Source organism: Patescibacteria group bacterium (genome assembly GCA_041645165.1).
GTDB lineage: Bacteria > Patescibacteriota > Patescibacteriia > 2-02-FULL-49-11 > 2-02-FULL-49-11 > 2-02-FULL-49-11.
Map to the genome: position 1 here is coordinate 1 of JBAZQN010000003.1, position 57,671 is coordinate 57,671.

The 57,671-nt window shown below is 49.5% G+C and carries 58 protein-coding genes and 3 pseudogenes (1 of these 61 running past the window's edge); 21 read left to right on the top strand and 40 right to left on the bottom strand.

All coding sequences use genetic code 11. From position 1 onward, the window contains the following. The 18 genes and pseudogenes from WC659_01485 to WC659_01570 all read left to right on the top strand — a co-directional run. Positions 1–1,166: hypothetical protein (locus WC659_01485; protein MFA4872589.1), on the top strand; the 1,166-nt coding region annotated here is incomplete at its 5' end. 94 nt (positions 1,167–1,260) lie between these two features. Further along, complete coding sequence (locus tag WC659_01490) at positions 1,261–1,779, top strand: type II secretion system protein (GenBank protein ID MFA4872590.1); 519 nt, start codon at positions 1,261–1,263, stop codon at positions 1,777–1,779. Between the two features lie 112 nt (positions 1,780–1,891). Beyond that, positions 1,892–4,063: an NAD-dependent DNA ligase LigA gene (gene ligA / locus WC659_01495; GenBank protein ID MFA4872591.1), complete on the top strand. Its 2,172-nt coding sequence runs from the start codon at positions 1,892–1,894 to the stop codon at positions 4,061–4,063. A 4-nt stretch (positions 4,064–4,067) separates the two neighbouring features. Next, on the top strand, positions 4,068–5,462 hold the full coding sequence (locus WC659_01500) for a hypothetical protein (protein ID MFA4872592.1): 1,395 nt from the start codon (positions 4,068–4,070) through the stop codon (positions 5,460–5,462). Between the two features lie 44 nt (positions 5,463–5,506). Next, the gene (gatC, locus tag WC659_01505; GenBank protein ID MFA4872593.1) at positions 5,507–5,806 is read left to right on the top strand and encodes an Asp-tRNA(Asn)/Glu-tRNA(Gln) amidotransferase subunit GatC; all 300 of its coding nucleotides are present in this window, start codon (positions 5,507–5,509) and stop codon (positions 5,804–5,806) included. A gap of 14 nt (positions 5,807–5,820) precedes the next feature. Next, entirely contained in the window at positions 5,821–7,407 is a 1,587-nt protein-coding gene (gene gatA, locus WC659_01510; GenBank protein MFA4872594.1) for an Asp-tRNA(Asn)/Glu-tRNA(Gln) amidotransferase subunit GatA, read from the top strand. A gap of 6 nt (positions 7,408–7,413) precedes the next feature. Next, complete coding sequence (locus WC659_01515) at positions 7,414–7,740, top strand: YjbQ family protein (GenBank protein MFA4872595.1); 327 nt, start codon at positions 7,414–7,416, stop codon at positions 7,738–7,740. A 173-nt stretch (positions 7,741–7,913) separates the two neighbouring features. Then, a pseudogene (locus WC659_01520) lies at positions 7,914–8,063 on the top strand (YjbQ family protein). Positions 8,064–8,073: 10 nt separating this feature from the next. Further along, positions 8,074–9,192: a TIM barrel protein gene (locus WC659_01525; GenBank protein ID MFA4872596.1), complete on the top strand. Its 1,119-nt coding sequence runs from the start codon at positions 8,074–8,076 to the stop codon at positions 9,190–9,192. 24 nt (positions 9,193–9,216) lie between these two features. Beyond that, complete coding sequence (locus WC659_01530; protein MFA4872597.1) at positions 9,217–10,326, top strand: TIM barrel protein; 1,110 nt, start codon at positions 9,217–9,219, stop codon at positions 10,324–10,326. Between the two features lie 144 nt (positions 10,327–10,470). Next, positions 10,471–11,280 carry a hypothetical protein gene (locus tag WC659_01535; GenBank protein MFA4872598.1) on the top strand — a complete coding sequence of 270 codons (810 nt, stop codon included), beginning with the start codon at positions 10,471–10,473 and terminating at the stop codon, positions 11,278–11,280. Between the two features lie 12 nt (positions 11,281–11,292). Continuing rightward, positions 11,293–11,616: a hypothetical protein gene (locus WC659_01540; GenBank protein MFA4872599.1), complete on the top strand. Its 324-nt coding sequence runs from the start codon at positions 11,293–11,295 to the stop codon at positions 11,614–11,616. Positions 11,617–11,713: 97 nt separating this feature from the next. Further along, a complete protein-coding gene (gene polA / locus WC659_01545) occupies positions 11,714–14,527 on the top strand; it encodes a DNA polymerase I (GenBank protein ID MFA4872600.1) in 2,814 nt (937 codons plus the stop codon). Positions 14,528–14,652: 125 nt separating this feature from the next. Further along, positions 14,653–16,572 carry a VTT domain-containing protein gene (locus tag WC659_01550; GenBank protein ID MFA4872601.1) on the top strand — a complete coding sequence of 640 codons (1,920 nt, stop codon included), beginning with the start codon at positions 14,653–14,655 and terminating at the stop codon, positions 16,570–16,572. A gap of 77 nt (positions 16,573–16,649) precedes the next feature. Then, complete coding sequence (locus WC659_01555; protein ID MFA4872602.1) at positions 16,650–17,204, top strand: LemA family protein; 555 nt, start codon at positions 16,650–16,652, stop codon at positions 17,202–17,204. Positions 17,205–17,246: 42 nt separating this feature from the next. Beyond that, positions 17,247–18,086, top strand: a complete 840-nt coding sequence (locus WC659_01560; protein ID MFA4872603.1) for a hypothetical protein — start codon at positions 17,247–17,249, stop codon at positions 18,084–18,086. Between the two features lie 61 nt (positions 18,087–18,147). Then, positions 18,148–18,996, top strand: coding sequence for a YgcG family protein (locus WC659_01565; GenBank protein ID MFA4872604.1), 849 nt, complete (start codon positions 18,148–18,150; stop codon positions 18,994–18,996). 18 nt (positions 18,997–19,014) lie between these two features. Next, entirely contained in the window at positions 19,015–19,365 is a 351-nt protein-coding gene (locus WC659_01570) for a hypothetical protein (protein ID MFA4872605.1), read from the top strand. A gap of 75 nt (positions 19,366–19,440) precedes the next feature. Here WC659_01570 and WC659_01575 read toward each other — a convergent pair whose 3' ends face one another. Continuing rightward, positions 19,441–19,752 carry a cold shock domain-containing protein gene (locus tag WC659_01575; GenBank protein ID MFA4872606.1) on the bottom strand — a complete coding sequence of 104 codons (312 nt, stop codon included), beginning with the start codon at positions 19,750–19,752 and terminating at the stop codon, positions 19,441–19,443. 273 nt (positions 19,753–20,025) lie between these two features. Continuing rightward, a pseudogene (locus WC659_01580) lies at positions 20,026–20,541 on the bottom strand (NYN domain-containing protein). 555 nt (positions 20,542–21,096) lie between these two features. Here WC659_01580 and ppcA point away from each other — a divergent pair. Next, entirely contained in the window at positions 21,097–22,608 is a 1,512-nt protein-coding gene (ppcA, locus tag WC659_01585; protein ID MFA4872607.1) for a phosphoenolpyruvate carboxylase, read from the top strand. A gap of 86 nt (positions 22,609–22,694) precedes the next feature. Here the strand turns inward: ppcA and bcp are convergent, their stop codons facing one another. From bcp to WC659_01715, 26 genes are all read right to left on the bottom strand, one after another. Next, a complete protein-coding gene (gene bcp / locus WC659_01590) occupies positions 22,695–23,168 on the bottom strand; it encodes a thioredoxin-dependent thiol peroxidase (protein ID MFA4872608.1) in 474 nt (157 codons plus the stop codon). Positions 23,169–23,289: 121 nt separating this feature from the next. Beyond that, complete coding sequence (locus WC659_01595) at positions 23,290–23,538, bottom strand: DUF378 domain-containing protein (protein MFA4872609.1); 249 nt, start codon at positions 23,536–23,538, stop codon at positions 23,290–23,292. A 155-nt stretch (positions 23,539–23,693) separates the two neighbouring features. Continuing rightward, positions 23,694–24,887: a hypothetical protein gene (locus WC659_01600; protein MFA4872610.1), complete on the bottom strand. Its 1,194-nt coding sequence runs from the start codon at positions 24,885–24,887 to the stop codon at positions 23,694–23,696. Between the two features lie 362 nt (positions 24,888–25,249). Beyond that, the gene (gene mscL / locus WC659_01605; GenBank protein MFA4872611.1) at positions 25,250–25,684 is read right to left on the bottom strand and encodes a large-conductance mechanosensitive channel protein MscL; all 435 of its coding nucleotides are present in this window, start codon (positions 25,682–25,684) and stop codon (positions 25,250–25,252) included. 71 nt (positions 25,685–25,755) lie between these two features. Then, complete coding sequence (locus tag WC659_01610; GenBank protein MFA4872612.1) at positions 25,756–26,217, bottom strand: leucine-rich repeat domain-containing protein; 462 nt, start codon at positions 26,215–26,217, stop codon at positions 25,756–25,758. A 288-nt stretch (positions 26,218–26,505) separates the two neighbouring features. Next, positions 26,506–26,976 carry a hypothetical protein gene (locus WC659_01615; GenBank protein ID MFA4872613.1) on the bottom strand — a complete coding sequence of 157 codons (471 nt, stop codon included), beginning with the start codon at positions 26,974–26,976 and terminating at the stop codon, positions 26,506–26,508. Positions 26,977–27,246: 270 nt separating this feature from the next. After that, on the bottom strand, positions 27,247–28,332 hold the full coding sequence (aroC, locus tag WC659_01620; protein MFA4872614.1) for a chorismate synthase: 1,086 nt from the start codon (positions 28,330–28,332) through the stop codon (positions 27,247–27,249). 59 nt (positions 28,333–28,391) lie between these two features. After that, complete coding sequence (locus WC659_01625; GenBank protein ID MFA4872615.1) at positions 28,392–29,264, bottom strand: shikimate dehydrogenase; 873 nt, start codon at positions 29,262–29,264, stop codon at positions 28,392–28,394. Next, complete coding sequence (locus WC659_01630) at positions 29,242–29,781, bottom strand: shikimate kinase (protein ID MFA4872616.1); 540 nt, start codon at positions 29,779–29,781, stop codon at positions 29,242–29,244. Before WC659_01630 ends, WC659_01625 begins: the two co-directional genes overlap by 23 nt. 136 nt (positions 29,782–29,917) lie before the next feature. Then, positions 29,918–31,177: a 3-phosphoshikimate 1-carboxyvinyltransferase gene (gene aroA / locus WC659_01635; protein ID MFA4872617.1), complete on the bottom strand. Its 1,260-nt coding sequence runs from the start codon at positions 31,175–31,177 to the stop codon at positions 29,918–29,920. Positions 31,178–31,284: 107 nt separating this feature from the next. Continuing rightward, positions 31,285–31,764: a type II 3-dehydroquinate dehydratase gene (locus tag WC659_01640; protein ID MFA4872618.1), complete on the bottom strand. Its 480-nt coding sequence runs from the start codon at positions 31,762–31,764 to the stop codon at positions 31,285–31,287. Between the two features lie 150 nt (positions 31,765–31,914). Next, positions 31,915–32,991: a 3-dehydroquinate synthase gene (gene aroB, locus WC659_01645; GenBank protein MFA4872619.1), complete on the bottom strand. Its 1,077-nt coding sequence runs from the start codon at positions 32,989–32,991 to the stop codon at positions 31,915–31,917. 235 nt (positions 32,992–33,226) lie between these two features. Further along, the gene (locus WC659_01650) at positions 33,227–33,496 is read right to left on the bottom strand and encodes a chorismate mutase (protein ID MFA4872620.1); all 270 of its coding nucleotides are present in this window, start codon (positions 33,494–33,496) and stop codon (positions 33,227–33,229) included. After that, positions 33,486–34,505 (bottom strand): prephenate dehydratase domain-containing protein, encoded by a 1,020-nt coding sequence (locus WC659_01655; GenBank protein MFA4872621.1) that lies wholly within the window; start codon positions 34,503–34,505, stop codon positions 33,486–33,488. Before WC659_01655 ends, WC659_01650 begins: the two co-directional genes overlap by 11 nt. Before the next feature lie 172 nt (positions 34,506–34,677). Beyond that, entirely contained in the window at positions 34,678–35,598 is a 921-nt protein-coding gene (aroF, locus tag WC659_01660; protein MFA4872622.1) for a 3-deoxy-7-phosphoheptulonate synthase, read from the bottom strand. Positions 35,599–35,844: 246 nt separating this feature from the next. Continuing rightward, the gene (locus tag WC659_01665; GenBank protein MFA4872623.1) at positions 35,845–36,228 is read right to left on the bottom strand and encodes a hypothetical protein; all 384 of its coding nucleotides are present in this window, start codon (positions 36,226–36,228) and stop codon (positions 35,845–35,847) included. Positions 36,229–36,243: 15 nt separating this feature from the next. After that, positions 36,244–36,366: a hypothetical protein gene (locus tag WC659_01670; protein MFA4872624.1), complete on the bottom strand. Its 123-nt coding sequence runs from the start codon at positions 36,364–36,366 to the stop codon at positions 36,244–36,246. Positions 36,367–36,421: 55 nt separating this feature from the next. Then, positions 36,422–36,793: a type II toxin-antitoxin system VapC family toxin gene (locus WC659_01675; GenBank protein MFA4872625.1), complete on the bottom strand. Its 372-nt coding sequence runs from the start codon at positions 36,791–36,793 to the stop codon at positions 36,422–36,424. Positions 36,794–36,807: 14 nt separating this feature from the next. Continuing rightward, on the bottom strand, positions 36,808–37,011 hold the full coding sequence (locus WC659_01680; protein MFA4872626.1) for a hypothetical protein: 204 nt from the start codon (positions 37,009–37,011) through the stop codon (positions 36,808–36,810). 93 nt (positions 37,012–37,104) lie between these two features. Continuing rightward, positions 37,105–37,917: a tryptophan synthase subunit alpha gene (gene trpA / locus WC659_01685; GenBank protein MFA4872627.1), complete on the bottom strand. Its 813-nt coding sequence runs from the start codon at positions 37,915–37,917 to the stop codon at positions 37,105–37,107. Between the two features lie 97 nt (positions 37,918–38,014). Further along, positions 38,015–39,316, bottom strand: coding sequence for a tryptophan synthase subunit beta (trpB, locus tag WC659_01690; GenBank protein ID MFA4872628.1), 1,302 nt, complete (start codon positions 39,314–39,316; stop codon positions 38,015–38,017). Between the two features lie 318 nt (positions 39,317–39,634). Further along, complete coding sequence (locus tag WC659_01695; protein MFA4872629.1) at positions 39,635–40,270, bottom strand: phosphoribosylanthranilate isomerase; 636 nt, start codon at positions 40,268–40,270, stop codon at positions 39,635–39,637. A 25-nt stretch (positions 40,271–40,295) separates the two neighbouring features. Next, entirely contained in the window at positions 40,296–41,117 is an 822-nt protein-coding gene (locus WC659_01700) for an indole-3-glycerol phosphate synthase TrpC (protein MFA4872630.1), read from the bottom strand. Positions 41,118–41,296: 179 nt separating this feature from the next. After that, positions 41,297–42,319, bottom strand: a complete 1,023-nt coding sequence (gene trpD, locus WC659_01705) for an anthranilate phosphoribosyltransferase (protein MFA4872631.1) — start codon at positions 42,317–42,319, stop codon at positions 41,297–41,299. Continuing rightward, a complete protein-coding gene (locus WC659_01710) occupies positions 42,316–42,894 on the bottom strand; it encodes an aminodeoxychorismate/anthranilate synthase component II (protein ID MFA4872632.1) in 579 nt (192 codons plus the stop codon). The genes trpD and WC659_01710 overlap by 4 nt, the downstream gene beginning before the upstream one ends. A gap of 170 nt (positions 42,895–43,064) precedes the next feature. Then, positions 43,065–44,366, bottom strand: coding sequence for an anthranilate synthase component I family protein (locus WC659_01715; protein MFA4872633.1), 1,302 nt, complete (start codon positions 44,364–44,366; stop codon positions 43,065–43,067). A gap of 428 nt (positions 44,367–44,794) precedes the next feature. On the opposite strand from WC659_01715, the gene WC659_01720 reads away from it, so the two are divergent. Further along, positions 44,795–45,904 (top strand): hypothetical protein, encoded by a 1,110-nt coding sequence (locus WC659_01720; GenBank protein MFA4872634.1) that lies wholly within the window; start codon positions 44,795–44,797, stop codon positions 45,902–45,904. 181 nt (positions 45,905–46,085) lie between these two features. Here the strand turns inward: WC659_01720 and msrA are convergent, their stop codons facing one another. The 4 genes and pseudogenes from msrA to WC659_01740 form a co-directional block, all read right to left on the bottom strand. Then, entirely contained in the window at positions 46,086–46,646 is a 561-nt protein-coding gene (gene msrA / locus WC659_01725; protein MFA4872635.1) for a peptide-methionine (S)-S-oxide reductase MsrA, read from the bottom strand. Between the two features lie 2 nt (positions 46,647–46,648). Continuing rightward, positions 46,649–47,048, bottom strand: a pseudogene (gene msrB / locus WC659_01730) (peptide-methionine (R)-S-oxide reductase MsrB). Between the two features lie 22 nt (positions 47,049–47,070). After that, positions 47,071–47,262, bottom strand: a complete 192-nt coding sequence (locus tag WC659_01735) for a helix-turn-helix transcriptional regulator (protein MFA4872636.1) — start codon at positions 47,260–47,262, stop codon at positions 47,071–47,073. Between the two features lie 78 nt (positions 47,263–47,340). Further along, positions 47,341–47,901, bottom strand: coding sequence for a DUF2178 domain-containing protein (locus WC659_01740; GenBank protein MFA4872637.1), 561 nt, complete (start codon positions 47,899–47,901; stop codon positions 47,341–47,343). Positions 47,902–48,193: 292 nt separating this feature from the next. Here WC659_01740 and WC659_01745 point away from each other — a divergent pair, with 292 nt between their 5' ends. Next, positions 48,194–49,291, top strand: coding sequence for a glutamine synthetase beta-grasp domain-containing protein (locus WC659_01745; protein ID MFA4872638.1), 1,098 nt, complete (start codon positions 48,194–48,196; stop codon positions 49,289–49,291). A 94-nt stretch (positions 49,292–49,385) separates the two neighbouring features. On the opposite strand, the gene WC659_01750 is transcribed toward WC659_01745, so the two are convergent. The 8 genes from WC659_01750 to WC659_01785 form a co-directional block, all read right to left on the bottom strand. After that, the gene (locus WC659_01750; GenBank protein MFA4872639.1) at positions 49,386–50,186 is read right to left on the bottom strand and encodes a ZIP family metal transporter; all 801 of its coding nucleotides are present in this window, start codon (positions 50,184–50,186) and stop codon (positions 49,386–49,388) included. Between the two features lie 137 nt (positions 50,187–50,323). Beyond that, positions 50,324–51,301: a permease gene (locus WC659_01755; protein ID MFA4872640.1), complete on the bottom strand. Its 978-nt coding sequence runs from the start codon at positions 51,299–51,301 to the stop codon at positions 50,324–50,326. Between the two features lies 1 nt (position 51,302). Then, the gene (locus WC659_01760; GenBank protein ID MFA4872641.1) at positions 51,303–51,542 is read right to left on the bottom strand and encodes a thioredoxin family protein; all 240 of its coding nucleotides are present in this window, start codon (positions 51,540–51,542) and stop codon (positions 51,303–51,305) included. Then, a complete protein-coding gene (locus WC659_01765) occupies positions 51,539–51,871 on the bottom strand; it encodes a metalloregulator ArsR/SmtB family transcription factor (GenBank protein ID MFA4872642.1) in 333 nt (110 codons plus the stop codon). Before WC659_01765 ends, WC659_01760 begins: the two co-directional genes overlap by 4 nt. 180 nt (positions 51,872–52,051) lie before the next feature. Further along, the gene (locus WC659_01770) at positions 52,052–53,557 is read right to left on the bottom strand and encodes a DUF4153 domain-containing protein (GenBank protein MFA4872643.1); all 1,506 of its coding nucleotides are present in this window, start codon (positions 53,555–53,557) and stop codon (positions 52,052–52,054) included. Positions 53,558–54,192: 635 nt separating this feature from the next. Further along, positions 54,193–56,115, bottom strand: a complete 1,923-nt coding sequence (locus WC659_01775; protein ID MFA4872644.1) for a hypothetical protein — start codon at positions 56,113–56,115, stop codon at positions 54,193–54,195. Positions 56,116–56,180: 65 nt separating this feature from the next. Next, the gene (locus WC659_01780; protein ID MFA4872645.1) at positions 56,181–57,317 is read right to left on the bottom strand and encodes a hypothetical protein; all 1,137 of its coding nucleotides are present in this window, start codon (positions 57,315–57,317) and stop codon (positions 56,181–56,183) included. 172 nt (positions 57,318–57,489) lie between these two features. Continuing rightward, on the bottom strand, positions 57,490–57,671 hold the 3' portion of the coding sequence (locus WC659_01785) for a hypothetical protein (GenBank protein MFA4872646.1). 424 nt of this gene lie beyond the right edge of the window; 182 of the gene's 606 nt are visible here — the last part of the coding sequence; its start codon lies beyond the right edge, outside the window; it ends in the stop codon at positions 57,490–57,492.

Here is a 57,671-nt window from a genome sequence, read left to right on the forward strand (position 1 = left end):
CCCGTCTGTCTGCGTGGTATGAAATCACTGCTTCACCTTCTACGGTGACCGTTGGCGCTGATGGTGATTTATTAGCCGCCAATGACTGGACTATGATAGTCGTGTCGATCAAACCAGCCTCTGCCGCGCCTACGCCTCCGGCCGCGCCGACTATCACGCCGTTTACCAACGTGACTGCTACCGGCATGACGGCGAACTGGAACGATAACGCCAATAATGAAGACGGCTACCGTGTCTACCGCAACACCGCCGCTACGAAACCTGGAACGCCAATCGTCACCTTGTCAGCCGACGCCACGACGTACACTGATCCTAATCCTCTTATCTGTAACACGATTTATTATTGGTGGGTTGAAGCATACAATATCGCGGGGACGACGGAAGATACTGATGTTCAAGCCACGGCAAATTGCCCAGGCCCCGGCGGTCCTTACCAAGTGACCCTCACCGTTACTGACAACGACGGCCTCCCCTCTTCTCCCACCCCTCACACGGTCAATCTCACTACCTCCCCTACCTGCGCGAGCTTTTTCTCGCTTACCAGCGCTGCCGCGACAAAGTGCGATGAGGTCGGGTTTACGTGGACCGCAGCCAAAACGGCAGTGAGCTACACCCTCTACCGACATACCTGCACAGACCCGCCGACATGCTCCTCATTCACAGCTTGGGTCGTTGTCCAATCAAATATCACCACGCTGTTTACCTATGACACCACAGCGAGCCCGAGCAGTTCTTATCAATATTACCTCAAGGTAGTGCTCCCCTCTGCGGGGACACTCAATAATTCCACTGCCGCGCCCGCCTGCACCGGCACATGGTCCGGCAATCCGCCAGAAGTCATTTGTCCTCTTTCGGTCGCCACTCCCTCATGCGTGGTAACCGTGGATCCCTTAGCCCCCATTTCCGCGTGCGGCCTCATCACGCTCAATTGGCAATCGCTCTCTGGCGCCACCAGCTACCGCGTCTACCGCAATGTCGCAACGGACAATTTTGCTTCCGCCACACTCATCGCAAGCGGATTGACCGCGCTCACCTATACGGACAGGGATATTGTGCCTGATGTCATTTACTATTATTACGTCACGAGCCAAACGGGCGCGAACCCTTCTCCCGGACAAAGCTCCAAATCAGTCTGCTTCCGCGGCTCGCAGTGGCAAGAAAGATAGTTGAGAAACTCTAAATTCTAAACTCTAAACTCTAAAACGATCCGCATTTGGATTTGTTTAGGATTTAGGATTTAGGATTTAGGATTTTTTATTCATGAAAAAACATAAAAAACATTTTATTGCACCACACCCAAACTATATTCATAGTACAACTGGCTTCACGTTAGTTGAAGCTTTTTTTGTAATGCTCATTATCACAGTGTTCACCTCGCTTACGCTCGGATACCTCCAAAAGGTAAGGCAAGAAGCAAGAGACGTAAAACGCCTGGCTGACTTGGGCCAGGTGCGCGCCGCGCTCGAGCTGTATGCGCACCCAGAGGGCGTGTACCCGCTCGGGAAATATCTGGTCATCGGATCCAAAGCCGCGCAAGCGCTTGATCATCGCGGATGGGTTGCATCCCCGGAAGAACCTCTCTATCTTCTCCAAGCGCCCTTTGACCCCCTCACAAAAACAAATCCCCCTTGCGTGCGCGGCGTGGTGCAGCCGTGCGCTTACAGCTATACCAATGCGTCAAGCACCGACTACTCCATCCGCTTCTATCTGGAACACGGCGTACCGCCCTTGTCCGCACCGGGAACGTACCAATTGACATCAAGAGGATATAGGCCATAATATATAAATCCCAAAATCCAAAATCCAAATCCCAAAATTATGGAGTTCCGCAAAGCGGGACGAAATACCTCAATTTTGATTTTTGATTTTTGATTTTTGCATTATGGTAAATATGACCAAATCCGAAGCTAAAACCCGCATCGAAAAACTCCGGAAACTCATTGACGAAAACCGATACGCCTACCACGTGCTCGACCGCCCAAAAGTTTCTGATGCAGTCGATGATTCGTTGAAACACGAACTGGCGCGACTGGAGGCGCAGTTTCCCGATCTCATTACCCCAGACTCGCCCACCCAGCGCGTGGGCGGCGAGCCCTTGCCCGCCTTTGCCCAGGTGAAGCATCCCCAGCCTATTCTCTCCATCAACGATGCATTCACGCAGGAGGAGCTTCAGGATTGGGAAACACGCAATGAAAAACTCTTAGGTGAAAAAATGAAAGGATATTATGGAGAATTAAAAATGGACGGCTTGGCGATCGTGCTTACGTATGAAAACGGATTATTCACGCGGGGCGCCACGCGCGGCGATGGATCGGTCGGCGAAGACGTCACGCAGAATCTAAAGACAATTGAGAGCATCCCCCTCCGCCTGACGCAGATACACGCAGATAACACGCAGATCAACGCTGAGAGAACATCACGTCCCCCTCTTAGGGTAAGAGGGGTTCAGAAAGACTCAGTGAGTCTTTCTGAGGGGGAGTTACGAATTCCAAATGAACTCCATGTCCGCGGTGAAATTGTGATAGAAAAAAAGGAGCTGGAACGTATTAACCGCCTTCAGATAAAAAACGGAGAAAAGGAATTTGCCAATCCCCGCAACCTTGCCGCAGGCTCCATTCGCCAGCTTGATTCAAAAATCGCCGCTTCGAGAAAGATGGATTTCTACGCGTTTGAAATCATTACTGATTTAGAGCTTCACACGCATGCCGACGTGCATAAAACGCTCTCGGCATTCGGCTTCAAGACAAACCGCAATTGTGAAGAGTTGCAGAATTTGGACGCAGCAGAATCCTACATCCACGCATGGGAGACGAGACGGAAAAGCCTCCCCTATCAGACCGACGGCGTGGTGCTGGTGGTCAATGACCTTGTCCAGCAAAAACGATTAGGCTCGATAGGAAAGTCAGAACGCTGGATGGTGGCGTTTAAATTCCCCGCAGAACAGGCAACCACCAAAATTAAAGATATTATCCTCCAAGTCGGCCGCACCGGCGTGCTCACGCCCGTGGCAATCTTGGAACCGGTGCGCGTCGCCGGCACCACGGTGTCGCGCGCCACGCTCCACAACGCCGACCAGATCAAACGTCTGGGAGTGAAAATCGGCGACACGGTCGTTATAGAAAAAGCGGGCGATATCATCCCCGCAGTCGTGAGCACATTTCCCCAATTGCGCACGGGTAAAGAGCGAGAATTTCACATGCCAAAGAAGTGCCCTGTCTGTGGCGGTATGGTGGCGCAAAAGGCTGAGCTGGTGGCACTCTATTGCACCAATCCAGACTGCCCTGCCAAACACCGCGAGGGCCTGTATCATTTCGTCGCAAGGCGCGCGTTTGATATCGAGGGCTTGGGAATCAAAATCATCGATCTCCTCTATGACCAAGGCTTGATTAAAGACGCATCCGACCTCTTTACGCTGGAAGCGCGGGATTTAGAAGGCTTGGAAGGTTTTGCTGAACTGAAAGCGAATAAAATCGTGGCATCGATTCAGAGCAAGAAACATATAGAATTTGCGCGCTTCTTGTACGCGCTCGGTATTCTCCACGTCGGCGAAGAGACGGCACAGGACATTGCGCATGTGATAGAATCAAGAAACACGCCGCCGATCTCCCCCTTAAAAAGGGGGGAGATAGAGAGGGGGGTGTATTCATCGCAAATACTCGAGGAGCTTCAACGCTTGACCGCAGACGACTGGTCTTCTATCAAAGACATCGGTCCCGTGGTTGCCAAGAGCCTCCATATATACTTCCACACGAAACAGAACCTTGACCTTCTTCGTAATTTATTTAAAAATGGAGTAACGATTACGCTCTCTCAAACCCTGTCCGCGCTTCCCTTTGCAGGCAAATCCTTTGTGCTCACCGGCACGCTCTCTTCATTAAGCAGAGACGACGCCAAGGAGCGCATCCGCGCTCTAGGCGGTGAAGTATCAGAATCAATCTCCAAAAAAACATCTTACGTAATCATCGGCGAAAATCCAGGATCAAAGGCTGATAAAGCAAAAAAGCTCAATGTACCACAACTTGATGAACTCTCCTTTCTAACACTCCTCAAAAAAGCACTCTGAATTTATGCCTATAGGTGAATCAATAAAAGGAATGGATGAATTAAGTGAGAGCTTTTATTCAAAATTTCATCAAACAAATACTCTTGGTCGTGAGAAGGGCGTGGCAGAATATCCTTGGCTTTTTAAAAAAGCTGAGGATCTTATTACACAGAGTGAGCTCCCAAAACCAGAAAAAAATAGGGTACTGGAGGAACTACATCACCTGCTCAAGCTATTCCAAGAAACAAAAGGTGACGTCAGGGAACTGACGAAGGACGTGAGCGATCCATTGGAAAAGTTGATCACCCATCTTGAATTCGTGGGGAATAAATTGCTTAAGGAAAACGATGACTCCCAAGAACAGGCACGTGAACAAGAAGCGATCGAAATGTTCAAGGATTCACTCCAAGAAGAACTCATAAGCCCGGCATTGTGGCAGGAAGCACAAAAAATGGGCATCATACCATTAGATACGCTATCTAACAAATACGGGCCAGCAAGCTATTATGGAGGAGCGGCACGAAATATTGCCCGATTACACTGGAACATACCTATCCCGCAAGGAGAATTACCTGTCACCGACTTAGACATAATAGCTACGTCAGGTGAAGCAAGAGTTAAAATGCAACACGAACTTCACATAGATCCAAAAGGAATAGCGGTTTCCCAGCTTAGTAAGGATATTATTTCAAAACGGTTAGCGGAACATGACGTAACCTTTAATGAACTCGCAGTTATCTCGAGAGAGGGGAAAAGTACGATACTCTATGCGCCTGAAGCAAAACAGTCGCTAGAGAGCGGTATTATACATCCCGCGCCGAAGGTGAGAAGAAATTTTTATAAAACCAATTTTGTGAGGCACCCAGAGGATCCATCACTGATAATATTCTTGACGAGTATCACAGAACGACTAATAAAATCTGTAGCGGAAGGAAAAGCTGAGGGGTTTAAACTCGCGGAACACAGCCTGCAAGTGCCTCTTGAAAAACGTGTGCTTACTAATGTGAGAAGATTTCTCCCCAAACAAAAAGAGCGACAACCAACCATCTTCTGGCGAATGTCTAAGGTGTTCGAACAAATGGGTATCTGTACCAATGAAAATTTTTTTGCACATTTAAATGCGCAGATTGAAAAGTATCCAAATTTTAATTTTTATCCTCTTCCCCAAGACCAGGTAGAAAAAGCGAATTGGTTCGTAATAAAAATTATAGATCTCGCAAGGCGTAAAATCAACGACCCTGCAAATGACGTTCTTCAGTTGCCGATCTATAAGACATTGCCAACAGCCGAATTGAGGAAAGAACGACTCATAAAAGTACCCTACGATGATCTCCCTGATGAAAAATTCACCCAAAACTTCTGGCAGTGGAGACAAAATCAACGGTTTCCTCCCATTGAAACTCCTCGAATAACCATGTAAGGTAACAATGTAGCCATTTAACCATGTAACCATTTTCGATCTGTATGTCCCTCAACGCTGAAGAGATACAACACATCGCCCGCCTCGCGCGGCTGAAACTGTCTGATGCCGAACTTGAGCGCTACCGGCCGCAACTTGAAGGTATTCTTGATTATGTGGGACAAATTCAACAGGTGGCTGACAGCGCCAAAACGCCTTCTTCTTCCCTATCAATAAATACAAATGTTACACGCACTGACGAGGTTACTTGCATTCCAGGCGAAACCGCCCGCGAGAAATTCTTATCACCATCCGCGATGCGCGACGGAGAATTCCTCAAGGTGCCCGGCGTTTTTGAAACCTAAAGGAATTTTCACTTATGGACTTAACAAATCTGACGATAGGGAGAATTCACGAGGGCCTTTTGCATAAAGATTTCTCTGCACAGGAACTCACAAAGGAATATCTTGAACGCATCAAAAACAAGAACCCTTCACTCAACGCGTTTCTCGCCATAACGGAGAAAGAAGCGCTTGCCTCGGCTAAAGAAGTAGACAGCCAGATCGCACAAGGGATTCCGGTGAATCCGCTCACGGGCGTGCCAACCGCGGTGAAAGACGTGATTATCACTAAGGGGATCAAGACGACCGCGGGGTCGAAAATGCTCGAGACCTATTCGCCTCCCTACGATGCCACGGTGATAGAAAAGCTGAAAGAAGAAGGATACGTCCTCCTCGGGAAAACCAATTGCGACGAATTTGCCATGGGCGGATCAAATGAAAACTCCGGGTTTGGGCCGGTGAAAAACCCTTGGGACCAATCGCGCGTGCCAGGCGGCTCATCCGGAGGATCTGCGGCGGCGGTCGCCGCAGATCTTGCGCCCTATGCGCTAGGGAGCGATACCGGAGGCTCCATCCGCCAACCCGCCTCATTCTGCGGGGTCGTGGGGCTGCGGTGCACCTACGGCAGCGTGTCGCGCTACGGCCTCATTGCTATGGCGTCGTCGCTTGATCAGATCGGTGTCTTTAGCCGCACCGTCGAAGACGCAGAAACGGTATTCAATGTTATCAAAGGGCATGACCCCCGCGACGCCACTTCAATAAGTCCTCCCCCTCTTAAGGTAAGAGGGGGCGGGGGGAGTTATGACGTGCGTGGCCTTAAAATCGGCATACCCCAAGAATACGTGGGGTCACACTGGGATGCAGAAGGTATTGAAAACGGGGTAAAGAAACGCGTGCAGGAAGCCATCGCCGTATTGGAAAAGCTCGGCGCAGAAGTAAAAATGATCTCTCTTCCCCATGCGCCCCAAGCGCTGGCAACCTACTATGTCATTGTGCCTTCAGAAGTGTCTTCCAACCTCGCGCGTTTTGATGGTATACGATTCGGGGGAGTTAAAGAAATACACACTTCCGCGTATTTCCGCGATAAAGCCAAGCGTGACGATCCGCGTCAATCCGCGTTGATTGAATGGTATGAGCAGCAGCGCTCTCACGGTTTTGGACCTGAATCCAAACGCCGCATCATGATCGGCACGCACGCGCTCTCCTCCGGTTATTACGACGCGTATTATAAAAAAGCCCACCACGTGCGCCTGCTCCTCCGGGAAGATTTCGCAAAAGCCTATCAAGACGTGGACGTCATCGCATGCCCCACCTCGCCTACGGTTGCATTTAAAATCGGCGCAAAAGCCAATGACCCGCTTGCAATGTACCTTGCCGACATTTTCACGGTAGCGGTGAACCTCACCGGCCTCCCTGGCATTTCCCTTCCCTGCGGCTTCGCACCCGCGCCTGACGACGATACAGGTTCTCCCCTTAAAAAGGGGGAGACTCGAAGAGGGGGTGTCGAGCTACCCGTAGGATTGCAGCTCATCGGCAAACATTTTGACGAGCCCTTGCTTTTCCGCACGGGCAAAGCCTATCAGCAAGCAACCGATCATCACCTAAAAACACCTCCACTCTCATAACTGATTATGAAGACCTATACAACCTATCTGACATATCAAACGAAGAAAAAAATAGAGATCGTGAATATTACACAGGAGATTGTAAAAGCGGTACAACAATCAAAAATACAAGAAGGCCTATGCCTCGTGAACGCCATGCATATCACTTCCTCCGTCTTTATCAACGATGAAGAACAGGGCCTGAAGGAAGACTTTATAACATGGCTTGAGGAGTTGGCTCCTTACGACCCTGACCGCTACCAACATAACCTTACCGGAGAAGATAATGCCCACGCCCAGAAATACAACATCCAAGATGGAGGCGGCTGTCTTAGTTCAGTAATCATGGTATGACACATGGCACTTATCATGGTTTCGAGAATAAGAGAAAGAGTGACGCCTCCATCAACAGTCGCCACACGTTCGCTTCAACCTATATTATGAATCATCGATCAATGGTCGTACTCATTCAATATAACCGTACCAGGACAGTCCCGTGTGGCGTTGGATGTTGATATACTGGGCACGCGCACATCAAACGCACCATTATGGGAAGGGAAGCAGTGATTGCGGTCACGAACGGAAAGCTTGATTTCGGGCCTTGGGAACAAATTTTTTACGGGGAATTCGACGGCCAACGGCCAAAACGCGTTCTGGTGAAAATCATAGGAGAATAGTAAAAAAACCATGAGTGACTCTACGTTCTACGAACTAAACATTCCTCCTCTCGCTCAACGCCAAAAAATTTACGAACATCTCATCATACCCATTCTCACCCCCGGCATAGTCGGGGGCAATCTTTCCCTGACCTCCGCGTTCGTGACGGAAGCGCAAAAGAAATATAAGGAAAAAGGCATTGCGCGCGCGAAAATTGAACTGGGGCTGGGAACGGATCTTTTCCGGCGCCGGGAACCGCTGGAAGAATACGCGCGCCTCTTCAAAGGCAAGGTGCATTCCGTGCATCTTCCCATCGCGGCGCATGAATGGGGGTCTTCCTTGGAAGACAGGCTTATTAAGCTGGTAACCCATCCCCCTGCCGTGTTCATTCCCGCTGAATATAAGACGCCCGCCGCCGCGCAACAAGGGCGGCTTACCGTAGGACTGGCCGCGGCACAGGCGGTGGACGCGAAACTCATCGTCCTGCACGCGAGCGAGCTTGCTTTTCATCTTGCGGCACATGTAGGATTGGAGAGGACATTTGCGGATATTATGGAAAAAATCATCGCCGTCCGCGATGCAATCGCCCCATACGTGATCATCTGCATGGAACATCAGGGCCATCAGATGAATGGCATTCCTAGAGAAAATTATCCTTATGTCTATGATCCTCTCGCGCTTGCCGATGCGCTCTCGCCCTGGCAAAACCGCCATATCGGCATGACGTTTGATTTCCAGCACTATCGGATTAATACGCACGGAGGGTCAACTCCGTCAACGATCCTTAGGCAAATCTTCCACCGCCACCCTCGCGTCATTAAACACGTGCACATCAACCGGTCCCCGATCCCTCATCTGGACCAGCATAAAAGCATCGCGGACGCGGACGATGAAACATGGAAGAGCGAAATGAGCGCATTTCTCCTCTGCCTTGCGGAAATGAATTACGAAGGTGCAATTTTGCCGGAAGTGAATCCGCCGGGAACATTATTCCGCTATGTAAGGATCCTCTTGCGAAGAAAAAACCGCGTATTGCTTCATATTCCTTTTACCTCAAGGGAATTTACAGCGGAGATAGTGATGCTTACGCGGCTCGTGGACGCCTACCGCACATTTCTTGATGTACCGCAAATCATGATGTCACAATGAACCTTTGATAAAATAAAAGCGTGTATGCCAGAACAGGAATCGCCATTCAAAGAACAAGAGCGAGAACTCCCTTCCCAAGAACAGCGAGAACAAGTGTTTCGTAATATTACCTTGCCCATGGTGTTCCCAGAACTCACCGGCTGGGATCTCAAGCTTACCGCACTGTTTCTCCAAAAATTCCGTTCAGAATTACAAAACCTTGGCATACCCGACGTACAAATGGAATATGTGCTGGGCAACCGCCTCCTCAAGCGGGAAGAATCCTTGGACGACCTTGAAAAATACCTTAAGGGATACGTGCGCGCGGTACACTGCGCCATCCCGCGTGCGGAAATGGAACCAACCCTGGCAAGTAAACTCAAACATAATCTCACATCCCCCCACACTTTATTCTTCCCCTCATGGGGCGCACAAGGAACATTAACAAATAAGGGACGCCTTGGGGCGGGATTAGAGGCTGCCCAAAGAATGGGAGCGTATATCATTGTCGTTCATGCCGCAGAATTTGCACACCCACTTAAAGATGAAAAGAATCCCGAGGAACACGTACACGCTCTCATTGACGCGCTGTCAGACGCACGGGGCAAAATTGCGCCAGAGGTGACAGTATCTGTGGAAACTCAAGGGAGTGAAATAGCGCATTTTCCCCGTGAAAAATTTAAATTTGTGTATAATCCATCAAATCTGGCAGAATTGTTAGGAGACGCGCAAAAGCAAAATATTGGGTTGACGTTTGATTTCCAGCATTGCCGCATACAAGGACTCGATCCCGCCAGAGTGTTAATGCAGATCCATGAACAATATCCTGGACTCGTTCAACATGCGCATATCAACGCCCCGTCCCCACACTTTGAAGACGCGCACCAGAGTTTCGCAGAAACCGCTGATCCAGAGTTAAAACACCAACTCCAGCAGTTCCTCTTTGCGCTCGCGGATACAGACTTCAATGGCGGACTCGTACCAGAGGTAGATCCTCACGGCACCGTGGCGACCCATATAAGAAATCTGGTCAGAAGAAAAATTATTTACCCCGCACGTGGAACTCCGTATGACGTCCGCACGCACGGTTTTGAAGAAGAACGGCAATATCTGCAAGATATTATCGTAGAAATACATTCCCTGCTCGAGCTGTAGATAAGTGGCAGATAAACTGCCACGCTACCATGAGGTAATTATTGCGGCGTAGCGTCGGAGCTTGCCTCCGACTCTCCTTACTATTTGCTTTTTTTGCAAACTTCATGGTAAACTGTAAGTATTATTCCAATAAATTTATACTCTATGCCTACACGAGAAGGAGATGGCCTGTCACTCTCTGAACGTCTCGCTCAGAGGGGTCAAGAAAGAAAGACGCAAACAAGAGATGCAATCCACGCCAAAAAGGAGCGCGTGACAGGAGGATTCAATGACATGATCGCTCCCGTTCGCGAAAGAGCGAGCCAGATGTTTGATTCCGCCAAACAAAAACTCACAAGCTTCAAAGAAGCGGGGAGTTCTTTTTTTAAACGGCTGGGCGAGGGAACAAAGAAGATAACCGATATCGTAGTGGGAGCCACCACTACCCCCGAACTTTTTAACGCAGCCATTGACTTCGGTAAAGATAAATACGCGCAGATTGTCGAAAAGAAGAACAATCTCATTGAGCAATTCACGCTGAAGAAAGAGCTGCCGCTCCTGGAAGGAGAGGTGAGGAGCGTTGAGGCGGAGATTCTTCAGTTAGAGCAAAACACCGGAGACGACGAATCCAATGCCGCACAGATAGAAGCTACTTTGGGAGATTTGAGAACCGTGAAAACACAATTAGAAACTCAAATGGCCGAATTGCAAGAAGGGATGGAACTCAACGAGACGATTCGTAAATTAGCAGAAGGCGAATTGCCAAAAATAGAGCGGCAACTAGAGATGATCGGGCAGGAGATTACTGGCAATGAAGCTGCGAAAGGCGCCATTCACCATGAAATAGGTGAAAAGCGAAAATATATGGCGTTGCACAAGCAGCGGCTGGGAGAGGTGAGTGATCGATTTAATAATGCGAAGAAGAGGCTTCTTGAACTTGGCGGTAATGCAGAGCAGTTAGCGTTAAGCTATTAATTTTCAACTCTTATGAAGACACCCCAACAACTACAACAAAATTTGAATGAGACCATGCGGAAAGTAAACAAGGTAGTAACACATGCCAAACAACAACGCGAGAGCATCCAAAAACAGAGAGGGCAGAGAAGAAGCGAGTTTGCCAAAAAGCTCAAACAGGAGCAGGAGAAAATCTACAAGGCGGTCAATGTGAAGGTAAATAGCATTATGGAAGAATTTGAGGGAGGAATGGAGAAGCTGGATAGTGACGCAAGGCGGGTGATGGAGCAGGTGACTGCAAAAGTAGACAAAATAAAACAAGAAGTTCTCAGGGAATCGCTGAAGACTAAGAAATGAGCACTAAGCAAAATTAACTCCACCTGTTTCCAACACCCCCACCTCAATCCTCTCCCTTACTAGGGAGAGGACGTTGTTTGTGGTAGGATTACCCCATATGACAGCACAAAAATTCATCATTATAGATGGAAACGCCCTCCTCCACCGCGCGTTCCATGCCCTCCCCCCCTTAACCACCAAAGAAGGCAAGCTGGTAAACGCGGTCTATGGCTTCGCACTAACCTTCTTAAAAGTGCTGAAAGATTTAAAACCTGCCTACCTTGCCGTGGCGTTCGATACGAAAGCGCCCACGTTCCGCGATGAGATGTATGCGGCGTACAAAGCGCAGCGCATCACACAGCCCCAGGAGCTCTATGACCAAATCCCGCTTATCAAAGAAATGATCCGCGCGTTCAATCTCCCCGTGGTGGAATTGGACGGATACGAGGCGGATGACGTCATCGGCACGCTTGCCCATCAAACCACTAATAAACTGGCAAACCGACAAACTGAAAAACTTGATGCAATTATCGTCACCGGTGACTTGGATGCGCTGCAGCTCGTCAATGACCGCACAAAAGTCTATACCTTCCGCAAAGGATTTACCGATACGATGATATACGACGCGGCTGCGGTGAAAGAACGCTTCGGGCTTTCCCCCGAGCAAATGATAGATTACAAAGCTCTGCGCGGCGATCCTTCTGATAATATCCCGGGAGTAAGGGGTATTGGAGAAAAAACCGCCACAGAACTCTTAGTGCGCTATAAAACCCTTGACCGTGTGTATCAGACAGTAGAATCTGAAAAAACAAATGACATTAAGCCCGGGGTGCTTGAAAAATTAAAACAGGGGAAGAAAGACGCGCTCCTCTCCAAAAAACTTGCCACCATCGTCCAGGATGCGCCGCTTACCTTTCATCTTGAGGATGCGCGTATAGGCAGCTGCGATACGCAGGCGCTCGTCAATCTTTTCCGGCAATGGGGATTCCAATCATTGGTCGGGAAAATCCCCGCTTCTATGGGTGAGACGAAACAAGAGCAAACCCTTGAAGAGAAAACACCCGCAGAACACCGCACGCAAGGCGCCATTTTTGAAACTCGTGTCATCCCACGCCGTGAATGGAAAGGGGTTCGCTATACGCTCATAGACGATCCAAAGAAATTCGCACAATTTATTTCTGACCTTGATAAACAAAAATCTTTTGTCATTGATACGGAAACCACAGGTATAAACCCTTTTAAGGCAAGCATGATAGGCATGAGTTTCTGCTGGAAAGAAGGAGAAGCGTACTACATTGACGCGACATATCGAAATTTCGACATAGCGAAATTAAAGCCGATCCTCGAGGATCCCCGCATCATGAAGTGGGGACACAACGTGAAATTTGACCTCGAAGCTCTGCGCACACACGGCATCAATGCGAGAGGATTCACCTTTGACACCATGGTCGCATCATACCTTTTGAATCCCGGTTCGCGCCAGCATAATCTCGAGACAGTGGTATTCACTGAATTCGGCTACCAAATGCAGCCTATCGAGGAATTAATCGGCAAGGGGCGTACGCAAATCACCATGGATAAAGTGCCTGTTGTAGAGGTGGCAAATTATTCATGCGAAGACGCTGACTTCACTCTTCGCCTGGTGGCGCCATACAGAGAACGCCTTGAAGAACGGGAAAACTTGAAACTCCTCGATGAGATCGAAATGCCCCTCATCCCCGTCCTTGCCGACATGGAGGAAGCGGGGGTAAAAATTGACGTGGAAGTGCTGGAGGAGCAATCAAAAGAAGTGCATAAAGCGCTTAAAAAATTAGAAACGCAAATTTACAAAAATGCGGGACAAGAATTCAACATAAACTCCCCCCAGCAGCTCAAGAAAATCCTTTTTGAAAAGCTTTCGCTCTCGACCATAGGTTTGGGGAAGACCAAAACCGGCATTTCCACAGCCGCGGGCGAGCTTGAAAAGCTTAAGGGCAAACACCCGATTATAGAGCTGATGATGGAGTACCGTGAACTGTTTAAACTGCGCTCCACCTACCTTGAGGCGCTCCCCGCGCAAGTTGACTCTACAAGCGGCAGAATCCATACCGACTTTAACCAAACCGTGGCAGCGACCGGCCGCCTCTCATCGTCCAATCCCAACCTGCAAAATATACCCATCCGGACCGCGCAGGGACGCATGATCCGCAAGGCATTTGTGGCCGAACGCGGCTTTAGGCTCATCTCGGCTGACTATTCCCAGATTGAATTGCGCATTGCCGCGTCGATCACGGGGGATGCGGCCATGACGACTTCGTTTCACCGCAATGAGGACATCCATCGCCGAACCGCCTCGAACGTCCTTGGCGTCCCTTACGACTCGGTTACTCCTGAACAGCGCCGTGAAGCCAAAACCATCAATTTCGGCATTCTCTACGGCTTAGGAGCGCGAGGTCTTGCGGAAGGATCGGGCCTCAATCTTGACGAGGCAAAAGATTTCATAGAGCGCTATTTCCGTGTGCACAAAGGAATCAAAACGTATGTGGACCGCACCATTGCGGACGCGCGCGAAAAAGGATATGTGGAAACGCTCTTCGGGCGCCGGCGGTATCTCCCCGAAATTACCGCCCAGCACCAGGGTTTGAGAGCCGCCGCCGAGCGCATGGCAATCAACCACCCGATCCAAGGGACCGCGGCAGACCTCATGAAAAAAGCGATGATCCTTGTTGACGCGCGCATTAAAAATGAATTACGATTGACTGACGTGCCGCCCTCCGCGCGCCCTGCGCGGATACTCCTGCAGGTGCACGACGAATTGGTCTTAGAGGTAAAAAATGAACTTGTTGATCAGGTATCGGCGTGGATTAAAGATGAAATGGAATCAGTCGCCAAACTCAAAGTGCCGATTGAAGTGCATGTGGGAATGGGTAAAAATTGGGATGAATGCAAATGAAAAATTCCAAATTCCAATTTCCAATTTCCAATCAAATCCCAATTTCTCAATGACCAAATTTGGACATTGGGGTTTGGAGCTTTTTTTGACATTGGGATTTTGAAATTTGGATTTACCAACCATATATGGATTTAGTAGCCTTCATCGAATCTATAGGTTACCTCGGTATTGCCGCCGTGGTATTTTCAGAATCAGGCCTCTTTTTGGGCGCTTTTTTCCCCGGCGACAGCCTGCTCTTTACCGCAGGATTTTTGGCATCACAACATGTGTTCGACATCCGCATTCTCATTCCGCTTATGTTTCTCGCGGCGGTGCTTGGCGACAGTTTCGGCTATGCTTTCGGCCGCAGGTTGGGGCCGAAAATTTTTTCACGCGAGGATTCGCTCCTTTTCCACCGGGACCATCTTGAGCGCTCGAAACGCTTTTATGAACGCCATGGCGGCAAAACCATCATCCTTGCCCGTTTTATGCCTATTGTGCGCACCTTTGCGCCAATACTCGCGGGGGTGGGCAGGATGCGGTACGGGCAATTTCTGTTCTTCAATGTGATTGGCGCGCTTATCTGGGCAGTGGGCATCTCATATTTGGGATTCGTCCTCGGCGATACCGTGCCCGGGGTGGACAAATATCTCATCCCCATTATTCTCCTTATCATCCTTACTTCAGTCGCCCCCACTATGGTAAGCATATTGCGCAATCCTTCCCATCGCCGCGCAATGATTGATGCGGTAAAAAAAATACTTAAAGTTTCCCCTAAAAAAATACCCCTCAACCAGCATTATCGTAATACTTCCCTTGAAGGGTTCGCCAATGTCATACCCTTAGGTTCCTCTGCCGCGGAAACAGGGCAGGAATTTGAGCGCCGTTTCGGATCAAAGGAATGGTACGTTCGCGCGCTCCCTCTTCGCCTCAAAACCACCTTTCGCTTAGGAGGTCCGGCTGATTTCTTCTTAACTCCCCGGACCGCGGAAGACACGCAAAGTGTCGTTAAAACCTGCCACGAACTCAAAATTCCCCTGTTTGTCCTTGGCGGCGGCAGCAATGTGCTCTTTTCCGATGCGGGATGGAGAGGGGTAGTGCTACAACCAAGCAATAATACAATTACTTTTTCAAATCGAGAAATTGACGCGGCGGATGTCATAGAAAATCCAACTTCCCAAAGTGAGGGTTCGGCAATTGGTCAGACCCTCCGGAGCTCGCTCGAGCACGGTCCCCGCGTAGCGGGGTCGAGCGAGCGAGGCGGAGCGCAGTCCCGCGCTGGCGGGGCTGACGCGTGTCTTCCAATGCCGAGCCCGAACGACGCACGGTGGGAGATGAGCAGTCACGATCGTCCCTCTCCTCCGCAAAAACCCGCCACACCCGATGGACTGCCCGTGGTCGAGGTGAAGGCAGGTGCCGGTACCTCACTGCAACAGCTTATCGCAACCGCCCACCAGGAAAGGCTGGTCGGGCTAGAGTCTTTCTTCGGCATTCCCGCCCGCGTCGGGGGAGCTTTGCGCAACAACGTCCACGGTGGCCCTGATAATTTTGACCGCTATGTAAAAGAAGTGACGCTCCTCCATATCCACACGGGTGAAATCACGACCTGGCCGCATGACCGTTTCGCATTTAGCTATGACCATAATATTTTACAGCAAACAAGAGAATGGCTCGTTTGGGATGTGACCCTTATGCTTTCGCGCGCAGATGAGCCGCTCTGGCAAAAAATTGACGTCTATTATAAGGCGTGGCAATCGTATAAAAATACCACCCAGACTGCCGCAGGCACTGCAGGCTGTGTCTTCAAAAACATACCCTCTCAAGATGCGGCAGAACACCACATACCTGTCTCCGCAGGCGCCAATATTGACCGGCTCTTCGGGCTTGGTACAGCGCTCCGCACCGCGCACATTTCTACATTCCACGGCAACTTCTTACAATCCCCAGGTAATAAAGAACAAGGAACTTCCGAAGACATGCTTTCTCTTATCAATTTCATCCGCGAGGAAACCGCAAAAAAAACCGGCATTGCACTGGAGACTGAAATAGAATTCGTGGGATTTTAAACAAAGAATAAATGTGCTATTATACCTTTATATTCAACAACCATCTAACCATGTAGCCATTTAACCATATATTCAATATGAAACGCTCTACCCTCATCATCCTCGCCATCATCGTTGTCATCGTTCTCGCGGGAATTTCCATGTATAATCGGCTCGTCACCGCCAGCCAGGCCATTGATGGCCAATGGGCACAAGTGGAAACCCAGTACCAGAGGCGGTTTGACCTGATCCCCAACCTCGTAGAATCGGTAAAGGGAATTTTTGAACAAGAGAAAGAAGTATTTGGAAAACTGGCTGACGCGCGCTCCCGTTATGCGGGCGCCGCGACTGTTGACCAAAAAGCCCAAGCTGCCGGAGGGGTAGAGTCTGCCCTTGCGCGGCTCTTGGTAATCGTGGAGAACTACCCACAGTTGCGCTCCGCGGAAAACGTAACTGCCCTCATGGACGAGCTTGCCGGCACGGAAAACCGCGTCGCGGTTGAACGCGGACGCTTCAATGAAAAAGTGAAGGATTACAATACCATGATCCTGCGTTTCCCCGCCAATCTTTTCGCGCGCATCTTTGGATTCAACCAACGAGCGTACTTCGAATCAGCCGCAGGAGCAGACCAAGCGCCGCAAGTTGAATTTTAATGTAATCCTACAAAAATGTCTATATCTATTAATGACAATCATATGCCCACAAATGAATCAAATCAATTCAGCCCAATGCCTTATGAAGAAATACGAGCGGCGGAGAATGCGATGACTCCGTACCGAAAGGAGCATACAAAAGCAAGGCATGCTCTCATGTCCCAAGAAGCACTCCTTACAGAGGCGGGGGTCCCGAAAGAAATAATCCATAAAGCCGCATTGATCGCAGAACAAAAGACAGATGAAGAATGGGAACGCCGCGAGCGGGAAAATCCACTTGTATTAATCAGTGAAGCGCTTGACTCAATAGCAGAGACCGCAGATGAGAAAGTTCTAGTAGAGGGGGCTAAAAAAAGAATTGATGCATTCAGCCAATATTGGCGCGATGTATTAAAGCAAATAGAAAATGCAGGTTCTGGTACTGTAGAAGAAAAAATACAAAAAAGATATAGCGATAACCAAAGCCTGGTAGGACCACAGAAAGACACTAGTTGGAGAAAATACCACGAAATCACAAAAGATCCTGAAGGTAATCTCCAGATGCGTCTAGACCTTCTACAACCTGAGAACCGCGACAATACACGCATACCCCCTGGTTTATTTAAAGAAAAATTTCTAAAAAAGTTGGGGGTCTTGGATGAGGATTCGACCTTATCGCGATTTAGATATCCTACAGAGGAAGATGCAAAGAAAGGAATTACCTTTAATTATACATTTAATGGCATTATACAACAGATTCCATTCGAAAACATCCATGGAGTAAGGGCGGATGTCTTCCTTGGATATGATGATCCTGGAGCACATGCCGCAGATCATCGAACTGACCAGATTCTTATCTACCTGAATACCGAAGGCCTTAAAAAGGAATTACATCAGGATTAGAATCAAATAAATGAACTGCCAGCGAATCACTCAACAATCTCCCTTCTGTCGAGCCATCGCCATGATGGCTCTTATTGCATTACCACTTAATTTTGTTCATGCGGTCACCTATCCTACTCCCGCCGGCTTCGTGACTGATACCGCGCAACTACTTTCTGCAGATGAACGGACGGCGCTCGAAACGACACTTTCCACGTTTAAACAGCAGACTGGCAATGAAATCGCCGTCGTTACTATTCCCTCCCTCGAAGGAGAGTCGATAGAAGACTATACAGTGAAATTATTTGAACGCTGGGGCATAGGGCAAAAAGAAAAAGATAACGGTATTCTCATCTTAGTGGCGAAGGAAGACCGCGCGGTCAGAATAGAGGTAGGCTACGGACTTGAAGGCGCTCTCAATGACGCAAAAGCAGGAAGGATTATACGCGACATTATGGCGCCTGCGTTTCAAGAAGGGAAATATGCTGGAGGGCTGCAAGGCGCAATTGAAGCCATCACCGGAGAAATTAAAGGAGAACCGACGCAAGTGGATACCACACCGTCAGCGGGTAATAAAATAAACGGGCAGTTCATCTACGTGCTTATTATATTTTCTATTTACCTCTCAAGCTTTCTCGCGCGCAGCAAACGATGGTGGCCGGGCGGCGTAATCGGAGGCATCGGGGGTGCAATCCTTGGCGGGATGCTGGGATCAATACTCATAGGCGCTGCGGCATTGGGCCTCTTCGGGATTGGCCTTGACTTTATTCTTTCTAAAAATTACCAAAACCGCGCAAAAAAGGGATTGTCCACCACGTGGTGGCGTTCGGGCGGCGGCTTTTTTGGCGGCGGATTCGGAGGGGGAGGGGGCGGATTTGGCGGATTTGGCGGCGGCATGTCAGGAGGAGGGGGTGCGTCGGGGAGATGGTAACACCATATGATGGAAGATATGATAATACCGAAAGAAAAATTATTTTGTCTGCAAAAGCCCGCGCTCAAATGGACAATGCATGTTAAGGAAAAAATGCGTTTTTATGGGTTAAGCGAATCGCGCGTGAAGCGCATCATCGCGCACCCTGAACGCGCGGAAGCAGGCATTGCCCCGAAAACCACCGCGGTCATGCAGCCTATTACTAAAAAAGGCAAAACCACCCAAGAAATCTGGGTGATGTATCAGGATAAGAAAACACAGCGCACGATTATCACAGCATGGCGCTATCCGGGCAAGAGCCCAATCAGGGAAACAATTCCGCTCCCGGGAGATATCCGTGACGAGCTTCAACGAGAAGGTTATCTCTAAAACCGAGGATTTAGAATCTGGAATTTATCCGCCTCCACATAAAGACTACAGATCTGCCTGCGCTCGAGGCGGATTTTATTGTGAGCGCAAGTCAGCGTTGCGTCTGCGTACGTCAGCGTTCATGGGGTGATATCGCACATTTTGCGCGGCGCCTGCTTTGCCGAACTCGGGTTCGCGCTTTACCTCAAAATCAAGCTGCGCGCCTTCGCTCAAGTCCTCAAAGTGAGTGCCGTTGGTGAGGTCGGTAAAATGGAAAAAGTAATCATTGCCATCTCCTGCCTTGATAAATCCGAATCCCCTCTCCGGCACCTTCTTCCTCACCACGCCCGTGAGGGTAGGCGGGGTATAGACTTCGTCATGCTGCTCGCCTCCCTGGCCTTCAGTCACTCCTGCACTCACATATTCCTCCTGCGCCAGCTGTTTCTGGGCGGTAAATTCGGTACGGCACGCATCGCAATAAAACCGCTGGCCCTTCTTCGGGTGGAAGGTGGTCCATACTTCCCTTTTTCCCTTATGGATGGGCGACTCGCATGCGAGCTGGTGGCGTTTGAAGGTTAACTCTAACTCATGAAGCAAATCATCTATCCAAATGGTGTCAAAATCCTTTACCCTTGCAGGGTCGTGCGGATCGGATAAATCCCCTGCACAGCTGCTCTTTATGCTCACAATCGCCACGCGTTTGCCCAAAAGCCTTACATGTTGGAGCACGGGCACGAAATCGCCGTCCCCTATTACGACCACGGCAATGTCATACACTTGGGGAAGCGCTGCCGCATAGAGCATGGTGGTTGCCAAGGAAATATCCACGCATTTTTCTTTCGCCTCAAAAGTATCCGCAGGGTCGCGATCCGCCTTCCGCAGGCGCCTTCCCATATAATTAATCGCAAAAAGCTCAAGCTCATAATGGTATTCTTCCTTCAAGAGAAGGAAAAAATCCCGCCTGCGCTGCACCGCCTCATCATCCCGCAAGTCGTAATTCGACGCATAGCTCCCGAACAGGTGCGTCCGCACGAGATCCAAATCATCCGATCCCGCGAGCTTGCTCACCTCCCGCACCAACACCTGGGGGAGCTTGCCGAAATCAATATGGAAATCTTCATTCCCGTAGGTTTCCCTTAGCGCAGGGATATTCGAATACAACCACGTCCCATCTATAAAAACCATGACTTTGATCATACCCAGAATATCAACATCCAACGCCAAACGTAGCTGGCATTGTTTGAATATATAGAATAAATGCGACCTTGGAGTAGTGCTGCATAATTATGATGGGAGAAAACGTTTGGCGATTGGTGAGGGAGGCCATAAAAATACCTATTAATGCACTCATGTAGATTCCCTTATGTTATATCTATTCTCTGCAAGGGATATCCGCCTCCCTCTTGGATGTTGTATTACTGGGCATATTCCCTTTAATAAAACCTGCGCATGCTATTATCCCAAATAAGCAAAATTACGCAGAAGTAATAAAATAAGGTATAGTTACTATAGCAGTAAATTATACCTTTTGACAAAAGCTTCAAAATCACATACTTTTATCAACAAGAATAAATTACATAACACTCCGAAGAATATTCCTCTTTATGTGAGGGTTCGACAATTGGGCAAACCCTCCGCAAGCGGCGCAAGCATGGTGTCCCGACTTTGTCGGGACTTGCGCCGCTGAGGCGGAGCGCCCGCCGCGCTGGAGGCGGGGACGCGTGTTTGCCAATGTCGAACCCGAACGACTGTATGCGCAAAATCCCCGCCACCATGGCAACCCAACACCCCGACAACGCCCGCGCGCCCTATTGGGAGCGCGACGGCGACGGGTTTGTAAACTCTTTGGAAGAAGTAGAAGAGAGTATGTCGTGCTACCGCGACCTTGGCACAGAGGAATTCATGTGGGATTGGGAAGGCAAGCACGCGGACGAGGCGGTCATTGATAAATTTTTTTACGGGTACCGCGATTACTTCAAGCGCCGGCAAGTTGGCAAAGACGTGTTCCTCACCTTCCGCCTCCCGAACATCTGGCACGAAAAAGGATATGGCCTTCTGCGCTCGCTGCTGGTAATCCTCACCAGCGAAGACTTTGCCAGGGATCTGAAATTCCATTACCCTCCCCTGTTTGAAGTCATACTTCCGCTTACTGAACGGGCGGAACAACTGATTTATATCGAACGGTCATTCCAGAAACTGGCGCGCTTCAAATCGCAGGCGTTCGACCATTTCTCCTACCGCAATAATGAGCGTCTGCAAGTCATTCCGCTCCTGGAGGGCATTGAACATCAAATAGGCGTGAGGAAACTGCTGCGAGACTACGTGAGGATGCATGCCAAATACTTCCGCTCCCGTCCCCACTATCTGCGGGTTTTCCTTGCTCGCTCCGACCCGGCGCTGGTTTCCGGCCTTCCTGCCACCATGATCGCCAATAAAATCGCGCTGTCGGAAATGCGCGCCTTTGCCGCAGATACCGACATTCCCATATTCCCCATCATTGGCGTAGGAAGCCTAGTATTCCGCGGCGGGCTGTCTCCGCAATCTTATAAAAACTTTTTACGGGAATATGCAGGCGTGAAAACAGTCACCATCCAATCAGCATTCCGCTACGATTATCCTCTGCCGCAAGTAAAAAAGGCGATTGCATATCTGAATACCCACCTTTCCGCCGGGCGCGCACGCATCATACCCTTAGGAGAAAAAAATGTGCTCCACAAGCTCGCGAAAATGTTTGAAATCTCATACCAGTCAACGCTCGCGGGAATTCTTCGCGATGTGGAACCTATATTTGCCGCGGTGCCGGCGCGCCGCGAACGCCGCCTCCATATTGGCTTCCTTTCCTACCAGCGCAATATGGGCGCGCTCACCCTCCCGCGCGCCATCAACTTCACTGCGGCATTCTACTCGCTGGGTATTCCCCCTGAATTCATCGGCACAGGTCAGGCGCTCGCGCAATGCACAGATAAAGAGCACAAACTTATGGAGCGCTATTATATAAATTTTAAGAATAACCTTATCGAAGCAGGAAGGTATCTTAATAAAGAAAATGTAAAACTGCTTGCTAAGCATAACCGCAAATGGAATAGGGTGCTGGAGGATATCGCGCAGATAGAGAAGGTTTTCGGCGTGAGCCTCGGCCCAAAGACCTTAAGCAACAAAAAACACTACCTGCTCTCCAAGAAACTCCTTTCATTAAGGCATAATCCCAAAAAAGCCACTACCCTCATCACCTCATCCGGGATATTGAGAAAGAGTTTGGGATAAAAAACAGAGGACAATTATTTTCACGATCGTGAAAATAATGTCCCCTCACTTTTCCTTGTCTCTCAATTTATCATCCACGAACACCATTAAGCTGCTTGTAGTTCGTTCAAATTTTTTAGTACTTCCTGCGCGTGCAATTCTGGTTTTACATTCTCGTAGATTTTGGCGACTCTGCCTTCGGGGTCTATTAGGAATGAAGTGCGCTTTGTGCCGATGGACTTTTTACCCATTGTTACTTTTTCTCTCCATACGCCATAACGCATAACCACGTCCTTATTTTCATCCGATAGCAGCGGAAAGGTGAGATGATATTTATCCGCAAACTTCAGGTGACTTTCTACGGAATCCACGCTGACCCCTAATACGGTAGCGCTCAATTTGGTAAAATCCGGAAAGTGATCGCGCATGCCGCATGCTTCGGTCGTGCATCCCGGCGTGTCGTCTTTCGGGTAAAAATACAACAATACCCATTTCCCGCGGTAGTCCACAAGCGCATGTATATGGCCACCTTGATCAGAAAGACTGAAATCTGGTGCGAGTTGTTTTTCCTGAATAATCATATATACATGATAAAAACCAAAAAGAGGGCACGCGCCCTCTTTGTTGCACGCTCGGTTTACCCCGTTACCAGAAGGGAATGATAGCCAATACCATGGGGTGTTGAGCCCATGGTAACGGGGTTTACATTGTTGCTTTCGGCGGCTCTGGCTGCGCGGGAGCCGGCGTTGTTTCGCATTGCTTGCACATCGTTTTATGCGTAGCCAATTCTAGGATCGCAGACACACCCACCAAGAGATAGATGATCCGAGAAATAACTGCTTCTTGCCCGCCGAAGATTTGGCCGATGTCCCATTTAAAAAGTGCGATTAAGAGCCAGTTCAAACCGCCCACGACGATAAGAATGTACGTAACACAGTGTAATTTTTTCATAGAAAAATTAAATAGAGAGAATGTAGCGACCTTTAAATGCCTTAAATTTTATAATATTTCCTTCTCTATTACAAAGTATACTCCTTTTCCACAGCTATAGCGAACTAAAATATTTCAGGGCCATAAAAATAAGAGACAGATTTCCTAGGTCTGTCTCATTTTTTATACCAATGCTTGGATTTCTTAATTCTAAATGGAATAAGACGTAAACCAAGCAGTAGTACTACCCTGAAAAAAGCCAGGGTATAATGATCTGAATCACGCAAGATTCTCATTGCCTCCTGCAGAGTACCCGAAAGGGTAAACGCCTTTCTTCGTACTCTCATGAAAAGCTCCTTAGCTCTTACCGGAGCCATGCTTCCTCTAACCGCTACTTGTCTTCTATTAAAATGAGCAGGGTCAGAGTTCAAAAGCATTCCATTTCTTTTCGCCTTTTCATAATCTGGGGTTCCGCAAAACGGCGAATATATATGGAATACTGCAGTAAGACTGTTACTTCTTACCAAGTCCAGCATGCGTCTAAAATGCCGGACTTTTTGTTCAGGATGTCCCAATATAAATGAATAAACTCGGACATAACCATGTTTTGTAGGCAGAAGCCTCCCATCAAATTTACCCTGATGGAGCGAATAAAGTTCAGGGTCTTCGACGCCCACCATAAAACCGATACATGTCCTGAACATTAGGTCGAACAAATCGGACGGAAGTCTTAGCGCGTCAACAATGACACCTTCTCCGCCCCATGTTTTTTTATGTTTAGCGATGAAGTAGAATATCTTATAGAGATATTCATAAGAGTACGCCATTAGATTTGGATCGACAAATAGGATATTTTTTAGCGACTCTATTTCTTCTACTACCTGTTCCGAGTCCCGTTCTCGAACTCGCCTCATTGAAGGAGGTAGAGGACAGTAGGGGCACGCCCTCTTACATCCACGGCCAAGCTCAACTGGCCAGACGATCCGCCGATTCCCCCTTACTGGCAACAGGTAGTCGCTAAAAATGTCCACCGGAGCCGCTTCCCAAACCACGTCTCGGATACCTCTCTCAACACTTTCGAGAACCTTTCCCATGCTTCCCTCACATTCCCCTACGAAAATATTTGCCCCGGGAAAGGCCTCTAGAAATTTCTCCGGAGCCCTGCTGGGCAATTGCCCACCTATGACCATACTACCGCATTTTTGGGAAAAAGTGAGGTAATTGTTTCGCAAGGCTTCAAAAGTCTGCACATCATTCACTGTGCAGAGTCCCACTTTAAAAAAACCCATTCTTCCCACTTGTCTTGGGTTTTGCACATTGACAACAGCAGGTGCAGGATAGCCTGCCTTAAGTATATTCGCCGTGAGCACAGCAGCAGTGAGATTGCCCACGAGACCCTCCCTAATCAATGTGCGGAAATAGAAATAAGGAGAATTAAGGGCCTTCAATGTGGCACTCAATTCCCCTTGCAGAAGAACTATCCCTGCATTGTTGAGTTGTCCCATTTCGGGCCTCCTTTTGGTTTAAGCAAAAATCATTTATTAAAGATCTTTTTTTGTCTTTTTAAATTTCTTATACAACAATTCACCCTAGTGATTTCTTGTTCTTATGTCAAGGGTTTTAATCATTTTACCCCGATCCCAGCTTTACGGGATAGTACGGGATTTCGCTCTCTAGAAACCCTAAACAAAAAAATACCACAAGAGTATTGAACTCATGGAGGTTCACACTGCTATTTCTTTTCCTTCAAAATATCCCTTATCTCGGTGAGCAGTTCCTGGTCTTTGGTGGGTTTTGGCGGCTCGCTGGGTGCTGCTTCTTCTTTCTTCCTTAATTTATTCATTCCCTTTACGAGAAGAAAGACCGCAAACGACACGATGAGGAAACTGACTATGGCATTGAAAAACAAGCCATAGTTGAGCGTGACGGCACCGGCCGCTTTTGCCTGCGCCACGGACATATATGGCCCTGTATCGACCGCGCCCTGCTTGAGCACGATAAACAAATTGGCTAAGTCCACCTTGCCCAAAAGCACGCCAAAGGGCGGCATGATGATGTCGGTAACTAGGGAGTTCACGATGGTGCCAAACGCTGCGCCGATGATGATGCCCACCGCCATGTCCAATACATTGCCGCGCAGAGCGAATTTCTTGAATTCATTGAACATAGGATAATATATTACGAAACCACCCCCATGTCCCCTCCTTAGTAAGGAGGGGATGGGGAGGTCTCAATAAATTAAAGTATAAATTCCGTTTGTGGAAGATCTTTGCGAATGCGGTCAAGGTCGAGGGTGGAATAATTATTCCCTGACAGATTGAAGGTCTTGAGATTTTTCAAATTCCCTAGCTCATATGGCAGACCAGTCAATTGATTATTCGAGAGGTCAAGTATTTCCAGCTTGCTCAATTGGCCAATTTCCGCAGGCACTCCAGTCATTTTGTTATTGCGCGCGTTTAATATTTTTAAATTTTGCAATTTCCTTATTTCTGCTGGCAATGCCCCTGTCAAATTATTGCCGGATACATCAAGTTCTTCCAGATAACTCCGGTCAAAGGTATCCATCGGGACTTTATCCAAATTCTTATTGCTTAAATCAAGCCGCGCTGATTTAGGGATAGTGCCTACATTTGCACCACCTCCCCCAGGAGGATTTGTATCTTGTGGACTAGCAGGCTGATTATTTATGGTATTGCTCACTACGCAACCCGAGAGTGTAAATGCGCCGACAATGGTGATGATGAAGAGTAAGTGTTTTATAAAATTGAATAATTAATGAGGACAATTAAATTCACGATCGTGAAATTAATTGTCTTCAACTTTAATGTACGTTTTGTCATAATAAGTAACCAATTCAATCATTGTAGCGTCGCAGCTAGTCTGCGACTTATTCGCTTATAAAACAGCATACGCTCCTATAGATTAAATGGCAAACATAAAATTACAAGGGTCGGACACATCACGCGCCGACCCTATAATGTGGTGAAATTACCTTATTATGATAATCTTCTCTGAAACTTTCCTTTCAATATAGAGGTTCTCTAATTCGGGTGGTAAATCACCCGTTTTAATTATTTCATAGAGGCTAATTCCTATATTTTTGTAGAATTTAACCTCCACTCTCATTAACTTCCCATACTCTATATTAGCGACTCCGTTTGACGTATGGGTGGCAAACGGAAGATACGAGTTTGGCCCCACCATAAGCCGGTCGTTATAAATTCGCACCTCCGATTTTTCATCGAAAAGTTGAAACCAAATCCATTTCTCAGCCTTATTTGTAACGAATAAGGTTTTTCCCTTAAAATTTCCTGTTACAGCGACAATGTCTTTTAACTCGCTCCTGAACGCAAATTCAATAATATCAGAAGGAGCTTTGATCTCAGTTGGACCTTCAGAGCAACTGAGAAGAAGGACAAATCCAAAAAGAGCAGCTAGGGTTTTCATTTTACACCTCATATTTTTATGAAACGAAAAATTAGGGATTTTGTCCCTAATAGAGTACTACGGATAATAAATTTTGGAAAGAGCCCCGTTATTGTTTAGGATGCGACCTACCTTATATAAAACGCATAACAAAAACGTCCGCATTAGATACCTGCCCGCCATAGCCTAAACTTGAGGAACGTTACGTTCGATGACGTCGCATTTCAGAGATAAGGTTGCGTATGTTGATAATTAACAGGCTTTGGCAGGCGGGCGATCGTACTATATACGGACGTTTTCTGTTCAGCTATTTTGTGCTTTATGCCGCAGATAATGATCCATAATCACAAGCGCGCTCATCGCATCCACGATGGGTACGGCGCGGGGAAGGACGCAAGGATCATGGCGCCCCGCCGCCTCAAGTTCAATTGTTTCGTGAACTTTGTTTACTGTGCTCTGCTTTCTGCCAATCGTGGCGACCGGCTTGATCGCGACACGAAAATGGATCGGCATGCCATTGGAAATGCCACCCTGCGTGCCGCCGGAATTATTGGTACGCGTGCACACGTTACCCTTCTCATTAGTATAAAACTGATCGTTATGTTCACTGCCCCGCATGCCAACCCCGCCAAACCCGGAACCGAATTCAAACCCCTTCACCGCATTGATAGAGAGCATTGCTTTGCCTAAATCTGCCGAGAGCTTATCAAACACAGGCTCCCCTAAACCCGCAGGCACATTGCGGATAATACCGCGGATCACGCCGCCGAGAGAGTCTTTCTCGCTCCTTACCTCTTCGATGAGTGCAATCATTCTTTTCGCCACTTCCTTATCAGGGCAACGCACGATATTTGATTCTATTGCCGCCAAGGTGACCGTATCAATATCAACTTCAGCTTTTATATCTCCAACCTGTTCGACGTAACTTAAAATTTCTATCCCTAATTTTTCTCTTAAATATTTCATCGCCACCGCCCCCGCGGCCACGCGGGCAAGCGTTTCGCGCGCGGATGCCCTCCCGGATCCCGCCCAATTGCGAAGTCCATACTTGGCCTCATACGTAAAATCAGCGTGCGAGGGGCGATACACGTCCTTGAGGACCTGATAATCTTCCGGTCGCATATCAGTATTGCGCGCCATCATCATGATGGGCGTGCCCGTGGTCTTGCCTTCAAATACGCCGGAGTAGATAGTAATGACATCCTCTTCCTTGCGGGGCGTGGTTATCTTGCTTTGCCCCGGTTTCCTGCGGTCAAGTTCCGTCTGAATGTCTGCTTCTGACAACACAAGTCCGGGCGGGCAGCCATCAATGACCACGCCCACCCCGCCCCCGTGCGACTCGCCGAAGGTAGTAATGCGAAATAATTGTCCAAAACTATTACCAGGCATATGCACTGAAGATACAAGTTACAAGAGACAAACACCAAACAATTTCCAAGATACAATAATCAATTTGGGATTTTGAGTTTTGGGTATTGGTGATTATTTGTTACTTGTTTCTTGGTTATTTCGTTCAATGTCATCTTCATAACTTTAACAGGCGCATCACAACCAGTAAATAATGTAAATGATAATATTGCCGTTTCTAAAAGCATTTCCGTACCAGGAATAACGAAACAACCTGCCTCTCTTGCCAATTTAGTCAAAGGCGTGCTTTTGGCTGAATATACAATATCATACACCACTAATCCTTTCCGCAATAATTCCTTGCGTACGGGCGATCCTTGAACGCCATGCGGTAGGCCTATTGAGGTCGCATTCACCAGAATATCGGTGGCAGCAATGAATGACGATAAATCATCAAGCGATCCCGCCGCATGCGCGCCAAATTCGCGGGCAAGCGCTTGAGCTTTATCTGCGGTGCGATTGAGAATAGACACGTAAGCATCAGCCTGCAAAAGCGCATAAACGATCGCCCGCGCAGCCCCTCCCGCGCCAAGCACGACTATGTGTTCTCCTTTCACCTCGCCGATCGCGTGACGAAGCGTCGACATAAATCCCGGCGCATCCGTATTGTATCCCTTAAGCCTTCCTTCCTCGTTCACAATCGTATTCACGGCGCCAATTGAGCGCGCATGATCATCAAGCGCGTCAAGAAAGGGAATCACGGTTTGCTTGTGCGGCACGGTTACATTGAGCCCCCGCACCCCGAGGCTCCGCATGCCTTTGACTGCGGCTTCCACATCCTTCACCGGAAACGCGGCATAGATAAAATCCAAACCTAGCGCCTCAAACGCCGCATTATGGATCACGGGTGAAAGTGAATGATCTACCGGATCTCCTATGATGCCGCAAACTTTAGTTTTCGCGGTTATGTGCATACGACTTATGCTTATCAAACAATATATTGATATCCCGAATAATGGCATGCGGAGCCTTGCCGCTTACATCGACCACCGCATCAGCCGCAGCGCGATACTGGGCTTCCCGTTCCTTCCATGTGCGCAGCATATCCTCTTCAAATGTTTCCGCATTGGTTAAATACGGGCGCTCCCCTTTCTCTCCCTGAAGGCGCTCCATAAGGCGCTCAACCGGCGCGTATAATAAAACCAAGAAGCCATTGATTTTCAGCCGCGTAACGCTTTCGTTGTTCATCACCACCCCACCGCCAGTCGCGATAACCGCCTTCTCGTCTCCTGCGACTTGAACAATCACCTCAGCTTCGTGCCGCCGAAACGCATCCCAGCCCTCTTCGTTCACAAAATCCTCCAAGGAAACGCCTATGCGCTTCTCTATCAAGCTATCAGTATCCAAAAATGCATAGCCTAAAATATCAGCCAAGAGCTTCCCCACAGTTGATTTCCCGCTTCCCCGCATGCCGATTAATACTATGTTCATATTCGCATGTCATTCCCGCGAAGGAGGGAATCTAGACAAAATAAACAAAAAACGATTATTTATTTTTAATTTCTGGATCCCCGATTAAATCGGGGATGACAATGATGCGTGTTTCCCCAACGGGAAACCCGAATGACTAGGCGTGTTTGCCAATGAGCATCCCGAGCGCTTCCCAAAACCCCGGATACGATTTGCTCACCACTTCCGCGTCCTGTATCACCGTCTCCCCATCTGCCGCAAGCCCGGCAACCGCAAATGCCATTGCCATCCTATGGTCGCCGTGCGGATCAATCACTGCGCCTTTCAACTTTCCTCCGTGTATTTTTAACGAATCACCGTTCACCTCCGCGCGTATGCCCATCTTGGCAAGTTCTTCCGCAGGCGCGGCAAGGCGATCGCTCTCCTTCCCGCGCAGATGGCCAATGTGGGTGATCACGCTCATACCCGGCGCAACCGCGGCAAGCACCGCAAGGGTAGGCACGAGATCAGGAACGTCGCAGCCGTCCACAGAAAATGGTTTTACTGATTTTGCGCCGCGCACCACCACTGCATTACGCTCATACTTTACTTCACATCCTACGCTGCGCAGAATGTCCAGTACTTTCCTATCCCCTTGCACAGATTCAGGCGCAAGTCCCAAAACCTTGACTTCGCCGCGAGTGACTGCGGCTGCGGCAAACCAATACTGTGCCGAAGAATAATCCCCTTCTATGGCATACCTCCGTGCACGATACGATTGCCCCGGCTCAACCGTGAATTGATTGCCTTTCTGTTCTACCGCCACGCCAAGCTCTTTCAAAAGCGCGATCGTCAAATCAATATACGGCCGTGAGTATATCGGCTCTTCCACTGCAATAGTCATTCCTTGCGGTAAGAAAGGTGCGATCATGAGCAGCGCAGATACAAATTGCGAACTGACATTTCCCGGCAGCCTCACCTTGCCGCCTTGCAATGCGCCTCCCCGTACCGTGATCCTCTTCGGCTCTTGGGTCACTTCTGCCCCCAACGTTTGAAGCGCATCATACAGTGGCTGCAAGGGGCGCTCTAACAATCGCACACCGCCGGTAATGATTGTTTCGCCTGGCGCCAGCGCTGCTAACGCGAGCGCAAATCGCAAGGTGGTGCCGGAAAGGCCGCATTCGAGGGGCCTTGAAGGAATACATAATGTCCCACCTGTGCCTTGCACTACCAGCTTTAATTCTTCCTGCTTTATTGACGCGCCGAAACCCCTGCACGCGTCCATAGTTGCTTCCGTGTCATCCGCGTACAATATATTAGTTAACACAGATTCTCCTTTTGCGAGCGTTGCGAGCACTATTGCGCGGTGCGTAATGCTCTTGGAGGGAGGCGTGACCACGACTCCTTCTATCTTTCCTGGAATTACAGTGACTTGCATAATAAGCTTTATATTAGCGAGGATTGCTCTCACACAAACCCTCCGCAGACTCCGCCGGCATGGTGTCCGACGTAACGTCGGACCGGCGGAGGCGAGGCGGAGTGCGGTCAGCCGCTGGGCTGACCGACACGTGTTTGTGCTGAGGCAAGCCTCGCGACCAGATTCTCTAACCCTACCACGTAACTCTGCTCTTTTAACCCCATGACCCTTTCCGCCGCAATATCGGCAATCACGGAAATCCTCCGGAACGGCTCCCGGTGCTCAATGTTAGACAAATGCACCTCCACGAGCGGAAGACCGGCGTCAACAAGCGCGTCCCTCAAGGCATAGCTGTAATGGGTGAGCGCCCCGGGATTGATGAGAATTCCATGCGCACCTCCCGCCTGTGCTTGAATAAAATCAATGAGCGCTCCTTCATGGTTTGACTGGAAAAACACGAGTTCTATCACCTCATGCCCCTCGCTTAATCTCCCTGCCTTCGCGCGCAACATATCCTCAATCGCACCCAACGTGAGCGAACCGTACTGTACGGGGTCGCGTCTCCCCAGCATATTTAAATTTGGCCCGTTGATTACTAAAATACGCATAAGTTCATTGTTCATTATTTGTAGCGGACTTGAACCCAGAGGCGAAGGAATACCAATTTGTCGAGGATTTAGGCGCGAGGGTCGCTAGATCGCGTCCGCAGAAAAATTGTGTATTCCTGACCAAGAAACAACCTGGGTGAGCAAATACCATTATTCACTGTTGAACATCCCTCGCAATGCTTCATGTACAATCTTACGCGGCACCTTGACCCCCGCCCTCGCCTTCCCAATCTTCTCCAACAGCACCCACCTTACGCTGCCACCTTGCGCCTTTTTATCATGCTGAAGAATATTTATCAGTCTTGCGATGTTCGTACGCGCGGGCAATCTCGTGGGTAGATTATAATGCGCCAATAACGATTCTACACGCGCGCAATCCTGCGTATTGAAACCTAATAATTCATTGCTTATCCTTACCGCCGCAACCATGCCGATGGCGATTGCTTTGCCGTGCGGGAGTAAAAAATTGCTCATACTCTCCAGTGCGTGTCCCACGGTATGCCCGAAATTTAATAGTACCCTCTCGCCTTTTCGGTCGTTCGGGTCCCGCGCAACCGCCGCCGCCTTCGCCCGTACGCAAAATCCCACCACTTCGTCCCAGGGCATGCGATTGAAGGCACACTCCTCCAATCGCGCCGTGAATGTGCGGCTGCCTATCAATCCGTATTTAATTACTTCCGCCATGCCGTTAATAAGCTCATCTTGAGGGAGCGTCCTTAAAAACGTGGTGTCGCATACCACTGCCTTCGGCTGGTGAAACGTGCCAATCACATTTTTTATGCCCCGAAAGTCAACGCCGGTTTTGCCGCCAATCCCGCTGTCCACTTGTGCTAAAAGCGTTGTTGGCACCTCAATATAATCTATGCCTCGCAAATAAACGGACGCCACAAAACCCGTGAGGTCGCCTACCACGCCGCCGCCCAGCGCAACGAGGATGCCGTAACGATCAACTTTTTTCTGCTGCAGTATGCGCAAGCATCGCTCGGCAATGCGCAGTTCTTTCGAACGTTCTCCCGGCCTCAGCACAATGGTATGCACGGGCACGCGCCCTTCGCGCAAGGTTCTCAAAACCCTTCCGTGCAGGCGCGCAACCGTGCGATCGGTAATGAGAACCACAGAGGTACGGGCATTGCCCCGTGCGAACTGAGGCAAAACGGCAAGCGCCCGATTTCCCGCGATGAGCGCACACGTGTTTTTCGCTGTTACGCGATAATGTATACGGATCATACCCCGTATATCAATATCCAACGCCAAACGTGGTTGGCATTGAAGTAAGCTTTAACATGAAAGCGACCTTGGTGTATTGAATCATAGTAAAATTTGTAGATAACGTTTGGCGATCAGTGAGGGAGGCTATGTAAAAATCTGCAATACGGTCAATCCTCATCCAGTAGTACTCCATCTATATTCTGCTTAAAGATTCCCGCCTCCCTCTTGGATGTTGTATTTCGGGGCATATGGTTCAGCGCTTTTGTGTCTGGCGCGATGATGCAATGATAATACCCATAAGCGTACGCACCTTTGACGCCGGGAGGCCCAGGGACCTGCCAAACTTCACGGCGCATGCGATTACCCGTTGTTCCCTTTCCCTGTCTTTTAAAGAAAGAGACTGGTCTAGTTTTAGTTTGCCGATTTCACGCGCAACCTTCAAGCGCCTGGACCACAATCGCAATAAGGCGCGGTCAAGAGCGTCAATCTGTTTCCTTAAATGAGTGAGTGATTTAGAGTTCATAGGCTGCTCCTCGCTCATACGTCCCCAACACCGTGAGGGTAACCGCTTCGTGCCTCAAGGCAGAGAGCGCCCGCGTGAGCGCTTCAGGCGAGAAGGTGTGTTCAAAATCCACATAGAACAAATATTCCCACGGCTTGCCGAGCAAAGGGCGCGATTCGACTTTGGTAAGATTCATGCCCCTGCCTGCGCACTGCACGAGGAAACGTGAGAGGCTCCCCGCGACGTGCGGAAGCGTGAGCAGGAGCGATACTTTATTTCCTTTCACCGCGGATAGTAAGTACTCACCGGCTTCAACGCGATGCGAAGGAATGCCAATTTTTCGAGGATTTAGGCGTTCAAGCTGCTTGGTCGCGTCCGCAGAAAAATTGTGCATTCTGAAGCGGGATGACTTTGGATGAGCAGTTATCGCAGATATCGGCTTTTTTGCAGGTTTTATAATAGCGCCGAAGCGGGTATAATTCTCGCGATCGGTCTCAATATGGTCGGCAACTACCGACAAGCCGTACAATGACGCCGCCACCCTGCTCGCGATTGCCGCCTCATCCTGGCGCCTACGGAGCGCCACCTCCCGCGCCGCGCCCGCGGTATCGCGGAATGATATAACTTCTATCCAGGGATGGCGCTTAAGAAATTCCTCGCATTGGTCAAGCGCTTGAGGATGCGAGTAGACGCGCCGGATTTGGCGGATTCTTTTCGCGCCGCCCGCGTGCGCAGAATTTGCAAGCAGGTTATGGGATATGCGCAAAAATATTTCTCCGTCCAAGACAAGCGAGTGGCGTGCAAGCAAATCATAAATGCGATGGATGGTGCCGGCGACCGAATTCTCCAAAGGCACGATACCCTGCAGAGCCTTGCCTTTTGCCACTGCCTTGAAAACCTCGTCAAATGAGGGACAAGGTATCATCGCCGCGTGTATCCCAAAATATTTCTGTGCCGCGATTTCGCTGTACGCGCCATGTTCTCCTTGGAAAGCGATTTTATTCCGTTTAGGTAATGAATTTTTTGTCATAATTTCTTTCCTACCTTTCTCTCTTCTTAGAGCGAGTGTTGGCTGTAACGAAAAGCGTCTCGGAGGTTTTGCGGGCATGGGTCCCGCGAAGCGGGAGAGCAAAACCGAGAGCCGAGCGGTAATTTCCTCGCTGGGGAAATTGACCGCGTCTTTTCGTGGCGGCCACACTCGCTTACGTCGCCACCGTTCTTCCTATCGCGCCCGCAATGGTATTTATTTCTCGCATCAGCTGGTTAAGCGCCTCAATGGATATCGCTTGCTCTGCGTCTGAAATGGATTTATCCGGATCTATGTGGCACTCGATAAGCAGCCCGTCTGCCCCCGCGGCAATGGCCGCTCTACTCATCGCGGGCACCAAATCGCGCCTGCCAGTACCGTGTGAAGGGTCCACGATGATGGGCAAGTGGGTTTCATTTTGCAAATAAGGCACCGCATTCAGGTCAAGCGTAAACCGCAGCTCAGTGACATGCGTGCGGATGCCGCGTTCGCAGAGCATCACATTTGCATTGCCTCCGGTGAGAATATATTCTGCGGCGAGCAAAAATTCCTTGTAGGTGGAATGCATGCCGCGCTTTAAGAGCACGGGATGTTTTGTGCGCCCGACCTCTCGCAAAAGTGTATAATTCTGCATGTTCCGCGCGCCGATTTGGAGTATGTCCGCATATTCCACAATAAGATCCACATCCCTGGGGTCCATCACTTCCGTGATGGAGCGCAATCCAGTAGAACGCGCCGCTTTCTGGAGAAGCTGGAGCCCTCTCTTCCCCAACCCTTGGAAATCATACGGGCCGGTGCGGGGCTTAAATGCCCCACCGCGCAGCACCGTGCCGCCCGCCTCTTTTACCGCTTTCGCAATCAGCGTAATCTGCTCTTCGTTTTCCACCGAACACGGCCCTGCCATTATCACCACCTGCGGCCCTCCCACCAGCAGCCCTTGCACGTCAATCACTGTCTTCTCATCTCCGGAAGTATGCGCAAGCCGGTATGGTTTGAGAGGAGACGACTCTGCAGGCAATATTCCGTTGTCACTCTTAGGTGATTCTAACACTGTTTTCACTCTCTTAATGACTTTTTCTTTCATGATAGTTGGCATATGTGTGGCGTATAAAGGCGTAATAATGGCGTGAATTGGCTTCTATAAAACATTAAACTCCCCCGTGTTTGGGAGAGTCATACTATCGCGAGGCTTGAACTATCTTTATTTATTCATATACGACAAATCTCCCAAACGGTTAGTCGGGCTAAAGAAAAACCAAAAATAATTGTTGGAGAATTGTGCGCTTTGCATAATTAAAAATTTATACTCTACCAAAACAGATAAAAGCTCCACTTTCTCTTTTTATTTAGCATTTTTATCCTTTTCTTCGGAGGACGTCTGCATACCAAGCCTATCTCTTTCAAAATCAGAAACTGCTTTGAGCGCTTCATCTGCGCGCTGTTTAAGTTTATCGTACTCTTCATTGAGTGCTCCTGCTTCCTCCTGACCAGCCCCAACCAGCTTATTCAGTCTCTGCCGTAAGAGCGCCATGTACTCATAGTTATGCGACAAACCCTGCCTCTTTGTCCTCTCCCAAAATTCTGTCACTGGTGCATCTTTCGATAGTCCTTCTTTTCTCACTTGATCCGTTTCTTCATGCATGGATTTATTTTCCTCTGCGACTTGCCTAGCATCATCATATACTTCTGCGACTTTCTCTGGATCCCAATTTTCTTTTTTCCACATAGGTGCAAAATTTATTCACGACCGCTGATCTCCGGACGCGTCTTTCTTCTCCTTATAGAAGAGTGTCGGCCATGAAATCGCCACAAGCCCTGCCAGGATGATGGCGAGTATGATGATAATGTGTGCGTAGGGATTCATACACTTTTATTAAACATCTTCACGAAACAATATTACCACACGCCTTATAACCATGTCAAATCGGGCGGACGGAAAGGTCGGGAATCCTTCGAAAATCGCGCACATTCCTCGTCACGAGACTCGTGCCAGTGAAGAGCGCAGTGGCAGCAATCGTGCTGTCCGCGAGTGAGAGGCGATAGGTGCGCCGGATAAATCCAGTGATGCGTGCAATGCGCGAGTCGAGCGAAATCACCGCGAGCGTGCTCAATAACCTTTCGATCCGATTTTCTTCCTCGATACTCAAATCCGGAAATCCGAAAAGTTCCGCCTCGGTGAGCGCCGACACATACACGGTGATCGGCTCGTTGAGCAGTCCGCTCAAGATTGCGGCCGCATGAGGGTCGTCCTTGAGGTAATAGATGATCGCGTTGGTGTCGAGCGTGTACACAAACAGAATGTGCGCTACGCCTCCGCTGACGTCCGCTCCCACTCACGACGCATCTTCCGCAAGGTGAGGATGGGATCGGGTTTCCGGCGCTTCCACATCCCGCGTGCCTGTTCCCAGACGCGTGTACGGTCATTGCCGCGCAGGAGTAAGCGAAGATTCGCTTCCGCGTCACCTTTTGTACGTTCTTTTATTGGAGTCGAAATGACAGAATATGACATAAAACGCCTTTTATAACCCTTACATCAATATAACTATACCCCATTCTCAAGCGTCCATCAAGTGTGTGGGGGTACTGTGTGCGGGGTACTACGTCAATTTATCCCTTCGCCTGCGTCCACCAACGTCCTCAAATATTTCTTTACCGCATCAATCCCTTGCCCCTGCGGCACTTTATTAAACACATCCAGCACCGCGCTGCCGACGATGGCGACATCAGCCCCCGCCTCTTTGAGTGTCTTGATATGCTCATGTGTTGAAACGCCAAATCCCACCGCGATGGACACATCCTTATGCGCCCGAATTCTTTGAAGATGGTGCGCAAGCTCCTTATGGAGCGACGCGCGCGCGCCGGTCGTTCCTTTCTGCCCGATGAAATAGAGAAACTGGTTTGGCTTATCCAGTACTTTCTCAACTCGCTCGTCCGTGCTCACGGTGGAAAGAAACCGCATCGCTACTAAACCAGAACGCGCTGCGTGCTCCAAAAAATGATCATGCGCTTCTTCATCAATCGGAATATCAGGAACGATGAGCCCGCTCACCCCCACCTCTGCCGCATCTCTACAAAATTGCTCGACGCCGTAATGAAAGACAAGATTAAAATACGTCATAAATAGGAGAGGTATTTTACAGTGTGCCCCAACCAAATTCTGCGCCGCGGCAAACGCATCCTTCACCTTGAATCCTCTCTTAAGCGAGACTTCATTTGCCTTCATTATCGTCGGCCCGTCAGCCAAGGGATCTGAAAAAGGAATCTGCAGCTCGATAAAATCAACGCCCGCCCCTGCCATCGCATGCACAAGCCCAATGGAATCCTGCAGCGACGGATAGCCCAAGACAATATGGGCCATGATCCCTAATCTTTTCTCCTCTTTTATTTTATTGAGTCGTGTAATAATCTTGTTCATATTCACGTGTGTCATTCCCGCGAAGGCGGGAATCTAGAAAAAAAACAAACATAAAAATCGATCGTTTTCTTTTTGTTTTTTAGTTCTGGATCCCGTATCAAGTACGGGATGACGGTAATGTTGACCTTCTCTTTAAGTATTCCTTCCAAATCTGCCCGCCGAATATATCCCCGAGAATAAACAAATCTTTATCACCGCGTCCCGACATATTCACGACGATGATTTTTTCTTTGGATAAGGTGGGTGCAAGTTTCACGACATGCGCGAATGCGTGTGCCGATTCAAGCGCGGCAAAGAGCCCCTCCATGCGCGCCAGAGCTTGAAATGCACTGAGCGCTTCCTCGTCGGTCGCCGACACATACTGCACTCTTCCCTTCTGGTAAAGCAGCCCATGCTCCGGCCCGATCCCCGCATAATCAAGGCCCGCAGAAATGCTATGCGTGTTTTGTATTTGCCCGTCTTCGTTCTGCAGAAAATAAGACTTATATCCTTCAACAACCCCAAGCTTGGGATCGCGGGCTAGGCGCGCCGCGTGCTTCCCTGTTGATGTCACTCCCTCGCCCCCTGCCTCCACGCCAATAAGACGCACGGAAGGCTCTTCCAAAAAGGTGTTGAAAATGCCTATGGCATTACTGCCGCCGCCCACGCACGCGATCACATAATCAGGGAGTTCTCTGCCTGTTTGTGCCTTTAACTGCTCCCGCACCTCAAGCCCCACAATATTCTGAAAATCGCGCACCAGAGAAGGGTAAGGGTGCGGGCCTAAAGCGCTTCCCAACAGGTAATAGCTCTCATCCACGTTCGCGATCCAGTCTTGGATGGCAGCCGTGACTGCGTCTTTTAAGCGTTTAGTGCCATGGGCAACCGGCACTACCTCAGCGCCCAATTGCTCCATCCAGAATACGTTCGGCCGCTGCCGTTCATAATCCACCTCGCCCATGTAGACGGTGCATGCAAATCCAAACTTCGCCGCGACCGTTGCGGCCGCCAGCCCATGCTGTCCCGCGCCTGTTTCTGCGATTAGGCGTTTTTTGCCCATGCGGCGAGCAAGGAGCGCCTGCCCCAGACAATGGTTCATCTTGTGCGCGCCGGTATGGTTTAATCCTTCATTTTTAATAAAAATATTCGCGCCGCCTAAGTGCGCGCTCAAATTTCGCGCAGAGGTAAGCGGCGTGGGGCGGCCGGAATAATTCTGATAGAGATCCATAAGCTCGCTCAAGAAAGTAGGATCATTTTTCGCGGTTGCATAGGCGCGCTCAAGCGCGAGTAACGCCGGCATCAAATTTTCCGGCACATACCTACCACCCAGCTCGCCAAAATGCCCCTGCGCGTCTGCATCGTACGGTGTGGAGAAAAAAATGTTCTTCACCCCGTTAGAAATTTGTTTTGCATCTTGCATAATATTTCATCCCTGTTAGAAGTCTTTCTTGTGATTTCTAACGGGGTTAATAAACAATATGACCATTTAGCCATGTATACTCGATTGCTATTCAAATTTCGATTGCATCGTCGTTCCCGCCCCGTATCACGGTACGGGGTAAACCATGGCCTCGCGCAGGCGGGGCTCTTGCGGGAATCCAGACGCCGTCCTCGACCGAGATCGGGAAAAACCAAAAGAAAATCGATTTTTGCTTGTTTTTTATGTCTGGATTCCAAATCAGGTCTGGAATGACAATCGAAATTGGGTTGGCAATTTATTATAACCATTACGCTATTTCTATTTTGCGTTTTTAATAAACAATCGTACCTTTCGCATATCTTTCACCCCCGGTTTAACTTCAACTCCGCCCGAGGCATCAATAATTCGCGATCGCGTAAACTTGATGCCATCATGGATATTTTCTGGTGTCAACCCGCCGGAGAGCACCACCTCATATCCCGCTTCAACAAGCTCACGCGCGAAGTTCCAGTCAGCACGCTTTCCGCTCCCGCCTGCCCCGTGCATTGGATTTTTTGCATCAACCAGCAGCACCTCAACGACACTCGCGTAGTGCAGGTAATTTTGCCGCGTCACCGCTTTCCATATTATTACCCCTCGTTTTCGCAGCCGATTAACGTAGGCCGTTGTTTCATTCCCATGCAATTGCCAAATACTGATTCCCGATTCCTCGATTAACCTGCACAACCGTTCAAACGGCAGATTCACCACCACCCCCACCGTACGGGCAGAAAATTTTCTGCCCCTACACCTATTATTTACCGCCTCCTGTATCTCCCGAGCTTTCTCTCCCGTAACGCTTCTTGGACTCTTAGGAAATTCTATAACACAGCCTACAAAGTCCGCGCCTTGCCGCGCGATTTCCCGCGCCTGCGCGGGCAGTGTCACACCGCAAATTTTTACCTTTACGTTCATATCCGAAATATAAAACTTATTAGGCTTATTCTGCCAACGATAACGCTCTGACCATATTTACAGGATCGCCCGATTTCATCAGCGCTTCCCCCACCAATACAGCGCGTACACCAGCATGGTGCCACTTCCGTACTATTTCAGCTGATACAACGCCGGACTCGCCGATCAGTAAGGGCAAAAAATCTTTTGCCCCTACGGCACGTGTCGCCGTTCTTGCCAATCTCACCACCCTATCCACATCCACCGTCAAATCAACCAGACTCCGCGCGTTTATCCCGATAATTTCTGCGCCAATCTTCATGGCACGTTCAAAATCCTCCTCTTGTTCCACTTCCACCAATACCTGAAGCCCAAGCGCACGGCTTAATTGAAAGAGCCTTTTTAGTTCATCGTCTTCAAGCCATCTGGTAATAAGGAGCACGAGATCTGCGCCTGCCGCCTTGGATTCATACACCTGATACTCGCTGATGATGAAATCTTTGCGCAAAAATGGCATGGAGGGGAAACTCTCTTTCAGTTGCTTCAATTCTTCCAATGAACCGTTAAAATAATTCGGCTCGGTAAGCACGGATATGGCGACTGCGCCGCCATCCACGTACGCCTGCACCTGCGCCAGATGGTCGCGGCCGCTGATCATGCCTGCGTTCGGGCTTGCGTGCTTGATCTCACCGATAACCGCGACAGGGCTCTGCCGCCTTACGATGCGTTCCTTTATGTCAACGAGGAGCAGTGTCCGCACGGCCGCTAGCCGCTTCAAATCCTCCAAAGGAACAGCCGCCTCTTCTTTCTGAACGCGTTCCTGAATGATTGGATAAATTTTTCCTAAAAATCCATTCAAATTTTTCATACTCAACTGTCATTCCCGCCCCGTATGCCGCTACGGGGTAAACCATGGCCTCGCGAGGCGGGGCTCCGGCGGGAATCCAGATAAATAACAAACATGAATTACCGATCGTTTTCTTTTTGTTTTATCTAGATCCCGTATCTCGGTACGGGATGACAACAGGACGTATTCGTGCCCGATAATCAACTTTTCAACCTATTACTCACCTCAATAAACTTTTCCAACAACTTCGTCGCTTCCCCATTCGTCACTGCCTCTCTCGCTATTGCAATCCCTTCTCCAACATCCTTCGCTTGCCCCGCCACATACAACGCCGCACCGCTGTTGAAAAGCACCGTATCAAGCCGCGCTCCTTTCTCTCCCGAGAGCACGGCACGGATAATCGATGCATTCTCCTGTACATCACCACCTCTCAGGTCATTGTTCGTCGCGTGCGAAAAACCGTAATCCTGCGGATCTAAGACATACTTCTCGATAATTCCTCGCTTCACTTCATACGCGTCAGCAGTGGCCGTAGTGGTAAGCTCGTCGTGCCCATCCCCACTGCGCACTACCATTGCGTGTTCGCTGCCTAAAAGCCGTAGAGTTTGCGCAATTATCTGCATCTTCGCGGGATCGGCAATGCCGATAATTTGCCGCCGCGGCATCGCGGGATTCACGAGCGGCCCTAAGATATTGAACAGCGTGCGCACTCCAAGCTCTTTCCGCACTGGCCCCACCTTCGCAAACGCAGGGTGATACAGAGGCGCGAAGAGAAACACAATACCCGCTTCTTCTAAACAGCGGCTTGCCTGCGCGGGCGTGAGATTAATATTCACACCCAGCGCTTCCAGGACGTCCGCGCTCCCGCACGCGCTCGAGACCGCCCGGTTGCCGTGTTTTGCCACTTTCACTCCGCACGCCACGACGACCAGCGCGGTTGCCGTAGAAATGTTGAAAGTGCCTCTGCCATCGCCGCCAGTCCCGCACGTATCAAAAACTTCCGTGTGTGCGCCGGGTAAGGCTATTGCGTGGGTGCGGAGCGACCGCACAAAACCCACGATCTCCTCTGCAGTTTCGCCTTTTATGCGAAGTGCTACCAACAATGCGGCAATCTGCGCAGGGGTATAGTCCCCTCCTATAATCGTTTCCATCACTAGCTCTGCCTCTGTTAAAGTAAAGCTCTCTCGATTGAGTATTTTGTTGAGTATTTCAGAGTATATCATAGGCCTAAAAAATTCTTTATTAAATCCATACCCAATTCCGTCCTAATCGATTCGGGATGGAACTGAATACCCTCAATAGGAAATTGGCGATGCCGCACGCCCATGATCTGCCCGTCATCCTTTGCGAGGGCCGTAATCTCGAGGCATGCAGGGAGGCTTTCCCTCTCGCCCGCGAGAGAATGATAGCGCATGCCCTGCAAGGGACTGGCAAGACTCTTGAAAATACCTTTTCCTTCGTGCACGATAAGGCTCACTTTGCCGTGTTTGACGACTGGCGCGCGCACCACGCGCCCCCCAAACGCCGCAATAATCCCCTGATGCCCGAGACACACGCCCAACACCGGCGTCGTTTTTCCGCATTCAAGAATAACGTCTTTACATACACCGAAGTATTGGGGGTCCGTAGGATCGCCCGGGCCCGGGGAAATGACGACATGGGTATACCCTCCTCCCCTCACGTCATCTAATGTGACTGCATCATTCCTTTCTACCACAGGATTTCCTCCCAACATCCCCACATATTGGTAGAGGTTGTAGGTGAATGAATCGTAGTTGTCGATAATAAGTATTTTCATAATCTTTCTTCTTCCCTTCTCCTCCTAGTGGGCGGGGTTAATCTCAGAGTGAGGATTAGCCGTTGAAAAACCCTCCGCAGTCCCGCAGTGGCGGGACGAGGCGGAGTGCCCCGCCGCGCTGGAGGCGGGGACGCGTGTTTTTCCAACGGACAAGCCGAACGACTGTACGTTCACACTCGCGCACACGCTACCGCCTGTTGTATTGCCCTCTGTTTATTCATAATCTCCTCATATTCCTTCTCGCACACCGAATCATACACAATCCCGCTTCCTGACCTGGTATATGCCTTGTTGCCTGAGACAAAGAGCGAACGGATCGCAATCGCAAACATCGCATCGCCATTCACGCTAAAATATCCGACAGACCCCCCGTACAAACCGCGCGGGCTCCTCTCCAATGCGGCGATTATTTTCATTGCCTCAATCTTGGGCGCGCCAGTGAGCGTGCCTGCGGGGGCGCACGCCGCCAGAACATCAAAACTGTCCAACCCTTTGCGCAGAGTCCCGCGTATTTCTGTCGATAAATGCTGCACATGGCTATAGCGCTTCACTGCCATGAGCCCTTCTACGCGCACGCTCCCGAACTCCGCCACCCTGCCGACGTCATTGCGCGCCAAATCCACGAGCATCATGTGTTCTGCCACTTCCTTTTCGTCGGATTTTAATTGCGCCGCAAGACGCTCATCCTCTTGCCTGTCTGCGCCGCGCTTTATGGTCCCGGCAAGCGTGCCAAAATGCTCAATTGCGTGCCCCTTGGTCCTGAATAACAATTCCGGCGATGCACCCAGCGCATACCTTTCCCGGAACTTCATACAATACATGTGCGGCGAAGGATTAATTTCGCGCAGGTTCCCGTACACCGCGACTGGCGATCCTGCACACTCATACTCAAACCCCACAGAAAATACAATCTGAAATGCATCGCCCCTCCCCACATGCTCTTTGATTGATGCAAACGCCTCTTGGTATTGCGGCAGCGACATATCCGAGGTGTGCGATTCCACCTCAAAACGGGGTGTCTCACCATGTTTTTTTAGCATCTCCTTGAACTGCGCTCTCCTGTCCTTTTCAAGCGTGAAGTACCGTATTGATTGCGTGTGCTTATCAAAAATAAAACCATCAAGGTAGAGTCCGAACTCAAATTGGGGAAAATACGGCTGCTTTTTCCCCGAGAAAGCCGGTTCAAAAAGCGCCGTGCCGTCATATGAGACATATCCCACCAGACCGCCATGATAATGCGGCGGCAGCCCCTCGACATGGGGAAGCAGACCCTTTAACGCGGCATAATCAGTAGTGGCATCAGAAACCACTGATTGCGGCTCCGCGCCAAGGTACGTGAAACGGGAAAACTCCGATTCCGCGCCAAGCGACTCAAGGATAAAAGCGTTTTCGCAGCGCTGTGCAAGCCTTTCAAATATCTCAAATGGCTTTAAATCGGTGCTAAATTCGAACTCTTGATATTGAAAACTCATAAGTATTCAATGGATACCACCCCTTATGTCCCCTCCTTACTAAGAGCCTGACCCGTGTTTATCACGGGGAGGGGGTAGGGAGGTCTCCTTAATTTAAAACCAATGGCGTACATAACAAAAAACTGACCCCCTCTCGGGGATCAGTCAGCGTTAGGTAAGGTAAAAAATCTCTGGAATACCTCAAACCACTGATCTCCGAGAGAGACCAGTGCTCCACCAATTCAATTGCACGTTCGTATATTTCATATTAAGTATCCACACTATAGCTCAGCATGATTTTTATGTCAAATTTCTTTCCCACTCCCCATAGTCATTGACAACTCTCTCTCTCTCTGCTTAACTGAACGTTAAAACTAATTCACAAATAGAGAGATTTTGTAATTCCTGCCCTTTGAAAACCTAGACGAAAAAATAGAGGAGAATTTGCCGTGGAAAATTTACACATCCAAACCGAAGGGTTTGCGGGATTCCTCATTCCTGCGATTGAAAAAATCATAAAAGTGGCATTCGATGTCCCGCTTTGCTGCACCAACGCCGGAGAGAATTTAGATCAGGTCGTTGCCGAACTTATCGGCTCTAACCAAGTCCGGCAAGAAGGTGTACCCGTAACATCTGAGCTCCAACAAGGGGTTACCGAGATCGTGAAATATTACGTTGGCCTTCAACGTCCCATCCCCATTCTGACACCATGTGGAGGGAGAAAAACCATTTGTGGTCTCAGTATTGACGTGGCTGAACTTGTCGCGTTAAAAATGCTCATGTGTCTTCAACGGCGGGTACAGCAACATTATCCTCCAGGGTTGGAAATTCGTATACGAATTGAGGATATGGGCGCACTCCATCTCTTTAACCGAGATGATATCGCAACAAATCGACGCACGGTGAATGAGTATGCGAACGATTTCAGCTCATTAGTTCACATACTTGGGTTCGACTTATTACCGATACCGGAAAGCACTTTCATGGACGAGAAGCAGTACTCGGCTCTCGCCGACAGCTTCATCCCGCTATTGGAAGCTTATATCGTTGAGTCCGATGAGCACGGGCTTGATGCTTATGAGCGACTTCCCTGTTGGAAACAGTTGGCAGAAGTGGGGTGGACCGGTCCTATTCCGATTGAACAACGGGAATACTATCGTTCCCGTTACCGGGTACTCTATCCCGGCATTACGCCAGCCCAAGCAACGGAAATGCTGGCTCGTTATTTTGCCGGGTCGTTGGCAAGATACAAACTGAACGGAACCTGCGTAGGTGACCTTGAAGGAAAATACATTCAAGTCACCTTCATGTGCCCGATTCCAGGTGTTCCTCCCGAAATGGTCTGGCGAAATATCTACTACCGCACGCTCCCGACCAAATTGGCGCGCACCCACATTCCCTTCTGGCGAGGAAAGGGGTACTTGCGAGTTCAGGGCGATACTGTTTGCCCAAAACTCGCGAGTTGGAGCGAACAGCTCAAATACAATCCCGCCTCAATTACTCTCTCCAACCAAAATTTAGCGGTAACCCTCGCCGCCGATTATGTAATCATGCATTAATCTCTCCTCACTATAAAAACACGAACAGGTGAAAATCCATCTGTTCGTGTTCCCTCCTTTGTTACGAGATACTCGTGATAATGGAGAGAACATTCATATCCACATAAAAAGTCCCTATTGAAGTCGGGATTTTTAATAAAAATCTGCTTTCGAGCCATTTCGCGCCAAATGGCTCATATTTTTATGGCTTTACCACGAGCAACTCCTGATACTTCTTCCTTATTTTTTCGATTTTCGGCTTAATGACTGCTCTTGAATACCCCTCATTAAGATGGCAGGCGTAATAATTCTTGTGGTACTCTTCCGCAGGATAAAACGCCTCCAAGGGAGCGATTTCCGTCACGAGGGGTTTGTCGTAAACGCGGGCATCGGCGAGCTCGTTCACAAAACGTTCTGCGGCGGCACGCTGGTCAGGTACGGTGAAAAGAATAATAGATCGATATTGGGTGCCGATATCGTCACCCTGCCGGTTCAGGCTGGTCGGATCATGACTTTCGAAAAAAATTTCAAGTAATTTTTCATACGAGATAATTTGAGGATCGTATACTACCAGAATTACTTCCGCATGCCCGGTGGCGCCGGTGGACACTTGTTCGTAGGTGGGATTCGGCACCGTCCCTCCGGCGTATCCCGAGGTAACATTCACCACCCCTTTTAATCCAAGAAAAACCGCTTCAGTGCACCAAAAGCATCCACCGCCGAAAGCAACACGCTGATATACTTTTTGCCCAATAGAATTCATATTTAAACCTTAGCAACGACAAATCGCATAGCCACGGAATTAATGCAGTACCGCTTGCCCGTGGGTTTGGGCCCGTCATCAAACACATGCCCAAGGTGAGAATCGCATCGTGCGCAGCGCACTTCCGTGCGCTGCATGCCGTGCGTAGTATCCTCGCGCGCTTTAATGTTTTCTGGGTTAACAGGCCTGGTAGTAGCTCGGCCAGCCGGCGCCTGATTCAAATTTGGCGTCCGCGCGGAACAAAGGCAAATCGCACGCGGCGCAATGGTACGCGCCGCTTTTATGAGGCATTCCCGTAGGACAGGAAAACGCAGGCTCGGTCCCCTGCGTGCGCATTATCCGGTATTGCTCCGGTGTGAGCAGAGCCTTCCATTCCTGTTCCGTCTTATACATTTTTTCCATATTGCTGCTACCCAAAAACTACTTAAGAAAAAATAAAAAGATCATCGATTCTGGTTTTGAGGATCTTAGCAATCTGATAGGCAAGCCTCAGAGAAGGATTATATTTCCCCTGCTCCAGAAACACGATGGTTTCCCTGCGCACACCCGCGTGCGCGGCCAGTTGCTCTTGCGTCAGGTTATACTTTGTACGAAATTCTTTAATACGATTTTTCATAAATGTTTTCACGCGACTTGATACGACTATTGCCTCATTTTTTCAATGGATGCCGGAGGTTATCGCTCCTCCTGCGGCTCACATCGTATCGTCAACGCAAGGCGCATCAGGCATAGGTGTTCGCGGATTACCATGCTTGATCCACTGCCCCTCATCGCAGAGCCATGTATCCTCGTCCCCGCTGAATAGGCGCAGGCCGACTATCACAAACGCCAAGAGTAATGCTCCCATCAATATAAAAGCCAGAACTTTACGACTCTGCACACGCGGTTTATTGAGATAATTGAAAATAATGCTATAAACGAGGAGGATAAAACAGGTAGCATACGCTAATACATAACCTATTACTTCAAAGAGAGGGTGCCCTTCCCGTAAAGCAATGAGAATAAAAGTGGCAATGCTCGCCATAACCGCAAATATTACCATGGCATAGCGCGCCGCCTTGCCCGCGATCTGATAATCCCGCTCGTCAGCGATAACCTCTTTCACCTGCCTGCGGAACATCATCATAAGCCCCGCCGCAATCGCAACCGATGCCGCTGCCAATGGGTAATTATCGATAATAATAGCTTGGCTTATCACTGCAGCTAATATCATTGCTACGATAATTTTTGCGAATTTATATCTTTGGTAGGTCATAAGATAATAGTTAGAAATACCTCACAATCTTAATGTTGTATTATTCTAACATTGTTGTCAAGGCGTTTGGTGAATATGCTAAATTATGTAATCTGGCGATATCTGCCGATACCCGATTTTGACCGATCGGCCATAGTCTTTTATAATGGTAAAGTACCAATTAACGAGGGGCTTATTTGGTGCCTCACAGGTAACCTATAAAGGTTTTTATTTATTATGGCGGCTTTCCGCTTGACGTCCGGCAGTTGCCGACGCTGGCCGTTTACCAGCCAGCCGCCACGGGAGAATGGTTATGTCCGAAAAAGTTATGGCCGAGTATATATGGCTGGACGGCCGACGACCCACCGCCAAATTGCGTTCCAAAACAAAAATTGTGAACGGGCCTATAGCCAAAATTAGCGATTTGGCGGATTGGGGTTTTGACGGTTCTTCCACCGAACAGGCCGAAGGTCACTTTAGCGACTGCATGCTGAAACCGGTACATTTTGTCACCGATCCGATACACAAAGCGCCGCACATATTAGTGCTCTGTGAAGTGCTGAATGCCGACGGCACGCCGCACGTTTCCAACACGCGCCATGTGTTAGCCGCAACCGCCGCCAAATACCGGTCTCATGAACCGTTGTTCGGCATTGAGCAAGAATATACTTTATATCATAAAGATTGGCCACTGGGGTGGCCGACGAGCGGTTTCCCGCATCCGCAAGGGCGTTATTATTGTGGCGTCGGTTACGATGAAGTACACGGCCGTGAGCTGATAATGGAACATGTGGAGGCCTGCCTGGAAGCCGGACTCGCCATATCCGGCATTAACGCCGAGGTAATGCCGGCGCAGTGGGAATTCCAGGTCGGCACGCTAAGTCCTTTGGAAGTGAGCGACCAGTTGTGGCTCGCGCGCTGGCTATTGTATCGCTTGGGAGAAAATTTTTCCGTGTATGCCAAACTGGATCCCAAACCCATGCCAGGAGATTGGAACGGCGCCGGTGGCCACACTAATTTTTCAATCAAGAGCATGCGCGAAGACGGCGGTTTAGCAGTCATTAAAAAAACTTGCCAAAAACTGGGCCAATTCCATAAAGAACATTTGCGGGTGTATGGCGCGGATAACGATAAGCGTTTAACCGGCAAACACGAAACTTGCAGTATTTACCAATTCCGTTATGGCGTGTCCGACCGGGGAGCCTCTATCCGCATTCCCATGGCCACGGCCAATGCCGGTAAGGGTTATTTGGAGGACCGCCGGCCAGCGGCGAATCTGGACCCTTACCAAATTTGCACGGCCTTGATCGAAACCGCGTGCGGAGACGGTTTTAATCCGGATAAATACGGCTGGGGTAATTTTGAAATTAATAATGCGAAACCAGTGGAAATCCAGGCAGAGGACGCTTAAATAAACGCATTTTTATCTGTTGAATTGGTCTTTAAAAAGTGGCCGAAATGCTGCAATTCGGCCACATAGGTCTGAAATCAATAATCTGAATCAGTTACCCAAACGCGACGTCAAGCACCATCATGACTGTAAATCCGATCATGGCCCCGATGGTTGCCACGTCCGTGGCATTTTTCTGCGATGCAGGGATTATTTCTTCCACCGACACGTAAATCATGGCGCCTGCGGCAAAGGCAAGCGCATACGGCAATATCCCGCGCATGACGAGCACGCTCGCCGCACCCAATACTGCCGCCACCGGTTCAATGAGCGCGGATGCCTGCCCGTAGAAAAAAGCGCGCCAACGGCTCAATCCTTCCCGACGGAACGGAAGCGATACCGCGAGCCCTTCGGGAAAATTCTGTATCCCGATCCCCAGCGCGAGCGCGGCCGCGCCTGCCCAGCTTGCCCCGTCTATGCCCTGCGCCGCAGCCCCGAACGCCACGCCGATCGCAAGCCCCTCCGGAAAATTATGGAACGTGATCGCCAAAAAAAGGAGCATCGTCCTATGCCAGGACGTGCGTATGCCTTCCACGCGCGCAAGCGGCTGACCGAACCATAAATGCGGAAGCGCTTTATCAATCAGCCAGAGAAACAAGCCGCCGCTTAAAAAACCAACAGCAGGAGGCATCCACGGGAGTATGCCAAGCTTCTCACTCATGGCAATGGAAGGCGCAAGCAGCGACCAAAAACTCGCCGCAATCATGACTCCTGCGGTGAAGCCAAGCATGGCGTCTAAAAGCCTCTGCTTAATTGTTTTAAAAAAGAAAACGCCGGCGGCTCCGACGGCAGTCATGCCCCAGGTAAAGAGCGTGGCATAAAACGCGGCAAGGACTGGATTATCAGGGAAAACCATGAATGGTCGAAATGGTCATGCGATATCTTCCTTATAAGCTTACCAAAATAATGGGAAAAAAGCCATGGAGAAAAAGTCATAATAAATAAGCGCCTTCGCTATATCGAGGCTATTCGCCTGCAAAAACTTTCTCTCAACTATAATATCCATGTGTACACATACCCCAGTATGATTATGCTCGCCGTGATTGTGCCATAAAATATGGCGATAAGCCTGCAGGTCATCGCTTTCTTGAGCATTATGGCAGACGGGAAAGAGAGGCCGACCGCTGCCATCATAAAGGCAAGCACCACTCCGAGCGGAATGCCCTTGTCTACCAGCGCTTGCGCAATAGGGAGTATCCCTGCCGCATTCGCATACAGGGGCACAGCTACCATGACGGCAACCGGTACGGCGATGAGACTATTCACAGGGAGATATGTTTCAAAAAATCCTATGGGAACAAAGCCATGAATGACCGCGCCCACGCCCACACCGATGATTACATAAACCCCCACGCTCCGCACGATGTTCCATGTTCCTCTGGCAGCGCGAGCTAGCTTCTTTGAAAAACCGTTACCTTCCTGAATAAATACTCCCTGCACCTCCTGCATTACGGCTTGCGTAACCCAAGACGATAAATACTTTTCTAACCTCATTTTCCCAAGCAGGTAGCCGGCAACCACCGCTACCAGTATCCCGCTCATTACGTAAATAAGGGTAACTTTAACGCCAAATACACCCAGAAGCATAGCTATCACTACCGAATCGACTAGCGGCGAGCTGATAAGGAAGGCTAAAGTCACCCCCAAGGGAATGCCGCCGCGCACGAACCCTATGAAGAGCGGCACCGAGGAACAGGAGCAGAAAGGCGTGATAGTGCCAAAAAGCGCTGCCAATAAGTAATCAGCGCCATATAATTTTTTAGTACTAAGATACGCACGCACCTTTTCCACGGGAAAATACTCATTCACCAAACCCATGACGAGCGCTATGCTAAAGAGAAGAATAAATATCTTTAGGGTGTCGTAAATAAAAAACCGCACGCTCTCGCCAATGCGGGTCGCCTCGCCGAGTGAAAAGACGCGGAATGCCGCCCAATCGGCGAATTGTTCAAGCGGGTACCAAATACTCATACTATCCTGCCTGCTGAATGAGTTCCTTTATTTTCTCTAAAGAGGGCAGACTCCCGGCCAACACAGACTTCTCGTCAATGACGAGAACCGGACTGTGCATAATCCCCCTAGCCACAATCCTTTCCACATCCGTGATATATTCAATCTCTGCAGATACCCCCAACAATGTTACTGCTTCTTTTGTTCGCTCTAAGAGCATTTTACACGTAGGGCATCCTGTGCCCATAACTTGTATCTTCATAGTGGTGCATTTAATAAGCGCAATACGCGAATAAGGCGCTTCCCTTGCGCCGTCAGAGCATAATCAATGTACTTGCCAGCGCGTTTTTTCTCCACCACGCCTCCTGCCATCAGATCGGCCAGGTGATGCGATATGAGTGTTTGGGACATGCGCGTATGCGTCATTAAATCGCACACGCAGTGCGCGCCTCGGGAGAGCAGCAAGAGTAGTCTCACGCGCGCAGGCACCGCAAGCAATTTCAATGTATTCTCCGCCGCAACGAGTGAAGCATCTCCTTGCTCTAACGCCGGTGATGAGGAATGACAACGACAACGTTTATATATGAACATACGTTCATATAATAATCCCTTCTATTCATTCAGTCAATCGGGTTCGAACTCCCTTTCTTACCCAATCAAAAACACCCTGAAAGGGATGTTAAAAATCAAAACTCTCTAGGATAAGATGGCGTTAATAAGGACCAGGCTTATAACCCAGTCTTATACAAATCTGAACAATCTTGGAAACAATCAGCGCCTGGTCATGAGATTCATGATGTTCATTTCATACCACACCTTCTCCGCCACTCTCTTCTCCTGCCGCTCGATCCAGGGTGTCCAGTCAAATGCTTCTTCAGATTTATTTTTCCCTTCTCTCTCCAGATAATCGGCTTTTTCTTTCAACGCGCCTTGTTGCTCATATCGTTTCACTAATGAGAGCACGTCCGGTGACAGCATGGTAAGCTCGTACAGCCGAATTCTTGAATTTTCTATGCCGGACAGGGCGACATTGGCACGTAAGATGAATTGTTCAACGGGTAACACCGTCACCGCGGCATACATCCAAATAAAGAGCACTACCAAAAATTTGAGGATATTGGAGCGCTGCGCGATAAACAAGCGCGTGATGAGCCACACAAAGACTATCGCACAATAGAGCACCGTGTAGGCGGCAAAAAATTTTTCGTAGCTGAACCCGTAATAGGTGACATAGAGCCCCATGCGATAGCCTGCGGAAACTAGCAACAGCAATGACGCGGCAGTAAAAGCCGCCAGAATCTTTTGCACTATGGGGCTGGTTTTTCTGTATGCGAAGAAATAAATCAATATATTGATCACGGACAAAAACAGCAGCTGCCAAAAACCGCTTTTCACCAAATGCTCGGTTTCCTTGAAATCAAAGGGGAGGTCTCCCACCCACAAACGCTTCACCTGCACCCAGAGAAAAAGCGCATACAGGCAGAGGATGCCGCCGAGCACGATCCCTGCGACAATCGAGTCGATCGGCTTGTCCTGTTTCTCTTTTTTGCCGTAATCAAACGGCCCGCTCCACGCCGCGAGCACTGATGAGAATAGGATTGATAAAGCAATGCCCACCAGCAGCTTGTACATGAATGGCACAGAGATAATTTCTTTGAACCAATCATAGATGCCTTTCATGCGTTCGGCGAACACAGCATCGGCAGAGGAGAGAAGCGGAATGAAGACAGTGAGCGCGATGACCAAAAACAAGACTAGGCCGGCTGTTACTCTTACCGCAATCCGCTTCTTTGCCGATCCGGTCGGTACAATAAGATTCAGATAGAGTGTGGCGGACTTGCCAATCTGCAAGAGGAATGAGAAAAATCGGCTAATTATCCTTAGCACATACTCGATATCCCAGTACTTTGACTCTTTATCAGGCAAAAACGCCTGATTGTAAAAAATCGCAAACCCCGCCGGCAGAACCATGAGACTGAATATTTTTAGAAAAGGATTATCGTAGAGCGCGAAACTCAGGACGATAAGTGTGAACGGTATGAGCCACGCGAGATCATTCTTTCCAAAATGCCCTTCTTTGCGCAAGACCCACACGAATAACCCAAGAAATAAAACCAGAAAAATAAAGGCATTGAATCCCAGCGCATACACTCCTTTGCTCCAGAAATTCCACAGGAAGACAACCCAAAAAATCGCCAAACCAGCGCACAAAATAAGCCTAAGGGCCAAATCCCTGTTTAAACTCTCCGGGTGTTCCGTGGGAGCATTATTTGCCATGTTTCAATAATCCCACGAAATATGACTTAAATCAAGGAAAATCGCCCAAACGCTAAACCCGCCCCGCAAATGCGGGGCGGGTTTAGGACCTCTAAATACGGCAGTATTCCGAATGGTCAGAACCTCTCAAAATGCATGTAAATAAAAGAGAAAACGAGCGCTTGTACGCTCGCTGTCCCATATTCCTCTCCGCCTTGACTGACGTTAGAACCTGCTTGCAAGGATTAGTGGATAAATATTTGCCGTTTGTATTGGTAAAATCGTGGTAGTATCTTAGTGCAAAATTGAACAATTTCCGTATATATATTCAACGAAAAGTGGCTTTCGGATGTCCCCTCCCTGCGATAGAGACCGTAGGGGATCACGGCTGGCGATCCCACGGTCTTACGAACCTAACCATGTTACTGCTCTTAAACTTTTTCCTTAAGGTAACCCTATAGCAAGAGCCACAGGGTGTCCTGTGAAGCTATCAACCTTTCGCTCTCCTGAGACCATGCATGTATATGATAAGAAGTCGCGACGTAACAAAAAAGATTACATCCGCCTTCTGCGCCGTTTCTGCCCGCACCGTAATCTCTGACCACACCATGTGCCGCCCAGCAAGAAAATGCAATGTGCATTGCCTTTCACACGGCCTACAAGCTGCCCATATCTAGTGTCTTCCAGAGGGTTGCCAAGGAGAGAGAGGCTGCGCCGACGACCTGATCTGCGGCCCCGAAATACATGTAAAGATCACCGCCCCTAATGACCGCGCCGCAAGGGAAAACGACATTCGATACCTGACCTAATTTTTCAAACGGCATCCGCGGCTCAAACAGCGACTCATCAGTTCGCGCGATAATGCGGGTAGGATCCTTCACATCGGCCAACACGGCGCCGACGCGGTATTGACCATCATCGTCGGATATGCCATGGTAGAGCACCAGCCACCCTTTATCGGTCTTCAACGGCGGCGCAGCAATGCCAACTTTACGTGAATCCCACATGCCTTTCCGCGGCGCGATCCAGCGGTACTCCTCGAGCCACGTCTTCCCGTCAAACGCAAGGCTGGCATGAAATGAAAGGTCAATATCATCCCCACTTCGATGGATAATGAGGTAGGTGCTGTTGATCTTCTCCGGGAAGAGACACGCATCTTTATCATCGCACCCGGGCGGCGAAATGAGTACGGGTTTTGCCCAATTCCATTTTCTCTCAAGGAAATCCTTCTCATGAATTGAGGTGAGCGCGACCCGCGGTGGATTTTTTCCATCGTAGGCCGTATAGCACATATAGAATTTAGTACCCATCTTCGTCAGCCGCGGATCTTCGCATCCCGAATTCGCCCCGGGCACCACTTTTTGTTCAAATACCTCTCGAGGAACGTAGACCGGCTCTGGTAACCGCTCATCAATGTCAAATCCGTTCGTGCTGTTGGCGTATCCCAACACTGACGTATTGTCGTGAGACATGGCGCGGTACAGGAGATGCACCTTGCCATTCAGGTACACAGCCGCGGGATTGAATACCGCCTTAGACTCCCACGGATGATCAGCGATGGGCGCAAACATCTGTTGCTCGCGCGCCCACAACGATCGCAGGGGACCAGCAGGCGCTGTGAGTTTCTGCAATAATCCTTTGAGGGAAATAAATGCGAGACAGCAAACGGTATCAGCGGCGCCGTAGTACAGGTACACCTTCCCTCGGCGGATGAGCGCGCCCGAGGGGAATACCACATTCGGCACGATCCCGATTTTCTCATAGTATTCCTCTGCGGTAAGCAGCGGATACAGGGTACGCGCAATGACGTGTCGTGGATCCTTGAGATCAAGCAATACTGCTTCCACGCCAAACACCTGATGAGGATGACTGTAGTTCTTGATATACGAGTAAAGCAGTAACCAGCCCGCCTTTGTCTTCAAAGGAGGCGCACCTACTTCAACGTGGTCATAGGGAGTCCGCTGGAGCGGCAGGGTGGGCTGCGCGGAGAGATTACGGTACCACTCCTGCCAGTAATCCTCTACCCACATGTCTTGCGGCGTGTCAAAACTCGCGAGGCATATATGCGTGGGCGGCCGGTCAGTATTCACCGACAGCACCGCCCAGATCTTGCCGTTCACTCTCTCCGGAAATAGTGCCATGGCCTTCGCATTAAACGACGTCACGAGGTGTTTCTCCTTGATAGTCTGCAAGTCGGCGCTCACGGCCACGCCCACGCGGATGCCATCGGCTCTAAACGGATACTCGGACAGCGCGGTATAAAAGATGTAATACATTCCCTCAAGGGCAGTCACCCGAGGATCTTCGCACCCAAACCGGTCCCACGGCATATCAGGAACAATAAATCGTTGCCGTGCAGAAAAATGCACGCCATCCTTACTTTTCGCGATCCCCACATCAGACACCTTCAGCGTGGTGTTTGCGGCAGAATGGAAATGAGGCAGTGAGACAGCACGGTAGAGCAGGTAAATGGAACCCTGGTGGAGTACCGGGCATCCATTAAATACCGCATCCGCCTCCCACGATTGATGCCGATGGGGGATGAGTATCGGATTTTTACTCAATCGCTCGACGATCATAGCTGCGTAAAAAAAATAACCCATCCACGAGCATCAATAAAAACGTAGCAAGCATAAGGTGTATCTTATGATTTCTCTCGCACGACGCTCCGCGTGAGTACAGGCTCCTGGTCTTTCCGGAGCGCGTCGATGAACTGCGCAAAATCGACATGGGCCACGCAGACGTAACTGTCTGCCGCGCCATAGTACACGAGCAGCTGTCCGTCTTTCACCACGGCGCCTGAAACGTACACCACACCTGGTTTAAACCCGTGATGCTCATACGGCTCACTAGGCTCTAAGACTGGCGTGCGTGCGCGAGAGCGCACTATAGTCGGGTCATCGTGATCAAGCAAGAGCGCGCCGACCCGGTACTTGCTCCAGTCATGATCCATCGCGTGGTAGAATACCAGCCAACCATAGTCCGTCTTGAGCGGCACCGGCCCGGCGCCCCGTATCCATCGATCCCAGCAATTCTGCCGCGGTTTCCCGCCGTGATTGCTGGCGATACAAGCCTGATTTTTAAATTCGAGGCTGTCCACATACTCGACGAGCACCTCTGGATTGAGGCTGTGCAGTATCGCATACTTCCCATGTATCTTCTCCGGGAATATCACCCAGTTCTTATGGACCTCCTCGGGAGGAGAGATGAGGAGGGGCGCTTTCCAATGCCACCGCTTCTGCAGAAAGTCTTCGAGAGATATTGAGGTGAGTGCAACCCGTAAGTCGCCGTTGCAGGCCGTATACATCATATACAAAACATCCTCGTCGCCCACGCGCACAATGCGCGGATCCTCACTACCGCCCCAGCTCCCGCCCGACTGATAACAATACACCTGGGAAGGCCTCCGCCCGACCCGATGTTCGTACACAGGATGGGGCAGCCTTTCGTTAATCACAAATCCATCCTTGGACGCCGCATACCCAAAGCGCGAAATGCCGTCTTTTCCAATCGCTCGGTACAAAAAATGGACGACATCGTTCAGCACGATCGCTCCTGGATTGAATGTCTGCCACCCCTCCCACTCATTCTCTGTACGGGGGAAAAGTATGGGATTCTCGGGAATTTTGTGTAATTGAAAAGCAGATACTGTCCTTTTTCTAGCTCTCTGCGCCCCCTTTGTGGCTGTTTTCTTTGCTGCTCCCTGGGATTTCCCCGCCTGGTAGGGTCTAGTACCCCCCGTTGAGAACTTAAATAAATACTTCAATAGTGTTTTGAGCATAGGACTATATAAAACTGACCAAGAATATAGAAATTGACTAGGTAGAATAGCACTATGGCTAATCCCTCCATAACTACTCTTATATTCTCCCACTTTCTGTCTTGATTGACAATATGTTTGGTTATACACCAAGAGCCGCAGGAAACGACTTTTACGATTCCTCCGCTGCAATTTACTCTCTTTCAGGATGGATCATTGATATTTTTAACTTAAGGCCATGACGCGGCAGAGGAAGGCATCGCAGATAATCTCGAAAAAGAGACTCCCCACCAGGAAATGCGAGGAAGGTAAGGCTTACCATGCCGTCATAGCCTGGCTCCGGTGAAAATGAAATGGCGGGAGGCTGATCGGGAG

Coding starts and splice junctions, on each gene's coding strand:
- WC659_01500 (MFA4872592.1), top strand. CDS start 4,068: ATGCCTATAGGTGAATCAATAAAAGGAATGGATGAATTAAGTGAGAGC.
- WC659_01555 (MFA4872602.1), top strand. CDS start 16,650: ATGAAACGCTCTACCCTCATCATCCTCGCCATCATCGTTGTCATCGTT.
- WC659_01640 (MFA4872618.1), bottom strand. CDS start 31,764: ATGCGTATTTTAGTAATCAACGGGCCAAATTTAAATATGCTGGGGAGA.
- msrA (MFA4872635.1), bottom strand. CDS start 46,646: ATGAATTCTATTGGGCAAAAAGTATATCAGCGTGTTGCTTTCGGCGGT.
- WC659_01535 (MFA4872598.1), top strand. CDS start 10,471: ATGCCTACACGAGAAGGAGATGGCCTGTCACTCTCTGAACGTCTCGCT.
- WC659_01670 (MFA4872624.1), bottom strand. CDS start 36,366: ATGAATCCCTACGCACACATTATCATCATACTCGCCATCATCCTGGCA.
- trpB (MFA4872628.1), bottom strand. CDS start 39,316: ATGCAAGATGCAAAACAAATTTCTAACGGGGTGAAGAACATTTTTTTC.
- WC659_01550 (MFA4872601.1), top strand. CDS start 14,653: ATGGATTTAGTAGCCTTCATCGAATCTATAGGTTACCTCGGTATTGCC.
- polA (MFA4872600.1), top strand. CDS start 11,714: ATGACAGCACAAAAATTCATCATTATAGATGGAAACGCCCTCCTCCAC.
- aroB (MFA4872619.1), bottom strand. CDS start 32,991: ATGATCCGTATACATTATCGCGTAACAGCGAAAAACACGTGTGCGCTC.
- WC659_01745 (MFA4872638.1), top strand. CDS start 48,194: ATGTCCGAAAAAGTTATGGCCGAGTATATATGGCTGGACGGCCGACGA.
- WC659_01565 (MFA4872604.1), top strand. CDS start 18,148: ATGATGGCTCTTATTGCATTACCACTTAATTTTGTTCATGCGGTCACC.
- WC659_01700 (MFA4872630.1), bottom strand. CDS start 41,117: ATGAAAAATTTGAATGGATTTTTAGGAAAAATTTATCCAATCATTCAG.
- WC659_01665 (MFA4872623.1), bottom strand. CDS start 36,228: ATGTGGAAAAAAGAAAATTGGGATCCAGAGAAAGTCGCAGAAGTATAT.
- gatA (MFA4872594.1), top strand. CDS start 5,821: ATGGACTTAACAAATCTGACGATAGGGAGAATTCACGAGGGCCTTTTG.
- ppcA (MFA4872607.1), top strand. CDS start 21,097: ATGCGCAAAATCCCCGCCACCATGGCAACCCAACACCCCGACAACGCC.
- trpD (MFA4872631.1), bottom strand. CDS start 42,319: ATGATATACTCTGAAATACTCAACAAAATACTCAATCGAGAGAGCTTT.
- WC659_01490 (MFA4872590.1), top strand. CDS start 1,261: ATGAAAAAACATAAAAAACATTTTATTGCACCACACCCAAACTATATT.
- WC659_01570 (MFA4872605.1), top strand. CDS start 19,015: ATGATAATACCGAAAGAAAAATTATTTTGTCTGCAAAAGCCCGCGCTC.
- WC659_01760 (MFA4872641.1), bottom strand. CDS start 51,542: ATGAAGATACAAGTTATGGGCACAGGATGCCCTACGTGTAAAATGCTC.
- WC659_01515 (MFA4872595.1), top strand. CDS start 7,414: ATGAAGACCTATACAACCTATCTGACATATCAAACGAAGAAAAAAATA.
- WC659_01775 (MFA4872644.1), bottom strand. CDS start 56,115: ATGATCGTCGAGCGATTGAGTAAAAATCCGATACTCATCCCCCATCGG.
- WC659_01625 (MFA4872615.1), bottom strand. CDS start 29,264: ATGCACATAACCGCGAAAACTAAAGTTTGCGGCATCATAGGAGATCCG.
- WC659_01765 (MFA4872642.1), bottom strand. CDS start 51,871: ATGTTCATATATAAACGTTGTCGTTGTCATTCCTCATCACCGGCGTTA.
- WC659_01655 (MFA4872621.1), bottom strand. CDS start 34,505: ATGACAAAAAATTCATTACCTAAACGGAATAAAATCGCTTTCCAAGGA.
- WC659_01740 (MFA4872637.1), bottom strand. CDS start 47,901: ATGACCTACCAAAGATATAAATTCGCAAAAATTATCGTAGCAATGATA.
- aroF (MFA4872622.1), bottom strand. CDS start 35,598: ATGCCAACTATCATGAAAGAAAAAGTCATTAAGAGAGTGAAAACAGTG.
- WC659_01540 (MFA4872599.1), top strand. CDS start 11,293: ATGAAGACACCCCAACAACTACAACAAAATTTGAATGAGACCATGCGG.
- aroA (MFA4872617.1), bottom strand. CDS start 31,177: ATGCAAGTCACTGTAATTCCAGGAAAGATAGAAGGAGTCGTGGTCACG.
- WC659_01715 (MFA4872633.1), bottom strand. CDS start 44,366: ATGAGTTTTCAATATCAAGAGTTCGAATTTAGCACCGATTTAAAGCCA.
- WC659_01525 (MFA4872596.1), top strand. CDS start 8,074: ATGAGTGACTCTACGTTCTACGAACTAAACATTCCTCCTCTCGCTCAA.
- mscL (MFA4872611.1), bottom strand. CDS start 25,684: ATGTTCAATGAATTCAAGAAATTCGCTCTGCGCGGCAATGTATTGGAC.
- WC659_01650 (MFA4872620.1), bottom strand. CDS start 33,496: ATGAACTCTAAATCACTCACTCATTTAAGGAAACAGATTGACGCTCTT.
- WC659_01630 (MFA4872616.1), bottom strand. CDS start 29,781: ATGAACATAGTATTAATCGGCATGCGGGGAAGCGGGAAATCAACTGTG.
- bcp (MFA4872608.1), bottom strand. CDS start 23,168: ATGATTATTCAGGAAAAACAACTCGCACCAGATTTCAGTCTTTCTGAT.
- WC659_01735 (MFA4872636.1), bottom strand. CDS start 47,262: ATGAAAAATCGTATTAAAGAATTTCGTACAAAGTATAACCTGACGCAA.
- WC659_01530 (MFA4872597.1), top strand. CDS start 9,217: ATGCCAGAACAGGAATCGCCATTCAAAGAACAAGAGCGAGAACTCCCT.
- WC659_01750 (MFA4872639.1), bottom strand. CDS start 50,186: ATGGTTTTCCCTGATAATCCAGTCCTTGCCGCGTTTTATGCCACGCTC.
- WC659_01755 (MFA4872640.1), bottom strand. CDS start 51,301: ATGAGTATTTGGTACCCGCTTGAACAATTCGCCGATTGGGCGGCATTC.
- WC659_01695 (MFA4872629.1), bottom strand. CDS start 40,270: ATGAACGTAAAGGTAAAAATTTGCGGTGTGACACTGCCCGCGCAGGCG.
- WC659_01615 (MFA4872613.1), bottom strand. CDS start 26,976: ATGAGGTGTAAAATGAAAACCCTAGCTGCTCTTTTTGGATTTGTCCTT.
- trpA (MFA4872627.1), bottom strand. CDS start 37,917: ATGAACAAGATTATTACACGACTCAATAAAATAAAAGAGGAGAAAAGA.
- WC659_01780 (MFA4872645.1), bottom strand. CDS start 57,317: ATGCTCAAAACACTATTGAAGTATTTATTTAAGTTCTCAACGGGGGGT.
- WC659_01595 (MFA4872609.1), bottom strand. CDS start 23,538: ATGAAAAAATTACACTGTGTTACGTACATTCTTATCGTCGTGGGCGGT.
- WC659_01770 (MFA4872643.1), bottom strand. CDS start 53,557: ATGGCAAATAATGCTCCCACGGAACACCCGGAGAGTTTAAACAGGGAT.
- WC659_01710 (MFA4872632.1), bottom strand. CDS start 42,894: ATGAAAATACTTATTATCGACAACTACGATTCATTCACCTACAACCTC.
- aroC (MFA4872614.1), bottom strand. CDS start 28,332: ATGCCTGGTAATAGTTTTGGACAATTATTTCGCATTACTACCTTCGGC.
- gatC (MFA4872593.1), top strand. CDS start 5,507: ATGTCCCTCAACGCTGAAGAGATACAACACATCGCCCGCCTCGCGCGG.
- WC659_01680 (MFA4872626.1), bottom strand. CDS start 37,011: ATGTCATATTCTGTCATTTCGACTCCAATAAAAGAACGTACAAAAGGT.
- WC659_01560 (MFA4872603.1), top strand. CDS start 17,247: ATGCCCACAAATGAATCAAATCAATTCAGCCCAATGCCTTATGAAGAA.
- ligA (MFA4872591.1), top strand. CDS start 1,892: ATGACCAAATCCGAAGCTAAAACCCGCATCGAAAAACTCCGGAAACTC.